Origin of the sequence: Pseudomonas sp. SJZ078 (assembly GCF_007828255.1) — a bacterium.
Taxonomy (GTDB): Bacteria; Pseudomonadota; Gammaproteobacteria; order Pseudomonadales; family Pseudomonadaceae; genus Aquipseudomonas.
The window spans coordinates 57,672-114,350 of sequence record NZ_VIUG01000009.1; the positions used below are offsets into that span (position 1 = coordinate 57,672).

The 56,679-nt window shown below is 55.4% G+C and carries 53 protein-coding genes and 2 pseudogenes (2 of these 55 running past the window's edge); 39 read left to right on the forward strand and 16 right to left on the reverse strand.

Annotated features, from left to right (window positions below):
- From FBY02_RS10855 to FBY02_RS10870, 4 genes are all read left to right on the forward strand, one after another.
- A protein-coding gene (locus tag FBY02_RS10855; RefSeq protein WP_144927149.1) for a nucleoside-diphosphate sugar epimerase/dehydratase crosses the window boundary here: on the forward strand, positions 1-1,518 show its 3' portion. Its footprint begins 477 nt before the window's first position; 1,518 of the gene's 1,995 nt are visible here — the last part of the coding sequence; its start codon lies beyond the left edge, outside the window; the stop codon is at positions 1,516-1,518.
- Positions 1,519-1,632: 114 nt separating this feature from the next.
- A complete protein-coding gene (locus FBY02_RS10860) occupies positions 1,633-1,968 on the forward strand; it encodes a helix-hairpin-helix domain-containing protein (protein ID WP_144927152.1) in 336 nt (111 codons plus the stop codon).
- 161 nt (positions 1,969-2,129) lie between these two features.
- Positions 2,130-2,783 (forward strand): GntR family transcriptional regulator, encoded by a 654-nt coding sequence (locus FBY02_RS10865; protein ID WP_144927155.1) that lies wholly within the window; start codon positions 2,130-2,132, stop codon positions 2,781-2,783.
- Positions 2,784-2,798: 15 nt separating this feature from the next.
- Positions 2,799-3,650 (forward strand): DUF1989 domain-containing protein, encoded by an 852-nt coding sequence (locus tag FBY02_RS10870; RefSeq protein ID WP_144927157.1) that lies wholly within the window; start codon positions 2,799-2,801, stop codon positions 3,648-3,650.
- Positions 3,651-3,726: 76 nt separating this feature from the next.
- Here the strand turns inward: FBY02_RS10870 and FBY02_RS10875 are convergent, their stop codons facing one another.
- Complete coding sequence (locus FBY02_RS10875) at positions 3,727-3,894, reverse strand: DUF2897 family protein (RefSeq protein ID WP_144927160.1); 168 nt, start codon at positions 3,892-3,894, stop codon at positions 3,727-3,729.
- Positions 3,895-4,151: 257 nt separating this feature from the next.
- Here FBY02_RS10875 and kdpF point away from each other — a divergent pair, with 257 nt between their 5' ends.
- The 6 genes from kdpF to FBY02_RS10905 all read left to right on the forward strand — a co-directional run bounded on the left by kdpF (position 4,152) and on the right by FBY02_RS10905 (position 12,191).
- Positions 4,152-4,241 (forward strand): K(+)-transporting ATPase subunit F, encoded by a 90-nt coding sequence (gene kdpF, locus FBY02_RS10880; protein WP_033033323.1) that lies wholly within the window; start codon positions 4,152-4,154, stop codon positions 4,239-4,241.
- Positions 4,242-4,249: 8 nt separating this feature from the next.
- A complete protein-coding gene (kdpA, locus tag FBY02_RS10885; protein WP_144927163.1) occupies positions 4,250-5,944 on the forward strand; it encodes a potassium-transporting ATPase subunit KdpA in 1,695 nt (564 codons plus the stop codon).
- 10 nt (positions 5,945-5,954) lie between these two features.
- The gene (gene kdpB, locus FBY02_RS10890; protein ID WP_144927166.1) at positions 5,955-8,009 is read left to right on the forward strand and encodes a potassium-transporting ATPase subunit KdpB; all 2,055 of its coding nucleotides are present in this window, start codon (positions 5,955-5,957) and stop codon (positions 8,007-8,009) included.
- Between the two features lie 109 nt (positions 8,010-8,118).
- Positions 8,119-8,664: a potassium-transporting ATPase subunit KdpC gene (kdpC, locus tag FBY02_RS10895; protein WP_144927169.1), complete on the forward strand. Its 546-nt coding sequence runs from the start codon at positions 8,119-8,121 to the stop codon at positions 8,662-8,664.
- 130 nt (positions 8,665-8,794) lie between these two features.
- Positions 8,795-11,446 carry a sensor histidine kinase KdpD gene (locus tag FBY02_RS10900; protein WP_144927172.1) on the forward strand — a complete coding sequence of 884 codons (2,652 nt, stop codon included), beginning with the start codon at positions 8,795-8,797 and terminating at the stop codon, positions 11,444-11,446.
- 46 nt (positions 11,447-11,492) lie between these two features.
- Positions 11,493-12,191, forward strand: coding sequence for a response regulator (locus tag FBY02_RS10905; protein ID WP_144927175.1), 699 nt, complete (start codon positions 11,493-11,495; stop codon positions 12,189-12,191).
- Between the two features lie 141 nt (positions 12,192-12,332).
- On the opposite strand, the gene FBY02_RS10910 is transcribed toward FBY02_RS10905, so the two are convergent.
- Positions 12,333-13,370: a patatin-like phospholipase family protein gene (locus FBY02_RS10910; RefSeq protein ID WP_144927178.1), complete on the reverse strand. Its 1,038-nt coding sequence runs from the start codon at positions 13,368-13,370 to the stop codon at positions 12,333-12,335.
- A gap of 207 nt (positions 13,371-13,577) precedes the next feature.
- Between FBY02_RS10910 and FBY02_RS10915 the strand changes: the two genes are divergently transcribed.
- The 3 genes from FBY02_RS10915 (at position 13,578) to FBY02_RS10925 (ending at position 15,770) form a co-directional block, all read left to right on the forward strand.
- Positions 13,578-13,868, forward strand: a complete 291-nt coding sequence (locus FBY02_RS10915) for a hypothetical protein (RefSeq protein WP_144927451.1) — start codon at positions 13,578-13,580, stop codon at positions 13,866-13,868.
- 105 nt (positions 13,869-13,973) lie between these two features.
- Positions 13,974-14,735 (forward strand): CHAD domain-containing protein, encoded by a 762-nt coding sequence (locus tag FBY02_RS10920; protein WP_144927180.1) that lies wholly within the window; start codon positions 13,974-13,976, stop codon positions 14,733-14,735.
- A 237-nt stretch (positions 14,736-14,972) separates the two neighbouring features.
- Entirely contained in the window at positions 14,973-15,770 is a 798-nt protein-coding gene (locus tag FBY02_RS10925) for an acyl-CoA thioesterase II (protein WP_144927183.1), read from the forward strand.
- 13 nt (positions 15,771-15,783) lie between these two features.
- Here the strand turns inward: FBY02_RS10925 and FBY02_RS10930 are convergent, their stop codons facing one another.
- The 3 genes from FBY02_RS10930 to FBY02_RS10940 all read right to left on the reverse strand — a co-directional run bounded on the left by FBY02_RS10930 (position 15,784) and on the right by FBY02_RS10940 (position 18,623).
- Positions 15,784-15,990, reverse strand: a complete 207-nt coding sequence (locus FBY02_RS10930; RefSeq protein ID WP_178115353.1) for a hypothetical protein — start codon at positions 15,988-15,990, stop codon at positions 15,784-15,786.
- A 138-nt stretch (positions 15,991-16,128) separates the two neighbouring features.
- The gene (locus FBY02_RS10935) at positions 16,129-17,610 is read right to left on the reverse strand and encodes a methyl-accepting chemotaxis protein (RefSeq protein ID WP_144927187.1); all 1,482 of its coding nucleotides are present in this window, start codon (positions 17,608-17,610) and stop codon (positions 16,129-16,131) included.
- 206 nt (positions 17,611-17,816) lie between these two features.
- Entirely contained in the window at positions 17,817-18,623 is an 807-nt protein-coding gene (locus FBY02_RS10940; protein WP_144927190.1) for a TatD family hydrolase, read from the reverse strand.
- 235 nt (positions 18,624-18,858) lie between these two features.
- On the opposite strand from FBY02_RS10940, the gene FBY02_RS10945 reads away from it, so the two are divergent.
- The 3 genes from FBY02_RS10945 (at position 18,859) to FBY02_RS10955 (ending at position 21,371) form a co-directional block, all read left to right on the forward strand.
- Positions 18,859-20,280 (forward strand): transglycosylase SLT domain-containing protein, encoded by a 1,422-nt coding sequence (locus FBY02_RS10945; protein WP_144927193.1) that lies wholly within the window; start codon positions 18,859-18,861, stop codon positions 20,278-20,280.
- Between the two features lie 100 nt (positions 20,281-20,380).
- Positions 20,381-20,815 (forward strand): DoxX family protein, encoded by a 435-nt coding sequence (locus FBY02_RS10950; RefSeq protein ID WP_144927196.1) that lies wholly within the window; start codon positions 20,381-20,383, stop codon positions 20,813-20,815.
- Positions 20,816-21,065: 250 nt separating this feature from the next.
- Entirely contained in the window at positions 21,066-21,371 is a 306-nt protein-coding gene (locus FBY02_RS10955) for a hypothetical protein (RefSeq protein ID WP_144927199.1), read from the forward strand.
- Here the strand turns inward: FBY02_RS10955 and FBY02_RS10960 are convergent.
- Together FBY02_RS10960 and greB (FBY02_RS10965) are read right to left on the reverse strand one after the other, a co-directional pair.
- Positions 21,358-22,245, reverse strand: coding sequence for a hypothetical protein (locus tag FBY02_RS10960; RefSeq protein ID WP_144927202.1), 888 nt, complete (start codon positions 22,243-22,245; stop codon positions 21,358-21,360). The genes FBY02_RS10955 and FBY02_RS10960 overlap by 14 nt on opposite strands.
- 136 nt (positions 22,246-22,381) lie before the next feature.
- Positions 22,382-22,711 (reverse strand): annotated as a pseudogene (gene greB, locus FBY02_RS10965) (transcription elongation factor GreB); the annotation flags it as partial.
- 400 nt (positions 22,712-23,111) lie between these two features.
- Here greB (FBY02_RS10965) and FBY02_RS10975 point away from each other — a divergent pair.
- On the forward strand, positions 23,112-23,291 hold the full coding sequence (locus tag FBY02_RS10975) for a hypothetical protein (protein WP_144927205.1): 180 nt from the start codon (positions 23,112-23,114) through the stop codon (positions 23,289-23,291).
- Positions 23,292-23,352: 61 nt separating this feature from the next.
- Here the strand turns inward: FBY02_RS10975 and FBY02_RS10980 are convergent, their stop codons facing one another.
- A complete protein-coding gene (locus FBY02_RS10980) occupies positions 23,353-23,856 on the reverse strand; it encodes a MarR family winged helix-turn-helix transcriptional regulator (RefSeq protein ID WP_144927208.1) in 504 nt (167 codons plus the stop codon).
- A 382-nt stretch (positions 23,857-24,238) separates the two neighbouring features.
- Here FBY02_RS10980 and arsQ point away from each other — a divergent pair, with 382 nt between their 5' ends.
- The 19 genes from arsQ to FBY02_RS11080 all read left to right on the forward strand — a co-directional run bounded on the left by arsQ (position 24,239) and on the right by FBY02_RS11080 (position 42,892).
- Positions 24,239-25,462: an arsinothricin export permease ArsQ gene (gene arsQ / locus FBY02_RS10985; RefSeq protein WP_144927211.1), complete on the forward strand. Its 1,224-nt coding sequence runs from the start codon at positions 24,239-24,241 to the stop codon at positions 25,460-25,462.
- A gap of 116 nt (positions 25,463-25,578) precedes the next feature.
- Complete coding sequence (arsL, locus tag FBY02_RS10990; RefSeq protein WP_144927214.1) at positions 25,579-26,850, forward strand: arsinothricin biosynthesis radical SAM protein ArsL; 1,272 nt, start codon at positions 25,579-25,581, stop codon at positions 26,848-26,850.
- Between the two features lie 19 nt (positions 26,851-26,869).
- Positions 26,870-27,883, forward strand: coding sequence for a hypothetical protein (locus tag FBY02_RS10995; RefSeq protein WP_144927217.1), 1,014 nt, complete (start codon positions 26,870-26,872; stop codon positions 27,881-27,883).
- Between the two features lie 51 nt (positions 27,884-27,934).
- Positions 27,935-28,774, forward strand: coding sequence for a phosphate ABC transporter substrate-binding protein (locus FBY02_RS11000; protein WP_218570565.1), 840 nt, complete (start codon positions 27,935-27,937; stop codon positions 28,772-28,774).
- A 7-nt stretch (positions 28,775-28,781) separates the two neighbouring features.
- Positions 28,782-29,621: a phosphate ABC transporter permease subunit PstC gene (gene pstC / locus FBY02_RS11005; protein ID WP_218570700.1), complete on the forward strand. Its 840-nt coding sequence runs from the start codon at positions 28,782-28,784 to the stop codon at positions 29,619-29,621.
- Positions 29,608-30,471, forward strand: coding sequence for a phosphate ABC transporter permease PstA (gene pstA, locus FBY02_RS11010; RefSeq protein ID WP_218570563.1), 864 nt, complete (start codon positions 29,608-29,610; stop codon positions 30,469-30,471). The genes pstC and pstA overlap by 14 nt, the downstream gene beginning before the upstream one ends.
- Positions 30,462-31,307, forward strand: a complete 846-nt coding sequence (locus FBY02_RS11015; RefSeq protein WP_178112110.1) for a phosphate ABC transporter ATP-binding protein — start codon at positions 30,462-30,464, stop codon at positions 31,305-31,307. Before pstA ends, FBY02_RS11015 begins: the two co-directional genes overlap by 10 nt.
- A 39-nt stretch (positions 31,308-31,346) precedes the next feature.
- The gene (locus FBY02_RS11020; protein ID WP_144927223.1) at positions 31,347-32,411 is read left to right on the forward strand and encodes a methyltransferase domain-containing protein; all 1,065 of its coding nucleotides are present in this window, start codon (positions 31,347-31,349) and stop codon (positions 32,409-32,411) included.
- 34 nt (positions 32,412-32,445) lie between these two features.
- On the forward strand, positions 32,446-33,102 hold the full coding sequence (locus FBY02_RS11025) for a class I SAM-dependent methyltransferase (RefSeq protein WP_144927226.1): 657 nt from the start codon (positions 32,446-32,448) through the stop codon (positions 33,100-33,102).
- Positions 33,103-33,160: 58 nt separating this feature from the next.
- The gene (locus tag FBY02_RS11030) at positions 33,161-34,420 is read left to right on the forward strand and encodes a cytochrome P450 (RefSeq protein WP_144927229.1); all 1,260 of its coding nucleotides are present in this window, start codon (positions 33,161-33,163) and stop codon (positions 34,418-34,420) included.
- Positions 34,421-34,436: 16 nt separating this feature from the next.
- A complete protein-coding gene (locus tag FBY02_RS11035; protein WP_144927232.1) occupies positions 34,437-35,246 on the forward strand; it encodes an alpha/beta fold hydrolase in 810 nt (269 codons plus the stop codon).
- 116 nt (positions 35,247-35,362) lie between these two features.
- Positions 35,363-35,866: an arsinothricin resistance N-acetyltransferase ArsN1 family A gene (locus FBY02_RS11040; protein WP_144927235.1), complete on the forward strand. Its 504-nt coding sequence runs from the start codon at positions 35,363-35,365 to the stop codon at positions 35,864-35,866.
- 275 nt (positions 35,867-36,141) lie between these two features.
- The gene (locus FBY02_RS11050; protein ID WP_144927237.1) at positions 36,142-36,495 is read left to right on the forward strand and encodes a metalloregulator ArsR/SmtB family transcription factor; all 354 of its coding nucleotides are present in this window, start codon (positions 36,142-36,144) and stop codon (positions 36,493-36,495) included.
- A gap of 49 nt (positions 36,496-36,544) precedes the next feature.
- Entirely contained in the window at positions 36,545-37,015 is a 471-nt protein-coding gene (locus tag FBY02_RS11055; protein ID WP_144927240.1) for an arsenate reductase ArsC, read from the forward strand.
- 17 nt (positions 37,016-37,032) lie between these two features.
- Positions 37,033-38,094, forward strand: a complete 1,062-nt coding sequence (gene arsB, locus FBY02_RS11060; protein WP_144927243.1) for an ACR3 family arsenite efflux transporter — start codon at positions 37,033-37,035, stop codon at positions 38,092-38,094.
- A 4-nt stretch (positions 38,095-38,098) separates the two neighbouring features.
- Complete coding sequence (arsH, locus tag FBY02_RS11065; RefSeq protein WP_144927246.1) at positions 38,099-38,815, forward strand: arsenical resistance protein ArsH; 717 nt, start codon at positions 38,099-38,101, stop codon at positions 38,813-38,815.
- Positions 38,816-38,827: 12 nt separating this feature from the next.
- Positions 38,828-39,343, forward strand: a complete 516-nt coding sequence (locus FBY02_RS11070) for a cyclin-dependent kinase inhibitor 3 family protein (RefSeq protein ID WP_144927250.1) — start codon at positions 38,828-38,830, stop codon at positions 39,341-39,343.
- 533 nt (positions 39,344-39,876) lie between these two features.
- Entirely contained in the window at positions 39,877-40,395 is a 519-nt protein-coding gene (locus FBY02_RS11075; protein ID WP_144927253.1) for an arsenate reductase (azurin) small subunit, read from the forward strand.
- A 13-nt stretch (positions 40,396-40,408) separates the two neighbouring features.
- Complete coding sequence (locus FBY02_RS11080) at positions 40,409-42,892, forward strand: arsenate reductase (azurin) large subunit (RefSeq protein ID WP_144927256.1); 2,484 nt, start codon at positions 40,409-40,411, stop codon at positions 42,890-42,892.
- A gap of 384 nt (positions 42,893-43,276) precedes the next feature.
- Here FBY02_RS11080 and FBY02_RS11085 read toward each other — a convergent pair whose 3' ends face one another.
- Together FBY02_RS11085 and FBY02_RS11090 are read right to left on the reverse strand one after the other, a co-directional pair.
- Positions 43,277-44,464, reverse strand: coding sequence for a restriction endonuclease (locus FBY02_RS11085; RefSeq protein ID WP_144927259.1), 1,188 nt, complete (start codon positions 44,462-44,464; stop codon positions 43,277-43,279).
- A 169-nt stretch (positions 44,465-44,633) separates the two neighbouring features.
- Positions 44,634-45,056 carry a hypothetical protein gene (locus FBY02_RS11090; protein WP_144927262.1) on the reverse strand — a complete coding sequence of 141 codons (423 nt, stop codon included), beginning with the start codon at positions 45,054-45,056 and terminating at the stop codon, positions 44,634-44,636.
- 239 nt (positions 45,057-45,295) lie between these two features.
- Here FBY02_RS11090 and FBY02_RS11095 point away from each other — a divergent pair, with 239 nt between their 5' ends.
- On the forward strand, positions 45,296-45,619 hold the full coding sequence (locus FBY02_RS11095) for an ATP-binding protein (RefSeq protein WP_178111933.1): 324 nt from the start codon (positions 45,296-45,298) through the stop codon (positions 45,617-45,619).
- A gap of 547 nt (positions 45,620-46,166) precedes the next feature.
- Here FBY02_RS11095 and FBY02_RS11100 read toward each other — a convergent pair.
- The 3 genes from FBY02_RS11100 to FBY02_RS11110 form a co-directional block, all read right to left on the reverse strand.
- Positions 46,167-47,354, reverse strand: a complete 1,188-nt coding sequence (locus FBY02_RS11100; RefSeq protein ID WP_256662485.1) for a hypothetical protein — start codon at positions 47,352-47,354, stop codon at positions 46,167-46,169.
- 467 nt (positions 47,355-47,821) lie between these two features.
- Positions 47,822-48,328: a transcription elongation factor GreB gene (gene greB / locus FBY02_RS11105; RefSeq protein WP_144927268.1), complete on the reverse strand. Its 507-nt coding sequence runs from the start codon at positions 48,326-48,328 to the stop codon at positions 47,822-47,824.
- Between the two features lie 50 nt (positions 48,329-48,378).
- Positions 48,379-49,269, reverse strand: a complete 891-nt coding sequence (locus tag FBY02_RS11110; RefSeq protein WP_144927271.1) for a viroplasmin family protein — start codon at positions 49,267-49,269, stop codon at positions 48,379-48,381.
- Positions 49,270-49,482: 213 nt separating this feature from the next.
- Here FBY02_RS11110 and FBY02_RS11115 point away from each other — a divergent pair, with 213 nt between their 5' ends.
- A complete protein-coding gene (locus FBY02_RS11115) occupies positions 49,483-51,702 on the forward strand; it encodes a hypothetical protein (protein ID WP_144927274.1) in 2,220 nt (739 codons plus the stop codon).
- 1,065 nt (positions 51,703-52,767) lie between these two features.
- Here the strand turns inward: FBY02_RS11115 and FBY02_RS11125 are convergent.
- From FBY02_RS11125 to FBY02_RS11135, 3 genes and pseudogenes are all read right to left on the reverse strand, one after another.
- Positions 52,768-52,935 (reverse strand): annotated as a pseudogene (locus FBY02_RS11125) (transcription elongation factor GreB); the annotation flags it as partial.
- Between the two features lie 34 nt (positions 52,936-52,969).
- On the reverse strand, positions 52,970-55,474 hold the full coding sequence (locus tag FBY02_RS11130) for an ABC transporter permease (RefSeq protein ID WP_144927279.1): 2,505 nt from the start codon (positions 55,472-55,474) through the stop codon (positions 52,970-52,972).
- On the reverse strand, positions 55,474-56,157 hold the full coding sequence (locus tag FBY02_RS11135; RefSeq protein ID WP_144927282.1) for an ABC transporter ATP-binding protein: 684 nt from the start codon (positions 56,155-56,157) through the stop codon (positions 55,474-55,476). Before FBY02_RS11135 ends, FBY02_RS11130 begins: the two co-directional genes overlap by 1 nt.
- Positions 56,158-56,167: 10 nt before the next feature.
- On the opposite strand from FBY02_RS11135, the gene FBY02_RS11140 reads away from it, so the two are divergent.
- A protein-coding gene (locus FBY02_RS11140; RefSeq protein WP_144927285.1) for an arylesterase crosses the window boundary here: on the forward strand, positions 56,168-56,679 show its 5' portion. Its footprint extends 94 nt past the window's final position; the window shows 512 of its 606 coding nt (coding positions 1-512); the start codon lies at positions 56,168-56,170; its stop codon lies beyond the right edge, outside the window.

Below are 56,679 nucleotides of genomic sequence, written 5' to 3' on the forward strand. Positions count from 1 at the left end.
TTGCCTAAGGTAGCTATTTATGGCGCTGGAGCCGCGGGAAACCAACTGGTGGCCGCGTTGCGCATGGGGCGGGTAATGCGGCCAGTCGCGTTCATTGACGATGACAGCAGCATCGCAGATCGTGTAATCGCCGGGCTTCAGGTCTACGAACCCAAGCAGATTCAAAAGATGATCGATACAACGGGGGCGCAGGAAATCCTATTGGCGATACCTTCGTCGTCCCGTGGTCGTCGTCGGGAGATCTTGACCTTGCTCGAAAGATTTCCACTGCATGTACGTAGCGTCCCGGGTTTCATGGACCTGGCCAGTGGCCGGGTCAAGGTTGATGATATCCAGGAAGTAGATATTGCGGACTTGCTCGGGCGTGACCCGGTACCTGCGCAACCTGATTTGCTCGAGCATTGCATCACTGGGCAGTCGGTTCTGGTCACCGGGGCGGGGGGATCAATTGGCTCGGAACTGTGTCGGCAGATCCTGGCGCTCAAGCCCACCACGCTTTTATTGTATGACCATAGCGAGTTCAACCTTTACAGCATCTTGTCCGAACTTGAACCACGAACTACCCGGGAGTCCTTATCTGTTCGTTTACTGCCCATACTGGGTTCGGTACGGGATCAGGCTAAATTGTTGGATGTGATGAAGACTTGGAATGTCGATACGGTCTATCACGCTGCTGCTTATAAACATGTCCCCATGGTCGAGCATAATATTGCCGAGGGGGTCTTGAATAATGTGATTGGGACGCTGAACACCGCTCAGGCTGCATTGCAGGCGGGTGTATCGAACTTCGTCCTGATCTCTACTGATAAAGCCGTGCGCCCCACCAACGTGATGGGCAGTACCAAGCGGCTCGCGGAGTTGACGTTGCAAGCCCTTAGCCGTGAGCTGGCGCCCGTGTTGTTCGGTGATAATGCCAATGTGTCTCGAGTCAACAAGACTCGTTTTACTATGGTCCGGTTCGGCAACGTGTTGGGATCGTCCGGTTCGGTTATTCCCTTGTTCCATAAACAAATCAAATCCGGCGGGCCGTTGACCGTTACCCATCCGAAGATCACGCGTTATTTCATGACCATCCCCGAGGCCGCACAACTGGTTATTCAGGCAGGTTCGATGGGATTGGGTGGCGATGTGTTCGTTCTCGACATGGGCGAACCGGTAAGAATTGTCGAACTGGCGGAGAAAATGATTCACCTGTCTGGCTTGAGTGTCCGCTCGGAGAGGAATCCTCACGGTGACATTTCAATCAAATTCACAGGCCTGCGGCCCGGTGAGAAGCTTTATGAAGAGTTGTTGATTGGTGACAACGTCGTTGCTACCCCGCATCCAATGATCATGAGTGCCAACGAAGATCATCTTCCCTGGGATGTGCTCAAGACCAAGCTGGCTGAGCTGCTGGCTGCGATTGAACACGATGACTACACCCGGGTCCGCCAATTGCTTCGGGATACCGTCAGCGGGTATGCCCCAGACGGGGAGATTGTTGACTGGATCTATCAGCAACGGCGTCTTGAGCCCTGATTATTACATAATCTGTAACGTACCCATTTTTGACAGCGACTCAGCATCGCCTAAGTTTGAGAAGCAGCTTCGGAAAAGCTGCTTCTCTCTCAACGATGTCATGGAGCGTCACTTATGCGTACAGGCTATTTCTACTCCCTGGTTTTTGCTCTGCTGACCAGCGCCTCTATTGCCGCCATTGCTGCACCTTCAGCACAAATCGATACAGCGGCAACGCCGAAGGCAATAAACATCTCGCCCAAGCCCCAAGAGGCCAAAGTGAACCTTAACGAGGCAGATGCCCCTACGCTGCAGCGCGAGCTGGCGGGTATAGGTGAGGCCAAAGCGAAGGCGATTGTTGCATACAGGGAAGCAAATGGGGCGTTCTCTTCAGTTGAGGAATTGTTGGAGGTCAAGGGAATTGGCAAGGCGATCCTGGACAGGAATCTCGACAAGCTGGAAGTGAATTGAAGTGAGATAGCGAAAGAGGCCGGTCGAATGACTGGCCTTTTGCGTTTTGGCGAAAAAGAAGCCAAGGCAACGATTCGACGGCATCCGATAAGTAATAAAACTTGGCACAAATCATGATTACTCACTAGCAGTCGATTGTTGAACAATCTGAGGCATTGAGCATGAACACGGGACTTTCCCTCGCGGACCAGATCACCCTGGAGCTACGCGCCGACATCATCGGAGGCTGCTTGCTGCCCGGCATGGCCTTGGTGGAAAACGATCTGGTCTCGGCCTATAACGCCTCGCGCAATACCATTCGTGAGGCGTTGCATCGCCTGGGGCAGGAAGGGCTGACCCGTTATGTGCGTAACAAAGGGGTGATGGTTCGCAGGTTGGACAGTGACGATGTGCGGGATCTGTTCAAGGTTCGTCGCACCCTGGAGCTTCAGGCGATCATGAACAGCCAGCTGTTGGGCGTGTATCGATCCGATCGGATGTATGAGGCCCTCGAGGCGGCCGAGCTGGCCCGGGAGCGTGAAGACTGGCGCGCGGTGGGGACCCACAGCCTGGCGTTCCATCAATATATCGTCGGGTTGATGGGCAGCCCTTTACTCGACGAGTTTTTCACCAACGTGGTTGCGCAGTTGCGCCTGGCGTTTTTCTCGGCGCCTGATGAACCACGGTTCCAGGCGCCATGGTTGGCCCGTGATCGGCAGATCCATTCTTGGCTGATTGAAGGCGACAAACAGGCGGCGCATGAGGCGATGAGCCTCTATCTCGATGATTCCGAGCAGATGCTTTTGCAATTGCTGACACCCGTTAATAAACACTGATCAAGGACCTGTGCCATGTACAAAGACTACCCAGCCGCCTACCAAGTCAGCAAAGGCTCAGCCCTGCAGGTGGACAAGCCCTTCTACGACCGGATCCGCACCCAACAGGACAAACGCACGTTGATCGAGCAATTCGAAGTGCCGATTCGCACCGGTCGAGCCTGGCATGTTCCGGCTGGTCACGTGTTTCGCGTCACCACTCCGGTGGGGCCGCAGGTGGGCGATTTCAACGTCTGGAATGCCCACGACCCGCGGGAGCGCTTGTGGGCGGCGCGCACTCGGCAGCTGCAAGGCGCTCATGTCAGTACTCATGACCGGCTCTGGTCGAACCTGCCTTTCTTGAGACCTCTGGTGACCATTACCGATGACAGCCTGGCCGGCTACGGTATCGATGAGCATGGCGGACGGCTGCACGATCTGTTGGGTACACGCTGTGATCCCTATGTGAACAGGATGCTGACCGGTGAGGATTTTCATCATCACTGTCATTCGAACCTGACCCGCGCGGTGTTGCCCCATGGCCTTACGGAGTTCGACGTGCACGATGTGCTGAACATTTTCCAGTGCACCGGGCTTAACCATGACGACATGTACTTCATGAAAGCCTGTCCGGCGCAGAAGGGCGATTACTTGGAGTTTTTTGCCGAGATCGATCTGCTCTGCGCCTTATCCACTTGCCCTGGCGGTGATCTGTCGCTGGCAATGTGGGGACCGGACGCACAGGATCCGCTCAGCGTCTGTCGTCCACTGGGTGTGGAGATCTATCGGTTGGAAGATGCGTTGCTGGACGGCTGGAGCCAGCCCGAGCGGGCGGCCTACAAGGGCCTGCATGGCTTGCAGATTGCCAAGGCGGATTGGGAGAAATAACGTACTGATTTTTCCTGTGGCGAGGGAGCAAGCTCCCTCGCCACAGGAAAAATGTGCAGGCCAGGGCCCGAGCAGTTCAACGATCCTTGGCCTCCTTCGCATCCATCTCCGCATTCCGTTCGGCAACGCGCTTGCGTTGCTCCTCGGTCAGTTCGACCTTGTTGGCGGTGTCGCGTAGCAGCATCAGGCCTCCGACGATCGAGCCGATTGCAACTATCAAAATCAGCCAGGCATACCAGGGCATAGGACTCTCCTTGAGGGCGGGCCAGTGGGCGTCGTTCACCCAATCCGCCACACCTACCATTTATGAGCGAAGGTTGCTCGCAGTGGTTCAATACTACCCCTGTTCTACCGGATGTAGCTCATGACGCGGCCAGCAGGCCATCGTTCATTTTTACGAATTCTTTATTCCTCGACCCCACCCTCGATCTCGTTCCTTTACAGCCTCCCTGCCGACAATCACTCCACACGCGGCCCGACGCCGCACCACGGAGAAACCCCATGAATGTCCTGGACGGGGTGTCATTGCTACTGGCAGTGGCGCTGTTCATTTATCTGCTGGTTGCGCTGTTGCGCGCGGACCGGAACTAGGAGCGGTTATGCACGGTTATGACTATGGGCTGATCCTCGCCTTCTTCGCGCTGGTGCTGATTCCGGCTCCATTGCTCGGGCGGTTCTATTACAAGGTCATGGAAGGGCAGCGCACCTGGCTTTCGCCGGTTCTCGGGCCGTTGGAACGAGGCTGCTATCGACTGGCGGGTGTGGATCCGCAGGTGGAACAGAGCTGGCAGAAATACACCCTGGCCTTGCTCGCCTTCAATCTGGCGGGTTTCGTGTTGCTGTTCGCAATTCTCCTGTTGCAAGGGTACTTGCCGCTCAACACCGAGCAACTGCCCGGCATGGAATGGACCCAGGCCTTCAATACGGCCGTCAGTTTCATGACCAACACCAACTGGCAGTCCTACAGCGGTGAAGCGTCCTTGAGCTACCTGAGCCAGATGATTGGCCTCACCGTGCAGAATTTTGTCAGCGCCGCCACCGGCCTGGCTGTGCTGGTAGCACTGTGTCGCGGAATCGGGCGTAAATCGGCAAGGACCCTTGGCAATTTCTGGGTCGACATGACCCGGGCCACCCTCTACGGGTTGCTTCCACTGTGCCTGTTGTTGGCCTTGTTCCTGGTGTGGCAGGGCGTGCCGCAGACGTTTGCGCACTATGTGCACGGCGTGACGATGCAAGGGGCCGACCAGGTGATCCCGTTGGGCCCGGCTGCCAGCCAGATTGCGATCAAGCAACTGGGTACCAACGGTGGCGGTTTTTTCGGCGTCAACTCGGCGCACCCGTTCGAGAACCCGACGGCCTGGAGCAACTTGTTCGAGCTCGCTTCGATCATCCTGATTCCCGCCGCACTGGTGTTCACGTTCGGCCATTACGTCAAGGACCTGCGTCAGAGTCGGGCGATCATCGCCTGCATGCTCGCGCTTTTCTTGATCGGCGGTGCGACTTCGTTGTGGGCCGAATACCGACCCAACCCGGCACTGGCCGATGCGGCCGTGGAGCAGGTCGCACCGTTGGAAGGCAAGGAGGCGCGCTTTGGCACCACCGCCTCGGTGCTGTGGTCGGTGACCACCACGGCGGCGTCCAACGGCTCGGTCAACGCCATGCACGACAGCCTCAACCCCCTCAGCGGCATGGTCGCGCTGGTGAACATGATGGTTGGCGAGGTGATCTTCGGTGGCGTCGGGGCCGGGCTCTACGGGATGTTGTTGAATGTGCTGATCGCGGTGTTCCTGGCCGGCTTGATGATTGGCCGCACCCCGGAATACCTGGGCAAGAAACTGGGCGCCCGGGAAGTGCAGTTGCTGGTGGTGACCCTGTTGGTGATGCCCGTGAGCGTGCTGGTGCTGGGCGCCATCGCCGCAAGCCTGCCCGGGCCTGCCGCTGCGGTGAGCAACCCCGGCGCCCATGGTTTCAGCCAGTTGCTGTACGCCTACACGTCGGCAGGGGCCAACAACGGTTCGGCATTCGGCGGATTCGGTGCGAACACGCCGTTCCATAATCTGATGCTGGGCCTGGGCATGTTGATCGGCCGTTTTGGCTACATCCTGCCGGTGCTGGCGTTGGCCGGCAGCCTGGCGCTGAAGAAAACCGCCCCGATCGGCCAGAACAGTTTCCCCACCCACGGCCCGCTGTTCGTGACCTTGCTGACCGTGACCATTTTATTGGTGGGCGGCCTGACCTTCCTGCCGACCCTGGCCCTGGGCCCGATTGCCGAACACCTGAGCATGGGTTTCTGAGGATCCGATGATGAATATGCCCGCACCCCAAGCAGTCTCCACTCAGGCACCGCAAGCCGCGAAAACCGCCATCTCCGCGCTGTGGCGGCCGGCGTTGATACAAGCTTTCGTCAAACTCGATCCGCGACAGTTGCACCGTGCACCGGTGATGCTGGTGGTGGAGCTGACGGCAGTCCTCACCACTGTGCTGTGCTTTATTCCCGACAGTACCGTGCCGACGTTCGTTGCCGCGCAGATCGCACTCTGGCTTTGGTTCACCGTGCTGTTCGCCAACTTCGCCGAAGCCCTGGCCGAAGGGCGTGGTAAGGCCCGGGCCGACAGCCTCAAGGCGGGTAGCGAAGGCCTGAGCGCACGGCGCCGGACCGCCAATGGTTTTGAAGTCGTCCCCGCCACCCGTTTGCGCAAGGACGATGTGGTGCGCGTCGAGGCAGGGGAGATGATTCCGGGCGACGGCGAGGTGATCGAAGGCATTGCCGCGGTCAACGAGGCGGCGATCACGGGTGAGTCTGCGCCGGTCATTCGTGAATCCGGCGGTGATCGTTCGGCGGTCACCGGCAACACGCGGTTGGTCTCCGACTGGTTGCTGGTGCGCATTACCAGCAACCCCGGCGAGTCGACCCTGGACCGCATGATCGCCTTGGTCGAAGGTGCCAAGCGGCAGAAGACGCCGAACGAGGTGGCGCTGGACATCTTGTTGATCGGCCTGACCCTGATCTTTCTGTTGGTGGTGGTGACACTGCAACCGTTCGCCCACTTTGCCAACGGCAGCCTGCCACTGGTGTTCCTGGTGGCGCTGCTGGTCACGTTGATCCCTACCACCATCGGCGGGTTGCTGTCGGCCATCGGCATCGCCGGGATGGATCGGCTGGTGCGCCTGAACGTGATCGCCAAATCCGGTCGCGCGGTGGAAGCGGCGGGGGATGTGCACGTGCTGATGCTGGACAAGACCGGCACCATCACGTTCGGCAATCGTCGTTGTGCAGCGGTTCATGCCGCCCCTGGTGTGAGCATCAAGGCGCTGGCCGAAGGCGCGCTGTTGGCCTCGTTGGCGGACGACACGGCTGAAGGCAAGTCCATTGTGGAATATCTGCGGGCTTTGCATCCGCAGCCCGAGCCTGCCTTGCAATCGCTGACGGCGGTACCGTTCAGCGCTGAAACCCGTTTGTCCGGTGTCGATCATCAGGGGCGGATATACCGCAAGGGGGCAGTGGATTCGCTGCTGGGTTTTATCGGCCTGCCGCGCAACCAGTTGCCGTCGATGCTTGCCCAAGAGGTCGACAAGATCGCCCAGAGCGGCGGCACGCCCTTATTGGTGTGCGTGGACGGCAAGCTGCTGGGCGCCATCCATCTCAAGGATGTGGTGAAACCGGGTATCCGCGAACGTTTCGCCGAATTGCGCAAGCTGGGCATCCGTACCGTGATGGTCACTGGCGACAACCCACTGACCGCCGCCGCGATTGCCGCCGAAGCGGGTGTCGATGACGTATTGGCCGAGGCCACGCCGGAGAAGAAGCTGGCGCGTATCCGCCATGAGCAGAATGACGGTCGGCTGGTCGCCATGTGCGGCGACGGTGCCAACGACGCCCCGGCCCTGGCCCAGGCCGATGTCGGCATGGCGATGAACGACGGTACGCAAGCGGCGCGGGAGGCGGCCAACATGGTCGACCTCGACAGTGACCCGACCAAGTTGCTGGACGTGGTACAGATCGGCAAGGAACTGTTGGTGACCCGTGGAGCACTGACCACCTTTTCCATTGCCAATGATGTCGCCAAGTACTTCGCGATCCTGCCGGCTTTGTTCGCCTCGATTTATCCACAGCTCGGCGTGTTGAACGTGATGCACCTGACCAGCCCGCAGAGCGCCATCCTCTCGGCCATTGTGTTCAACGCGCTGATCATCGTCGTGCTGATTCCATTGGCCTTGCGCGGCGTGCGGGTGCAGGCGGCGAGCGCGGCGGCGTTGCTGCGGCGTAATCTGCTGATCTATGGCCTGGGTGGGATCGTGGTGCCGTTTGTGGGAATCAAGGGGATTGATGTGTTGTTGACGGCGTTGGGGCTGGTCTGAGCCTACCTCTATATGTCCGGTAAAACGAGTGAGCATTGTGGGGCTGCTGCGCAGCCCAACGGGGATGAATCCCCTCGCCACAAATGTGTTTTCAACTGAGGATTTTGGAATGTTCAGATTAGTTCGCCCGGCCTTGAGCCTGCTGCTCCTGATGACACTGATCACCGGAGTTGCCTATCCGCTGCTGGTCACGGGCGTGGCGCAAGTTGCCTTTCCCGTCCAGGCCAACGGCAGCCTTGTCGAGGGAGCCGACGGCAAGGTGTGCGGTTCATTGCTGATCGCCCAGGACTTCCAGGGGGATGCCTGGTTCCATCCACGTCCCTCGGCTGGCACCTTCGCCACGGTTGCCAGCGGCGCGAGCAATCTTTCCCCGAGCAATCCGGCCCTGGCCTCGCGGATAATCGATGATGCTCACAAGCTTTTGGTGCCAGGTCAGGGGCCGGTGCCGCTGGCGCTGTTGACCACTTCCGGCAGCGGACTGGATCCGCACTTGCCACCGGCAGCGATTGCCTATCAACTGACGCGAGTCGCCGCGGCGCGCAATCTGCCGGTCTCGACCTTGCAGCAGTTGCTCGACACTCACATCGAGCAACCTCTGGTGGGGCCGCCAGTGGTGAATGTGCTGGCGTTGAACCTGGCGCTTGAGAAACTCTGAACCTGTGAGGACGCTTTCGCGAGCAAGCCCGCTCCCACACGTTCAGCGCAATTATCTGTGGGAGCGGGCTTGCTCGCGAAGGCCTCGGAACACTCACTGCATCAATATCTGAAAGCAAGAGAACCACACCATGAGCGACTCCGGCCGCGCCGATGCCCTGTTAGCCAATCTGCCCCGCGCTGGCCGTGGTCGGCTCAAGGTCTTTCTTGGCGCGGCGCCAGGTGTCGGCAAGACCTTCGCCATGTTGCAAGCGGCCCACACCCAGTTGCGGCAGAACGTGAAAGTCATCGTCGGCGTGGTGGAGACACACGGTCGCGCTGAAACCGAAGCGCTGCTCGGTGGCCTGGTGCAGCAGCCTTTGGTCCGCTCCGAATACCGTGGAGTGATGCTCGAGGAAATGGACCTCGACGGTTTGCTTGCCGCCCGGCCAAAGCTGGTGCTGGTTGACGAACTGGCCCACAGCAATGCTCCCGGCAGTCGCCACGCCAAGCGCTGGCAAGACATTCAAGAGCTGCTTGCTGCCGGCATCGATGTCTACACCACCGTCAACGTCCAGCACTTGGAAAGCCTCAATGACCAAGTGCGTGGCATCACCGGGGTGCAGGTTCGCGAAACGCTGCCGGATTGGGTTCTGCAGGAAGCCGATGAACTGCTGCTGATCGACCTGCCGCCCCGTGAATTGCTGGAGCGCCTGCGCGATGGCAAGGTTTATGTGCCAGAGCAGGCCCGCGCGGCAATCGATGCTTTCTTCACCCAGACCAATCTGACGGCCCTGCGTGAGCTGGCGATGCAGACTGCCGCCGCGCAAGTGGACAATGATCTGGCGCTGGGCTATCGGCAACTGGGGCAGGCCGCCCCGGTGGTGCGGGGGCGGTTACTGGTGGGGGTAGACGGCGATGCCCAAGCCGAGCGCCTGGTGCGCCATGCCAGCCGCGTCGCCCAGCGTCGGCATCTGCCGTGGAGCCTGGTGCATGTGGACAACGGTGGTGCCCGGGACGAGGCCTCGCGCCAGCGCCTGCAAAGCGCCCAGCAACTGGCGGAGCGTCTTGGTGGCGAAGTGGTGTTGTTGCGTGCCGGCGAAGTGGCCAGGACCCTGGTCCAGCATGCCATCGAACGTCGAGCCACTCTGCTCCTGGTAGGGCAGTCCCGACCTCGTTTGCGCAGACGATGGTTCGGTGGCGGCCTGGCCTCACGCCTGTTGCGCGATGCCCGGGGGCTGGAGATCAATGTACTGGACAGTGAGGAACAACTACGTCCCGCCCGCGTTCACTCAAGTCGCGTCCAGACCGGCTTCGACTACGTATTGGCGTTGCTGGCGACCGTGGCGGCCAGTGCGTTGGCCTGGGGCATTTCGGGGCTGCTGGAGTTACCCAATATCTCTTTGGTGTTTCTGATGGCGGTCTTGCTGGTGGCGGTGCGCAGCAGCCTCGGCCCGGCGTTGGCCTGCGCGGCGCTGTCGTTTCTGGCCTATGACTTTCTGTTCATTCCGCCGAATTTCTCCCTCACCATCCAGCGCGACGAAGACGTGCTGACGCTGGTGTTCTTCCTGCTGATGGCGGCGCTGACCGGCAACCTCGCCGCCCGCCAGCGTCGCCAGTTGCAGGCGCTGCGCGACACCCAGCAGGAAACCGGCGAATTGCTCGATCTGTCCCGCAAGCTCACGGCTGCCACTGATCGCCAGGCGGTGATCAGCGCCGCCACGCAGCACTTTAACGGTTGGCACGACTTGCAGCTGTGCCTGCTCAATCGAGATGGCCAGGGGGGCTGGAAGGTCGAGACCGCCGAGCCGCTGACGTTCGTCGAGGCCGAACGCGCGGCGGCCGACTGGGCCTGGCAACATGACCAACCGTCCGGCGCCGGGACCGGGACGCTGCCGTCCGGACGTTGGTGGTGGTGGCCGTTGTCGGTGGAAGGTGGACCGCTGGCGTTGCTGGGCGTGCGTTCGAAAAACGACAGCCCCTTGAGCGGTCAACGCCGGCGCTGGTTGGCGGCCCTCAGCCAGCCCCTGGCCCAGGCGCTGGCCCGGGCGCAACTGGCTCAGGACCTCGAAGCGGCGCGCTTGCACGGCGAGACCGAGCAACTGCGCAGCGCCTTACTGGCCTCGGTGTCCCACGATCTGCGCACGCCGCTCACCGCCATGCGTGGCAGCATCGACAGCTTGTTGGCGCTGGGGGAGGCGATCCCGCTGGCGGATCGTCGCGAATTGCTCGAAGGCACCCGCGATGAGGCCGAGCGTCTGGACCGCTACATCCAGAACCTGCTGGACATGACCCGTCTCGGCCACGGTGCCCTGAAACTGGCGCGGGACTGGGTGGCGCCGGCCGATATCGTCGGCAGCGCGTTGAACCGCCTGAGGGCGGTGCTGGCGCCGCTAATGATCAGCGTCGAGGTGCCCGACCGATTGCCATTGCTGCATGTCCACGCGGCGCTGATCGAGCAGGCCTTGGTGAACGTACTGGAAAATGCCGCGCGTTTTTCGCCGGCTCACGGGCGCCTGCAACTGAGCGCAGGCACGACGGACAGTGACATGTTTTTTGCCGTGGCTGATGAAGGGCCTGGGATCCCCGAGCAAGAACGGGAGAAAATCTTCGACATGTTCTACACCGCTGCGCACGGCGATCGGGGCGGGCAGGGCACGGGGTTGGGGCTGGCGATCTGTCGGGGCATGGTGGGCGCCCATGGCGGGCGGATCAGCGTAGGCGATGGCATCGACGGGCGCGGCACCTGCATCACCCTGCATCTGCCGTTGCAGGCACAACCGGGCATGGACGATGAAGCCTGAGCCGGTCTAGGTTATTCTCAGCCATTGATTTCAGTGAACGGACCCCATGAGCCAGACCGCGACCCTCCTGGTCATCGATGATGAACCGCAGATCCGCAAATTCCTGCGCATCAGCCTGACCTCCCAGGGCTACAAGGTACTGGAGGCCGGTACAGGGGCCGACGGCCTGGCCCAGGCTGCATTGAACAAGCCTGATCTGCTGGTGCTCGACCTGGGCCTGCCTGACATGGATGGTCAGCAGGTGCTGTGCGAGTTCCGCCAATGGTCGACGGTGCCGGTGCTGGTGCTCTCGGTGCGGGCCAGCGAAGCCCAGAAAGTCGAGGCGCTGGACAACGGCGCCAACGATTACGTGACCAAGCCGTTCGGCATCCAGGAGTTCCTGGCTCGCGTCCGCGCTCTCTTGCGCCAGGCGCCGGCAGGCGAGGCCCGGGAAGCGGCGCTGACGTTCGGTCCGTTGACGGTGGACCTGGCGTATCGCCGAGTACTGCTGGACGGCGTCGAAGTGGCGCTGACCCGCAAGGAATACGCCGTGCTGGCGCAACTGGCGCGGCACCCCGGACGGGTCATCACCCAACACCAATTGCTCAAGGATATCTGGGGCCCGACCCACACCGAGGACAGCCACTACCTGCGCATCGTGGTCGGCCACCTGCGGCAAAAACTGGCCGACGATCCGACTCGTCCCCGGTTCATCGTGACCGAGGCGGGGGTGGGGTATCGGTTGGTGGGAGAGGGTGGGCTGTAGCTCATCTTCGCCAGGGCGATTGCCTTCGCGAGCAAGCTCGCTCCCACATTTGAATCAAGGCAGGACACTCGTTAGTGAACACAGCTAGTTCAATGTGGGAGCGAGCCTGCTCGCGAAGAGGCCCGAACAGCCACCGAAATCTCAGTTCTGCTCACTCTCGTACCGATCCAGGGTGTCGCTGGCAATCTCCCTCCCCAGGGCGATCAACTCCGGCGCCTTGTAAAACTCGAAGAATCGGCACACCCGTTTTGGCACGTTGATCAGTACGTCCGGGGGATACCCGGCGATCTTGTATTGGGCCAGCGAAGTTTGCATCACTTCGAAACTCTGGTTGATCAAGTCCAGCAACGAGGCCGGGCCGACGTTGTCGATGATGAACGAGCCGGTGGCGGACCTCGGTGCGCCTTCGGCCTCCGGCGCCGCGGCCGGTTGTTGGCCTTCGGGTTCGACGGATTCGAGCCAGGCGTTGATGTCGGCGGCCTCGGCCTTCAATGCTTCTTGCTCCAGCAGTAACAATTGCTCGGCCTGCTTGCGCCGAAACGGCAACTTCGATCCCAGGGAGGTGATGAGGTTGTCGAATCGACTCTTGAATGCGGCGGGACGTGGAATCACCGGCAGGCTGTACTGCCGCTGGTTGGTGGCATTGAGGTTGACCGCGATGATCAGATCGCAGTGGCTGGACACCACCGGCACGATCGGCAGCGGATTGAGCAGGCCGCCGTCCACCAGCATGCGATTGCCTTGCATCACTGGCGTGAACAGGCTGGGAATGGCCGCCGAGGCGCGCATCGCCTGATGCAGGCAACCCTCCTGGAACCAGATTTCCTGTTGGTTGGTCAGGTCCGTGGCCACGGCAGTGTAAGGGATGCGCAGGTCTTCGATATTGAGTTCGCCGACGATCTTGCGAATCTGTCCGAAGACTTTTTCACCGCGGATCGCACCGAGGCGAAAACTGACATCCACCAGACGCAAAACGTCCAGGTAATCCAGGCTTTCGATCCAGTTGCGATAATCCCGGAGCTTTCCGGCGGCATAGATTCCACCCACCACGGCCCCCATCGAGCAACCGGCGATGCAGGCAATGTCGTAGCCGCGCCGTTCGATTTCCTCGATCACCCCGATATGGGCGTAGCCCCGTGCGCCGCCCGAACCCAATACCAATGCGACACGTTTTGTCATGACCCGGCCTCTTGTCGAACAGACTTCAACAATGCACTTATCGAGGGCCCGGCTCAATCGTTGTGGCACAGGCGTCGTTTTTTGACACGCTGGTGTGACATTTTTGTATGCTCGCCCACACTTGAATTAAGGCGGTCGGGCCAAGGCACTTTTCGCCTTTGCGACCGTCTTACCAGCACGACTGTTTGACCTGACTGAGGTGTAATGATGAAAGCCCGGAACTGCCTGCCCCTGATAGCATCCCTGATGGTTCTGGCCCTGGCCGGTTGCGCAGGCAAAACAGCTTATCGTGACAGCTGCGGTAGCCAGCTCGATGCCGCCTGGCATGAACTGGACCTTGCCAAGGCCGAAGGGTTTGCCGGTACCGTCAGCTATTCCAAGGCCCTGTCGCTGCTGACCGGTGCCAAGACCCAGCAGCAATTCGAGGCCTTCGAAGGCTGCTCCAAAAAGGCCGAGAAGGCGCGCTTCTACATCCGCGAGTCCCGCGCAGGAAGATAACGGCAGCGGCAAGTAGCAAGCGACAAGCTGCAAGAGAAGCACGCAACACACCTCTACTTGCAGCTTGAAGCTTGCGGTTTGAAGCTGCGTGCGGAGTACGCCCCCATGATCGATCGGCTGGTGGCCCGGATACTGGGCCTGGAAGTCCGCCTGTTGGCCTGCCAGGCCCGCTTGAGTGCCCATACCGACAGCGAAGCGCTGCATGACCTGCGGACCACGGTTCGCCGTTTGCGCAGCCTGCTTCGCCCGTTGCGCGGCTTGCCGGGTGTCGAACAACTGGAAACAGCTGCTTCGGCGGTCGGCACCCTGACCACGCCGTTGCGTGACCGTGAAGTGCTGGCGGCCTACCTTGAACAGCACGGCAAGACCGATGCGGCGCAACGGCGTCGGCTGCAGATGGCCGAGGCCTATCCCGCCGTGGCCGCGAGCCGGGAGGTGACGCAACTGTTGATGATCCTCGACGCATTTCCGCGCTTCATTCGCGCCGCCCAGCGCCAGGGCTTGCTCAAGGGATTGCGCAAACGCATCGAAAAACGCCTGAACAAGCAATGGAAAAAACTCGGTGAAGCGTTACGTGATCCGGCTCATGACCGCCACCGATTACGGCTGCTGATCAAGCGCGTGCGCTATGCGATCGAAGCCTACCCGGAGCTCGATCGCCTGCCGGAGGCGGCCATGCCGCGACTCAAGTCCGCCCAAGGCGCCCTGGGCGATTGGCACGACTGCTGGCAATGGCTGGCTCGGGCCGAGCAGGAACAGGATCTGCAACCCTGTGTACCGGTCTGGCGCACCACCATGACCCAGGCCGAAGCCAAGGCTGACAAGGTGCTCGATAAGTTGATTGCCAGCTGCTTCGAGAAGTCCTGAAGCCTACCCCTACCTCTCCCTGTGGGAGCGGGCTTGCTCGCGAAGGCGACATGTCAGTCGACATCAATGTTGGATGTGCCGGCCTCTTCGCGAGCAAGCCCGCTCCCACAAGGGAGGTTGCGGTGGATTCCCACGTGGCGGCCTATCTGTCAGCCTCTTTGGCCGGAATGAGCGCTGTGTCGTTTATCCCGGCTGGTTAAGATTCCTTCACCTTTCTCCCATGCCTTCGAGGTTGCCATGCGCTTTTCCGATTTGATCGATGCTGTGCGTCGTCAGCCAGACGCCGTGACCATCGCGCCTGAATGGGGCCAGGGCCGCGCCACTTTTGGCGGGCTGGTGGCGGCACTGCAGTATGAGGCGATGCGTGCACGGGTGCCGGCGGACCGTCCGGTGCGCTCGCTGGCGATTACCTTTGTCGGCCCGGTCGAACCGGACGTCCCCGTCAGTTTTGAAGTCGAGGTGCTGCGTGAAGGCAAGGCGGTCAGCCAGGTGCAGGGGCGCGCGGTGCAGAATGGCCAGGTGGTGACAGTGGTGCAAGGTAGCTTCGGTGCATCACGTTCCTCCGTGGTGGCGGTGCAGGCCGATCCCGCGCCTGAGTTCAAAAGCGTCGAGCACTGCCAGGAACTGCCATACATCAAGGGCGGCACACCAGAGTTCATGCGTCACCTGGCGATGCGCTGGAGTGTTGGGGGCCTGCCGTTCACCGGCAATAAATCCCGCAGCATGGGCGGCTGGGTACGGTTGCGTGGGGAGGTGAAGGAAGAGCCGCTCAATGAAGCCCACATCCTCGCGCTGGTGGATGCCTGGCCGCCCGCGCTGCTGCCTCACCTGACACAAATGGCACCGGGCAGCACACTTACCTGGACCATCGAATTCGTCCAGCCGGTGCTGGCGCTGACGACGTTGGACTGGTGCAAGTACCTGGCCGAAATCGAGCACGCCCAGGACGGCTACGGTCACGTCGCCGCGAAGTTCTGGAGTGTCGATGGTCGTCTGATCGCCATGAGCCGGCAGACGGTGACGATTTTCGGCTGAGGTACATGGGCGTTCAGTGAGGTTGACGTAACAGTCCCAGCGAGGCGAATACCGCGATGATGCCAATGCTGATGTCCGCCAGGTTCAGCTTGAGCGCGCCCGAGATGATCAGCAACGATGCGATGATGAGCAAGGGCGCGGCGATCAGCTGCAACACCAGATGGGTCGGGTTGAACGCGTGCCATTGCCAGCCTCCAAGGGTGGAGTGACGTTTGTGCATGATGCGGTTCCTTATTCCTGACATCGATTGATACAAGAATAGGTACGGCGGGGCAGTGCGGCGAATCGCGGTTGGCTATGGACGCGATAGGTGACTATGAAATCTCGCCACAGGAAAAGCTTGGCAGGTCCGGGTTTTTCAAAGCTTGAGCTGCCCGATCGCCTTGCTCAGTTCGCCCGCCAGGGTCGCCAGTTCATGACTGGTGGTGGCCGAATCCACGGTCTGGCGCACGGTGTTTTCAGTCACGTCGCGAATGCCCACCACCGCCCGGTTCATTTCCTCGGCCACCTGGCTTTGCTGCTCGGCCGCGACGGCAATCTGGGTATTGCTTTCGCGCATCTGGGCCACCGCCCCGGTGATCTGTGCCAGTGCCTCGCCGGCCTCGCGGGCCTGCTGCACGCAATCGTCGGCCTTGTAGGAGCTTTCCTGCATGAAGTCCACCGCGTTCTGGGTGCCCGCCTGTAGGGCTGACACCATGGTGGTGATTTCATCTGTGGAGATTTGCACCCGTTTGGCGAGGTTGCGCACCTCGTCGGCCACCACGGCAAACCCACGACCCATTTCCCCGGCCCGCGCCGCTTCGATGGCGGCGTTGAGAGCCAGCAGGTTGGTCTGCTCCGCAATGCTGTGGATCACACTGACCACGCTATTGATCTTCTGGCTGTCTTCGGCCAGGCGCTGGATCATTTCGGCGGTCTGCTGCACCCCGGAGGACAGGCCGGTAATTGACAGCTCCACCCGATTGACCACCTCGCGTCCATTGCCGGCCAGGGTGTCGGCGGCCTTCGACAGGTCGCGAGTGGCGCCGGCATGTTGGGCGATGTGATACACCGTGGCGGACATCTCATTGATCGCCGTCGCCGCCTGATCGGTTTCGCTCTGCTGCCCAAGCATGCCGTGGCGAACCTCGCTCATGCTCGAGGCCAATCGTGCCGCGCCACTGTCCAGTTGGCGGGCGGTGCTGGCCACGGTATCGACCACCCGTTGATAACCGGCCTGCATGGCATTGAATGCGGCGGCCATCTGGCCTACTTCATCCTCACAGGCCAGGGGAACGCGGGCGGACAGATCGCCGGTTTTCTCCACATGCAGCATCACGTCCTTCAGGGTGTTGAGCTGGCTCAACAGGAAGCGGATCAACAGCTGCGACGCGCCCAGCATGGCCAGCATCAATACGAATACCGCCACGGCGTATTGGCTGAAACGTTCGCCGAACACCTGGCTCAGGCTTGCACCCTGCGCCAGGACGGCAAGTTGTTGGCCGTTGCCGCGTTGTATGACTTCAGCGCCCAGCAACGGCTGATGACCGATGAGCGGCCTGAGATCCAGATCGACCCAGCCCTGCGCCTGCGCCAGTGAAGGCAACGACTGAGCGTTGAACGTGGGCGCCTGGCCTTGCTGGAAAGCCAGCAGGTTATCGGCCTTGGGCAGCGCTTGCCCGGCCGGCCAGGCGCTGAGCAGGCGCGCCTGGGCCTGGGCATTCTCCCGGGCCGCCTGATTGCGGGCCTGTTGTTCAAGCTGCACCGCGTAGAGCACGAGTAGCAAGGTGGTCACGAAGGCGACCGCGTTGACCGCCCAGAATTTGTATTTCAGCGAGATGTTGCTAAGCCAGGCACCCATGGAAGGTCTTCTCTGATAGCGGAAACAGTTTTGGCAAGGTGCCATTATTCTGCCGCTATTTCGGAGACTGAAGTTTTGATGTGGGTCAACAAGCAACGCAGTTCTCCTGTGGGAGCGAGCCAGCTCGCGATAGCGGAGTGTCAGCCACTGACTTGCAAGCTGACACACTGCTATCGCGAGCAGCTCGTCCCACAAGGGATATGGATTCAGGAGATCGTGGGCAACCCGAAAAACGCCCGCGCGCAGGCTGTGCTGTGAGCCGCCAGCTCTTCCTGGGTTTCACCCCGATGCAAGGCGATTTCCCGCAAGACTTCCGTCAGGTAGGCCGGCTCGTTGCGACCGTTCTTGGGTTTGGGGCGCAAGGTGCGGGGTAGCAGGTAGGGAGCATCACTTTCGAGCATCAGCCGCCCGCGAGGGATCTCGCGTACCAACGGATGCAAATGCGTGCCCCGGCGTTCATCGCAGATCCAGCCGGTGATGCCGATGTGCAGATCCAGGTCGAGGTAGTTGAACAGCGCCTTCTTCTCACCGGTAAAGCAATGCACCACCGCAGCCGGCAGACGGTCGCGGAAATCTCGCAGGATCTCCAACAAGCGCTGGTCGGCGTCGCGTTCGTGAAGAAAGACCGGAAGTTGCAGTTCGGCCGCGAGGGCGAGGTGTTCTTCCAGGACCTTCTCCTGTTGTGGGCGAGGGGAGAAGTCCCGGTTGAAATCCAGTCCGCATTCTCCCACCGCACGGATGCGGTTTTGCTTCAGCAGGTCCTTGAGGTGCCGGGCGCTGTCGGCGGTCCAGTCGCTGGCGCTGTGGGGATGGATGCCGGCGGTGGAGAACAGGCGTTCGCCGCTCTCATCCAGCTGTTGGCAGAGTTCAAGCGCCTGTTCGCTGCCCTCGATGCTGGTGCCGGTCAATACCAATTGGCAGACCCCCGCTTCATAGGCGCGCTCAAGCACTGCCTGGTGTTTGTCAGCGAAACTGGGGTTGGTCAGGTTGACGCCGATATCGATGAGTTGCATGGTGCTACCTCGGCCCAAAGGCCGGAAAGCATATCAGAGCTGTAGATTTATAAGAAAAGCCAAGAACTACAACGAGTTGAGGCTGTCTGTTGAGGCCACGAGACAGGTCGGGTTGGTATAAAAGCCATCGCTGTGCCAGTCTTGCGCACTTTTCAGCGCCCAGGTGCTCTGTTTCTGTCGACCCAAGCCTCTTTTTTCAGGAAGGCGGGGGCGCGGTATTCCTTCCGGAGAGTGGATGACACGTCCCCAGGTGTTGCTACTGCTGTGCTGCTCACTGCTGCTGCCGATGCCGGCCGAGGCACGGCTGCCTGGGCCGGTGCAGGCTGTGGCGCCGGGGACGGTGCGCGACTTGGCGCAGATCCGCAGCAGTCGCGTACTGAAAGTATTGGTCAACCAAAGCCGCAACAGCTCCGGGGAAGTCCAGGGGCAACCCATCGGCGTCGAATATCATCGTTTGCGGGCATTCGAACACTACCTCAACGGCCACGCCCGGGATGGCCAGGAAATCACCCTCAAGATCATTCCCAAGGCCAAGGACCAATTGCTCGGTGCCCTGCAGCGAGGAGAGGGCGACCTTGTCGCGCCGGGCGAATTGCTCGAGCCCCTGGCCAGTCACGCGGTCAGTGCCAGCGATCCGATTCGCAGCGGCGTGCCGCTGATGCTGGTGGGCATCAAGGGGGAGAAGCGCTACACCCGGGTGGAGCAGCTGTCCGGCAAAACCCTGGCCTTGCCCAACGGCAGTGCGGCGGGGGATGCGGTGGGCCAGATCAATCAGAAGCTGGCGCTGCTCAAGTTATCGCCGGTGAAGATCGAATGGGTCGACCCCACCCTGGCGGAGGAGGATGTGCTGGAAATGGTCCAGGGCGGGATTTTCCATCTGACCATTGTCGAGCAACCCATCGCCGAACGCTGGGGCAAGATCTTGCCCAAGCTGCGTTTCGATCGGCAGTTGCTGATCGGTGAGCCGGATAACGAACATTGGTTCGTTCGCCGCGACGCCGCCATGCTGAGAGCGAGCATCAACGGCTTCCTGACGACCTACAAGGCACCGTCCAACGAGGACGCGGCTTTCCTGCGCATCTACCGCCGTTTGTACCAGGTTCATTATCCGCTGGCCCGGGCCGACCGCCAGCGGCTGGAGAAGCTGCGCCCGGTGCTGCAAAAACATGCCGAGGCCCAGGATATGGACTGGCTCAACCTGGCGGCCCTGGCTTTCAAGGAATCCGCCCTGCAACCCAGCGCCCGCAGCGGTAGCGGCCCCACTGGGCTGATGCAGATCACTCCGGCGGCGGCTCAGCGGGTCGGGGTTGGCAACATTCAGAACCTGGACGCCAATGTCCAGGCCGGTGCGAAGTACCTGGCCATGATTCGCCGCAAGTTTTTTTCAAGTCCCAAGCTCAACGAGCGTGAACGCATGGCTTTTGTGCTGGCCGCCTACAACATGGGGCCCGAGCGCGTCCAGGGCATGCGTGCCGAGGCCCGGCGGCGGGGATTGAACCCCAACCAGTGGTTTTTCCAGGTCGAACGCATTGCCATGGAGCAGGTAGGAATGGCTGCCGTCAGCTACGTTAATAGTGTGAACAAATACTATCTGGCGTTTGATCGGGAGCGGGAGTCGTTGGAACCGAAGGAGCAAAAGGTTGCACTGCGCAAATGATCCAGTAAATAGATTTGTATGACGGATTTTTTGCGCTTTTTATATAAATTTAACTGATTAATATGGCGGCCAACCCCACACATTCCAAGGAAAATGAACCATGAGCTCCTTCATCAATAAAATCCTGTCTACCCGTGCCGGCTACGGCCTGACCGTCCTGCGCATCGCAGTTGGTGTCATTTTCGCGGCTCACGGCTCGCAGAAGCTCTTTGGTCTGTTCGGTGGCTACGGGCTGGCGGGGACCGCGCAGTGGATGGAAAGCATCGGCCTGACACCTGGTTACGTGATGGCCACATTGGCCGGTGGCACCGAGTTTTTTGCCGGGCTGGCATTGATCGTGGGCCTGCTGGCTCGTCCGGCGGCACTGGGTCTGGCCTTCCTGTCTCTGGTGGCTATTTTCTCCGTGCACATCGGCAACGGCCTGTTCATGGCGAACAATGGTTATGAATTTGCCCTGGCGTTGCTGGCCGCGAGTATTGCGGTACTGATCGAGGGCGCCGGCAAGCTGTCGATCGATCGCGCCATCGCCGGCTGATCACCGAGTCGAACCCTCGAAGGCCCGTCTGGTACGGGCCTTTTTTGTGAATGCAGATTCTTGACACTGGCCCGTCGGCTTCTCTAGGATGCTGCTCATGCGCCGATTTAAACAGCTACTTGCGGGGCGCCAGGTGACTCACCCAGTCATCGTCAGAGGCCTGAAACAGGCTTCGAAATACCGCTAAAGCGCTGGTTCGGTGTTGCCTCTCACCTGCCATGCAGACTTTTTGAGGCAGAGACACGACACGATGAATGCACCCAGCCCCCTTGTACGTCTTGCGCCGATCACGGCGAGTCTTCAACGCAATCCAAAAATCATCTTGGGCGGTACCCATCAGCCAACGCTGTTGCGTTATCTCGACGGCTGGCCGCGGCGCAGCCACGGGCCCGCAGCGTTCCTGATTCAGTTTGTCGAAGATGGCGAGTCCCTGGCACGTTTCGCCAACGACAGCTTCGATCTGGCGGTCATCCAGTCGCCCAGCGCGGCGGATGCTCCTGAAATGATCCGGCAGTTGACCCGCGTGGCGCGGCAAGGGCTGATCACCCGGCGCTGAGGCTGCCTGCCTTGGCCAACGCCTTGAGGCCGTTGGCATGCATGCAGTTGAATACAATCCGGCTGCGGGTCGACCAGTCAGTGTTGATGATGTAGAAGCGCTGAATATAGCTGCTACTGTCCCTGGACTCGAACCACTCATCTATCTTTTTACTGAAGTCATCGGGAAGATGAAAGGGCAATGCGTATTTGGCGCATTGTATCGAGCGCAGTACGAAGTCGGGTTTATGCCTGGCCGATTGCTCATCCATGAATGCCTTCAAGGCAGCGGTGGAGTTCAGGTTTTTACCGCTCCATTGATGCTCCACACCTTTCCAGTACTTTGCCCTGACGTGGTGATTGTAGGAAATCACAACGGTTCTCTCCGGACGATGGGTCCATATATCTTCCAGCGTTGAACGGCGCCACTTCCGAGGGATCAGCCGTTGTCCGATTTTCGAATCGATCAGGCTGTGCAACTCCTGGTGGATGGCCCGGTTGAAATGCTTGAATTTATGAAAGTTCAGGATAACGATTTCCTTTGCCCTCGTGGCCTTGTACTCGGGGTCATCGTAAAAATCATTTAACGGAGCCAGAACGTCACCGCCCACCGTGCGTCCAGAAGAGGCGTGGTGAAACAGTTGGAAGCGCTTGTCACTGCCGACGGGGGCGTTGGCGGAGAACACCACGCGCAGGTCGAGCACGCGAAAGCCTGCCAGGATCTGTTCGATGATCGGTACGTCCTGGGTTTTTTCCTGGGGCAGCGTAGGGTTGGGGGCTTTTTTGTCCGCGCCGGAGTCATGGGTGCCGGGCAGAATCAGTTCGTCGATACGCAGTTTGTATAACTGGGGGGTGTTGTACATCCAGCAGTCCAATCCATGGTGGGTAGCCTTCATGATTATTCATCCTTGAATAATATTTTGAGCGAAAGGCGCGAGGCAGCGCGCGCCGTTCATTCTGCGCAGCGCTGTCATCTTGTCAAAGGATCAAGTTTGCTGGGATGTTTCGAGGCGGACGGGTCTTATCGGCGGGTCATGGATAAGTGATGTCCACGACATAGACCAGCTTCTCGCCTGTCGGTGTTTGCACCCTGACTTCAGCGTCCAGTGCCTTGCCGATTAGTGCCCGCGCCAGCGGCGAATCGATGCTGATAAGGTTCTGTTTCAGATCCAGCTCATCGGGCCCGACGATACGATAGCGGGCCTCGTTACCGTCCTCATCCTCGACCGTGACCCAGGCGCCGAAATACACCTTGTTCGGGTCGCTGGGTTTTTCGCTGACAACTTTGAGTGCTTCGAGGCGCTTGGTGAGGAAACGGACGCGGCTATCGATTTCCCGAAGCATTTTCTTGCCGTAGGTGTATTATAACCCCACATCAAAACATACTATTTATCCCCTAAACCCCATCTTTTCCTCAAAAAAAACCCTTCCTTTTTTCAGAGAGAGCATGAATAGTACCTCTAACTACATAATATCTAGTATGCGAAAATGGCCTACGTACTGAAGGTAAAGGCGAGGTACCGGAACGACAAAACGGGTCGGGAAGTTAGATTGCCTGCACTTATTACTGAGAGCGGGTTGCTGATTTCTCATCTGAGATACCTGGCGACCAAGCTCCACAAAGGACAGTCTTGGCGAGACACATTGCCTGCATTGACCTGATCGGTCGGCTTGAACACGGCATTCCGATTTAACGACTCGTCCTCCGTCAAATGAACTCCATGCCATAGAGAAGTGCCCTGAATTGTCGAGAGGTGATCTGATGATGCTCAAGATTCTGGACTTGCTGGCCGCAGACATCGACGAGCATCCGAAACGATTGAAGGCTGTCGATTCAGCGCATGCTCGCCCACATCAACTCTGCGGTTCAGTAATCTCGCCTTACGAAACAGTGGTCTTCGTGACGCTCGACGAGTTTGGGTTTGGAGCAACGCTAAACTGACCTTCCTCCACAATGCGCTCGATAGCGAAACTTGAATAGGGTAAGCCCTGCGATGATCGCACTATGAACAACTGACCTTTGACGGAGTGGGGCAACAGCTTTTTACTAGACCACAGCGGATTTCCGCCGCCCTGGTGAGCTGTTTGATGAGTGCTAAGGAGGCTTTTCTGACCTCCGGTGAAAGATTCGCGATCATCGCGCTCTCTTCGGCTACAAGGTCGATTCGGATTTTCTGATAAAGCTCTTCACCCGCTTCTGTGGCTCGTATCTGAATGGCCCGTTTATCTTCCTGATCAACAGATCGCTCGACGTAGCCTTTGCGTTCAAGAGTATCGATGACCCGACTCGCCGTGCTTTTATCAAGAAACATTTCCTCCGCCAATGCCTGCATTCGTAATGGCCCCTGTTTGATCAGCGTCTCTACGGCGTAGCACTGAGTGACGGAAACGTCATAGCAACAGATTCGGTCTCTGTCTCTAAATTGATAGACGCGTACGAGCTGATTCACTGCCTCAAATAGATTTTCAGCATCACTGATGAGGTCGGTATCGGTGCACTGGGTCATAAATTTCTCTTCTGTTGTTACTACCAACAGTAGCTTTCAAGGGGTTTAGCTGCAACCACCAATACGGGGGTTGACATTTCTCAAATTGGATCCCTATATTAGTTGCAGGTACCAACAAACGTGTTCGGCGAGGTCGATTGATCGCCAATTGATTCTGGCTTAGGGGGGAGGTGTAGAGATTTCTAACCGAATCCTCCGCAAAAAATAACAGAACGAATGCTGGAAAACCCATCGTGCATGGGCCGGTAGAATCGTCGGAAAATCATGTCACTTCCTGCAGTCTGCCGATTTTCGACCTCATGCTGGGTTGTTTTGAATACGCAGAAAACGTGCCCCTAGCGTAATCGCTGGGTAGATCATCGAATCGTGCAAGGAAGCGATCATGTCCGAATTGGAACTCAGTGCCCAGTCCGCCCCCTCCTCAATTCGTAGCTCGATAGCCAAGGCTTTCTCCCTTCCGTTCCCTGTTTTTATGATCGTGTTGACTGTCGCTCTGGGGTTAGTGGGCGGGCTGGGGAACAGCGAAATAGTCTCTGTGTTGATCACAGGATATGGGAACAACCTCGGCTACTTTTGCATTGTGCTTCTCAGCGCCTTCTACCTTGCTGCCTGGTTAAGTCATGGACAGGATCTTTACCTCGGTAAGGCAGGGGTCGTAATGTCTCCGTTAATGGGGGCAGGGATGGTATGCCCTGACACCGCATATGCGGCCCTATCTCCGTTGGCTGGTCGTTATAGAACCGCGATCGCGGTCGGCAGCTACAGTGGCTTCAAGTTGTTGATACCTGCCGGGCCGCTGATAATCGGCCTCGGTGTGGGGGCAAACGTCGAAGATCATCGATTGATTGTGCTGGGTCTAATCCTGATGGTGACGACTTTTGTGGCGGGCATGATTTGGCTCCGCTTGGTAGGCGACCATTCGGATGCCATAGAAGCCTCCCCGAGCGAGGGTAGGGACTTTCATTGGTCTAGTTCGTCCAGGCTACTGTTTCCTCTCGCATTGCTATTTGCGCTTTTGTTCACTGGCTACTTCGGTAAACTCTCCACAGTTCCGATCATTGGTTTTTTTACCGCTCCAGCCGGTGCACTTCTGACATCAGCTATTGTGGCTTACCTGCTGACTAAGCAAGAAAACCGTAAGCCCATGCTTGATTCAACAATCAGAAGAACAGCTAATCTTCTATTTATAATTGGTTGTGCGTCCGCGCTAGGGCACATGCTTGCGCGTGTTGTGCCTGCCGGATATGCCGTCGAAATAGTCACGGGTGTAAAGTCCGCATCGCTAATGTTGATCGGGCTGTTTTCAGTTGCGGCTATTTTTAAGATCATAAATGGATCATCCTTGGCAACATTTTCAGCCCTTCCTCCGATACTCGCCCCTGTCTTGGCTAACACAGGAATAGACTTGATACCTGTTGTGTATGCGATCTGCCTGGGATCGTTTGTAGCCATTTTGCCTAACGACAGTTTTTACTGGTTAGTGCGAAATGACGCATTTGCGAATGGCAGCACCATAAATTATGTAAAAACAATAACAGGCGCCTCGATCTTTCAAGCTTTTATAGGCCTCTGTGCCTTGTGTGTGATAACCGCCCTATCTTTCTAGCAAAACAATAAATGCTGCCTCCTGATCTTGTTAGGAGGCACGTACAGTTGTGTCGGAAATTACTTGCAATGTATGAGTTGTATGGATATTAACCTCAATTGCGTGGGGGTATGGAAATGAAATTAATAGTGGCAACAACATTTGAAGGTGGTTACCAACCTCTTACCGCGATATCTGCGGCTACGGCACTTATCGATGCAGGTTTTGATGTGCAGTTGGTTGATGTCTATGTGGAGGGGCTAGTCGAGTCGATGTTTTCTGACGCGGATATAGTTTGCATTTCTGTTCCGTTATTCGATTCGTTGCAGGCGGGTATACAACTTGCGGATAAAATCAGTGAGTGGAATCCTAAAGCGATAAAGGTTTTCTTCGGCCAATACGCAACCATCAACGCCGAACGTCTTACTGGCAAATATAGTGAATACACCATAGTAGGGGAATGGGAAGTTCCTCTGGTGAACCTGCTAAAAAGGCTCAATGGCCAGGATGCCAGCCTGGCGGGCATAGTAGATATCAAAAAGCTTGAGTCGAAGGAAATAGTCGTTCCCTTTTTAGAGAGAAACAATTTTCGATTGCCGAAGCGTGAGATAGCGCCTCCGCTCTTTAAGTACCCTCAGCCCCAAATCGATAAACTTCTCGGTTCGAAACAGATCGTAGGTGGTATTGAGGGAACCCGTGGGTGCCATCATAAGTGTACGTATTGCTCTGTCTACGCTGCTTACGACGGTAAAGTGTTGATGGTGTCTAGTGAGTTAGTAGAGCGAGACACGGATGCGTTAGTAGAGCAGGGGATGACTCATCTTACCTTTACTGATGCGGATTTTTTTAATGCCAAGCACCACGGCTTAGCCATAATGCGCAGACTGCATGAGAAACACCCAGGTCTGACATATGATTTCACTACGCGTGTCGATCATATACTGGAAAATAAAGAGACCATCAAGGAAATGGTTTCTTTGGGATTGGCATTCATTACCACCGCGCTTGAGTTTCCAAAACAAGAAGTATTGGATCAGGTTGTAAAGGAAATGGATATGGATATGATCGAAGAGTCCATTGCCTTTTTGCTTTCGCTGAATATTAAGGTTAATCCCACCTTTATTATGTTCAACCCTTGGGTGGGGCTGGAGGATATCGCAGGATTTCACGATTTCGTCGAAAGGAATCAGCTGGCAGATATAGTCGACCCGATTCAATATGAAACCAGGCTCCATCTCTACAAAGGTTCGCCGCTGCTTCAGAATGAAAGTGTTAAGAGTTTAGAACTCGAAGAGCACGAGTTTCATTTTGACTGGAAACATCCTGATAGTCGACTGGATACGTTGTATGCCCAAAGTCTGACTCCAGTTGAAGAAGGAGTTTTCAAACGCTGCTGCCTCAAATGCTAACAGTGGACTTTGGTGAGTTATGAACAAGTCGCTCGCGCTGCGCCAAGCAGCTTTGAAAATTGCAGGTCAAGGGGTTGGTGGTTTTGATCTGAGTCTACAATCCAACTGGCGGGAGACGCTGGAACCCCTTGTCGGAAAATTTATTTGTTCGGCGTTGAGCCCCATGCTGGTAGGGCATAAGGGAAGTGAGGAGTTACAAGTTGCAATACGGAACCTACAGCCAGGTGCTAAACCGCTTATAGCCGAGCCAGCAGTTGATTGGAGCGAAAATCCTCAGGTTGCCGATGAGTTATTGCGCTCGTCCAATATTGCGGACTATCACGACCTGATTCGCTTGCAAAAAGAGATCAAGCGTCTTTCAAGCGAGAATCCTCTTGCCAAGTCAGAAAATCATGACAGGCTTTACGTCTGCTTCACTCTGAATGGTGTTGAGCCCAACGAAACGAAAAAGTTACTAAGTGAGTGTTACCGGGTACTAAATCGAAACGGTACGTTGATGATGCTGGTACTCTTGGCTGACGAGCGTCATGATCGATTGGAGATAGGGCCTGTAAGATCATATCCAATCGTACAAGCCCCTACTGAATCTGCTATCTCCGAACTGCTGGAACAGGAAGGCTTTCATGGTATTACTTACCATCAATTAAGCGATCTTCCTCTGCAGATCACCAATGGTGTCGAACTTAAACCTTTCGTGATTAATGCTTATAAAGGGAAGTCCGGGCCTTGTTTCGAGCAGGGGCATGCCGTCTTATATCGTGGCCCCTGGCTTCAGGTCTGTGACGATGACGGCCATGTTTATCGCAGAGGAGTGAGAACCGCCGTTTGTGCTAAAACCTATAACCTCCTATTAAGAGCTCCCTATCAGGGGGAGTTTGTCGGCCTGCCTTGTTATAACGCACCTCCATTAGAGAGAGCTCTTTTATTCGACTGCAATACGCCAGCGATACGAGATCCTGCTGTCACAAAGGGTGTTAAGCCTTTGACTGATCAAGGGAGTTGCTGCGCATCAGATGATGGAAATTGTTGTTAGTGGTAGGCACTCAAATCTCAAATCAACGGACGAAAAAGATAAGGGCGTTTTATGGCTATCGCACAGAAAATAAAGTGGTCGTTGGTAATGGCGCTGATGGCAGTAGCAGCAGCAGTTTATGTGAGTAAGGCCCATACAACCCAGAAGGTCAGTGAAAAAATAGTAATATCAGGTTCCAGTACTATAGCGCCTCTGGTCGCAGAAATTGCGAAGCGCTACGAGCGTGATAATGCTGACGTTCAAATTGATGTTCAATCAGGTGGTTCCTCCCGAGGGGTTGCGGATGCTCGTAGCGGTCTCGCAGATATTGGAATGGTTTCGCGTGATCTAAAAGCATCAGAGCGTGAACTTACTGACTACCCGATAGCCCGTGACGGCATCGCAGTCATTATCCATAAGTCGAACCCCATTCAGGAATTGTCGAAAGAGCAAATACGAAATATCTATCTTGGACAAATAACCAACTGGAAGGAGCTTGGTGGGGCGGATATGCCTATCACGGTTGTCAACAAGGCCAGTGGGCGCTCTACCCTGGAACTGTTTGCGGAGTTCATGAATCTTGAACCGGCAGATATCAAGGCAAATATCGTAATTGGTGAGAACGAACAGGGTATAAAAACCGTGGCGAACAGCCCTGGCGCGATAGGGTACGTTTCGATCGGAACCGCAGAATACAGCGAGCGTTCAGGAACTGCGCTTAAATTGATTTCACTGGGAGGGCAGGTGCCCTCTACACAGAATGTAGCCGACAAGAAGTATGATCTTTCCAGGACACTTAATTTAGTGACGAAGGGGAAGCCCAGTGTCGCAGTGTCGCATTTTATTGACTATGTCCAGTCAGCCGCAGTAAAAGATCTGGTTGAGGAGCAGTACTTTGTCTCCCTTAAGTAGAAACGGAGTGACAACGATCTGCTTCCTCGTGTGCGGCATGACATGTGTTTTTATAATGTTTTTGATGTTGGTCTTTATATTTGACCAATCGTACAGTTTTATGAAGTCAATAGGGATTGAAAGAGTCTTTACCGACAAAACGTGGAATCCAGATTCAGGTTTTTATAATTTCGTACCCATGATTATGGGGACGGTGTTGGTGAGCGTAGGCGCGATAGTGATCGCAGCACCGATAGGTTTAGGCATAGCGATTTTTTGCAATTTCTACGGCGACAGATGGGCAGCTAGATTTTTTGAGCAGTTGCTCGCGTTGCTCGCAGGTGTTCCATCAGTTGTATATGGGCTGTGGGGATTGATGGCAGTCACGCCGATCATCTATAAAGTTAAACCACCAGGTGCAAGTTTGTTAGCAGGGGTTTTGATACTTGCGTTGATGATCATCCCCACTGTTGGCTTAATCGCAAAGGAGAGTATAGGGCGTGTGCCTGCCTCCATAATAAGTGGAGCGGCTGCTTTAGGGCTTTCGAGGGAAAAAATCATTTTTAGTGTCGTTCTTCCGTCGGCGCGTGCAGGACTATACGCGGCCGTGACGTTAGCCTTAGGCCGCGCACTAGGCGAAACAATGGCGGTGTTAATGGTTACAGGGAACGTTGTAAAAATCCCGAGCACTATTTTTGATCCGATTAGGACATTGGCTGCAAATATCGCATTAGAGATGGCTTATGCAGCAGATGTTCATAGGTCGGCGCTATTTGCGAGTGGACTTGCGCTGATGCTTTTGGTGATTGCACTCGTCTTGATGTCGAGTTTCTTTAATCCCAAGGAGGTGATGCGTGAAATATCGTAAACTTCCGACGAAAACTGGCACATTGCCGACGGCCGTAGTGTGGGGTTGTGCTGGTTTAATTGTTTGTGTCTCCGTCGCCATGTTGGCGGATATTTTGATAAATGGAGTATCACAAATAGATTGGGCGTTCATTACCCAGCCGCCAAGCGATAGCGGGAGGAGTGGAGGTATTGGCCCCATATTGGTTTCGACCGTGCTCATCTTATTTGTGTGTCTTTGTACTGTTATACCTATAGGGCTCGGAGGAGCTATCTTGCTGGCAGAATATCTCCCCAGTGCATCCCCGCTTGGAAGAAGCTTTCGAGCAACCCTGGAAGTATTGTCGAGCATCCCCTCTATCGTTTTTGGATTGTTTGGAAATATATTGTTTTGCGATCTATTAGGGTTGAAATTTTCAATTCTTTCAGGAGGGCTGACCTTAGCGTGCATGGTGTTGCCAATTTTTATAAGGTCGACTGAACAGTCGCTGCAGTCAATCTCCAATACTTATCGCTACGGGGGGGCTGCGCTAGGGATGAATAAAACGGAAGTGATCTTCCGGATACTAGCGCCGGCAGCGCTGCCAGGAGTCACTGTAGGTTTATTGATCGGAGTAGGCAGGGCACTTGCAGAAACCGCAGCCCTTATATTTACGAGTGGTTACGTAGATAGAATGCCATCTTCGCTACTCGACTCTGGACGCTCGTTGTCCATTCATATTTACGATTTGTCGATGAATGTTACAGGGGGAGACTCCAATGCTTATGCCACTGCTTTCATCCTGATTGTACTTATCGTTTTGATTAATTGTTTAACTATTGCGATGAAGGATTTATGGATGCGTCAGAGAGGGGATATAGAATGTCTATAAAATTAGAGTTCAGCCGCTCTTTTATCGATGGCAATGGTGCGAGCGATTATGTCAATGCAGAGGTCACTCCCCTCCTCGCGTTTGAAGTCAGTGACTTGACCGTGGCTTATTCGAATAAGTCAGTATTGTCTCGTGTTAATCTAAATATTCCCAAAGGGGCAATTACAGCTTTGATAGGCCCATCAGGGTGTGGAAAGACGAGTTTTTTGAATTGTCTGAATCGAATGGTGGATCTCATTTCTGGTTGTTCTGTAACAGGGCGAATTAATTATAACTCGCAAAATATCCTTGAGGAGCGGCATGACGTTATCGAATTGCGTCGCCGCGTTGGAATGGTATTCCAGCGGCCGAATCCGTTTCCTACAACGATTAAGCGTAATTTAGAAATAGCGCTCTACCAAGCAGGTTTCCGAGGCGCCGAAGAAACTCACGCATCGATGGAGGTTCAGTTGCGCAGAGTCGGTTTGTGGGAGGAGGTAAAGCATGACCTTAATAAACCTGCTACTCGACTGTCCGGAGGGCAGCAGCAGCGTCTCTGCATCGCAAGAGCGCTTTGCTTAAGCCCGGATGTCTTACTGATGGATGAACCCTGCAGTGCTCTAGATCCGTTATCCAGTGCGAAGGTCGAAGAGCTTATAGCGAGCCTAAAAGAGCAGTGCACTATCGTTATAGTTACTCACAATTTAGCTCAGGCACGCAGGATTTCTGATCATTGCGTGATGTTCTGGATGAATGGAGTCTCAGGCCAAATTGTCGAAAGTGGGGCAACAGAGTCATTGTTTAGTAAGCCACAGCACGTTGTCACTGCTAGTTATATAAGTGGTGCGCTTGCATAATTTATTAATTTAATCAGCGGTATAAGCAGGAGTAAGAAAATGACAGATCATATCGGAATTTCCGTCCGCGAAGATTACGCTGCCCTGGCTGAAAAGCGCGCAGATGCTCTCCTTGCGTCTCAGACCCAAGTGGTCTGCTGCAGTGAAGCATATGATGTAAATCTTATGAAAAAAGTGCCTAAAACGGTGGTTGAAGCAGATTTTGGGTGCGGAAATCCTACCAAGTACATCCGTCCAGGGGATGTCGTCTTGGATCTGGGCTGTGGGGCCGGTATGAATTGCTATATCGCAGCTCAAATTGCTGGCCCTTCAGGTTCAGTTATTGGTATCGATTTCAACGACGCTATGCTCAGCATTGCTCGTAAAGCCCTGCCTGAATTCTCAGCCAGCGTGGAAGCCGCACCATTGGCATTTCGCATGGGATCTGCGCACGATCTGGCCCTTGACCTTGACCAAGCAAATGATTATCTGCGATCAAATGCGCCAAGTGATGTAGTTGGTATTCAAAAATATCAAGATTTGGCTGATAAGCTACGCCATGAGAAAACGCTCATTGCGGATAACAGTGTTGATGTGGTCATTTCAAACTGCGTCATTAACCTGTTAGCAGATAAAGATAAGAACCTGGTTTTTCAGGAAATCTTCCGTGTACTGAAGCCGGGGGGGCGGTTTGCAATTTCGGATAACGTTTCAAATATCCCGGTGCCGGAGGTGGTAAAAAATGATGCGATGCTCTGGTCGGCATGTTACGCGGGTGTACTTCAGGAGCAGCAGTTCTATTCAAGTCTGGAGACTACTGGTTTCGTGGGAATCACAATTGAAGTCAGAAATGATGATCCCGCAAAAATTATCGAAGAGCTTGAGTTTTATTCCATTACTGTGACAGGTGAAAAGCCACTAAAAAGTTGTGGTGTTGATACTCCAAAGGTTATGTACAAAGGGCCTTCAAAAGCCATTGTTGGGGATAGTGGGAAAATGTACCGTCGCGGTGTTCCTGATACGCTGTCAGTTGCTGATCGGTATCTGATTTCATCTGACGGCCCATTTTATATTTTGGATTCCGAGGCCGTTAATCAAGCGCCTGCCAAAAGCTCGTGCTGCTAGTCATTCAATATCTGGCTGAATTGGAGAGTTAGTCATGTCTGTGAGTCCTGAAAAAAAATCGGTTAACGGAACGTCCACTCGTGCTTTTTTTAATGAAAGATCAGCTCATTGGAGTGAGGAGCGGAAGACATATTTTTCGGATGATGTCCGCTCCTATGTGGTCGATTTAGGTAAGTTTCAGGCAACAGATATCGTCATGGATTTTGGTGCAGGATCTGGTTTTTTGACTGAGGCTTTGCTGGAAAATGGTTTGAGTAAAGTAATAGTTGCGGACATTAGCCCTAGTATGCTTGCTGAAATAGAAAAGAACCCACACTTAGGTGGTAAAGTTGAAATGCGTATTGCTGAAGAGAATGGACTTCCTGCCCAGGAAGCTGAGCTTGACGGAATCGTAACAAACATGGTTCTTCATCACCTGACCTCGCCGGCACAGTTCTTTATTGATGCTAAAAAAAGTTTGAAACCGTCCGGAAAGCTGATCGTGACCGACTTAATAGAACACACTCAGTTCGACTTTCAAAAAGAACAGCATGATCGTTGGCCGGGGTTCAGTGTCATGCAGATTGAGGACTGGATGAGAAATGCCGGTTTCTCATCTTATACCACCGGGATGGTGGGTAAAAAATGTTGTGGTAGCGTCGTAGGGGCCGCTGGTGGTTTTGACGTTTTTTATGCTTTAGGCGTCCGATAAGTTAGTGTTTTAATTACTGTTTTCAGCTTAACCGCTACTAGGATTATGGAGAATCACAATGAATACTCTCAGTTCGATCCGATCACCAGAGACTGCCATTCACTACAATGTTTTGTCAGATGAGTTTAGAGCGAATCCTTATCCTACGTTCCAATGGTGGCATAAGAACGAAGGCATTTTTTATGATGCTCAACAAAAATATTGGGTTGCTTTCAAATATGACACCGTTAGGAAGCTGTTAAGAGATCCAGCATTGACGGTGGAGAGGTATGTAGAGTCTCCCAGTGGTGATGAGCTTTTTTATGATGAAAAAATCAGAGAGATGCTTTCAATATGGATGTTGAATAATGATGGTGAGAAGCATAAACAGGCTCGGAACTCGTTAATTCCGTTGTTTACAACTCGTGCCTTAGCAGATTACGAAACACTTATTCGTGAGCAGGTTGCGAGTGCGTTAGATGTTTTTGATTCGGGCAACAGTGCTACTGAGATCTATCAAGAAGTAGCGTTTCCTCTACCAGCAAAAATTATCATGTCAATTATGGGGTTGGGCGAGCTTACCGAAAATCGGTTGAAGGATCTTCAGCGGTATTCGGATGTTATTTCTACTTATGTAGGTAGCGCTGGCAGAGCGCCAGGTTGTATTAAGCCGACATATGATGTGCTTATGGAGTTCTGCGATTTACTTATGGGGAGCCTGGAAAATCGTCCCGCGAATTTCGATAAGACGTTGACAGCGCGTCTTATTGAGATTTATGGAGATGGAACTACTCGGGAAGAACTGCATGCTACGTTGTCGAATATTATTTTATTTATTGTTTCTGGCTTTGAGACTACCACAAATTTGATTCTCAATACGTTTATGGCTCTCGCAAAGAACCCGGATATAGAAGGCACTCTTAGGGAAAATCCAAGCTTGATCGATTCATTTGTGGAGGAAACGTTGCGGATATACCCTCCTGTTAACCGAACTGCCAGGAAGGCGCGTGAAGCGATTGAGATCGATGGCGTCCGTATTAGTCCGCAAGACCTGGTTATCTTGTTTATGGGGGCAGCCAACCGAGATCCAGAAGTATTTCCTGAGCCGGACTCCTTTAAACTGGTACGTCCCGAGTTGAAGGAGAATCAAGCGCTCTCATTCGGCTACGGGCCACATCTGTGCATCGGTCGGATGCTCTCTCTTTTAGAGTTACGCATTTTTTATCAAGAGCTGCTTGCACGGTTTTCAAGTCTTAATATAGATATTGATACTTTGAAATGGCGTGATAATTCAATATTTAAGGGTATTCAGACGTTAGAAGCATCTCCTTTGAAATAGCTTTGGAGTAGTGGTTATGCAGTATGTGACGAATGATGGTGTTACCATTGATTATGACCGCTTGGGAGAGGGCGAACCGGTTCTCTTTATACATGGTTGGGCGTCCAGTGCTTCTACGTTCAGATACCAGCTGAATTACCTATGCGATGACTTTCTACTGTTAGCTCCAGACTTGAGGGGGCATGGCCGCTCCGCCAAGGTTACTCGGGGCGGGCGAATAAGTCGTCTCGCCATGGATCTTCATGAGCTATTGGAACATGAGGGGTTACAGCGCGTTAGCCTAGTCGGGTGGTCTATGGGCTGTTCCGTTATCTGGAACTATATAGACCTCTTTGGTGAAGGGCGGGTCAATAAATTAGTATTTATCGACGAAATCCCTTTTGTACTTGGAACGTCGTCGATGATGATTGATTGGAGTAATGCGGAATTAGATGTCCGGCCACTCACCAACCTTTATAAGCGATTTATTCCCGAGTTAACTCGTGAAACTGAAACCGCTAATTTCATTTCGAGTATGTTGAAGACCGCTTCACCTACCGAAAGGGAAGAAGTGATCGCGACTGCGAAGTTGGCATCTAGCTTCTCAGCGGCCAATATGATTATCAATAATAATGTGACTGACTGGCGGGATCTCTTCAAACACATAAAATCGCCGACGTTGCTGGTGTCTGGCAGCGCTAGCTTTTTTCGACCCGAGTTTTATGAATGGATGGGACAGCAGATTTTTGATTGTCGGATCGTGACAAAGAAAGGGGCAGGTCACTTTTTGCATCTGGAAGAAGCAGAATGGTTGAATCCTATACTGCTTGATTTCTTGGGCGGCTGAATCACCTGTCTGTTGCAGTGATGGTGTTTATTTTGAGATGTGCCGGGGAGGGATCCCCCTAAAGCTCTAGGAGTAGAGCTAGACTCGCGGCAGACGACCGTAAGGATGAAACATAGATGCCTATTCGCTTAGCCCAGCCTAATGATGCTGCAGCGGTAGCAGAGATTTACAACCAGGGGATTGAGGATCGTACCTCGACCTTTGAGACGTTACCGCGTACAGCTGAGGAGATCCTCGGCCGGATCAACTCAATGGAGCGTTACCCCTATTTGGTGTATGTGGATGAGGAGGGGCGGGTTGTCGCTTGGGCAAATTTGAGCAGTTATCGAGCACGGGCCTGTTATGGCGGAATCGCTGATTTCTCAATCTACATACGCCGTGACGTACGTGGTCGAGGCATAGGAAAGCAGCTGTTGTTGTCTCTTCTTGAAGAGGCCGAGAAACGTGGTTTCTGGAAACTGCTATCACGAATTTTTACCTTCAATACCGCTAGTCTTGCGCTCTGCCGCTCCTGCGGTTTTCGACAGGTTGGGGTCTATGAAAAGCACGCCTGTCTTGAAGGCCGCTGGCTTGATTGCGTGATCGTCGAACACCTTTTTCCAGCCAATCAACCAGAATGAAAGGACAAGCAACTCGCAACGCTGACGGGCGGTTCATCCAAGCTTTACATCATATACGGAGATTCGTATATTCGAGTTTCCGTATATGATTCAGATGCGCCAATGGCGACCAAGTCTCGTGTTCTATTTGTCTGTATGCCAATGCTGCTCGCTCACAGCTAGCCGCAGCTTTGCGGCGTCATACCGACTCGGTAAATTTTGAAGCATTCAATGGCGGCATCATGAACGTATAAAAAAGTGTTCGTGCTCGTGAAGACCAAGCGATGAGATCCGATATGACTATGCACCTGACTCCAACCACCGTCTTCAAATGCCTTGCCGATGAAAATCGCGTACGGATCATGTTGCTCATTGCTCGTGAAGAAGAGCTGTGTGTCTGTGAGTTGACCTGTGCTCTGGATGAGTCTCAGCCGAAGGTTTCTCGACATCTAGCACAATTGCGAACCTGTGGTTTGCTCGCGGATCGTCGCCAGGGGCAGTGGGTTTACTACCGATTGCATCCCGGTCTACCTGATTGGGTTCACTCCATCCTCAGAACCGTGCTGGGTGCGAACGAGCAATGGTTGAGCCCAATCTCAAAACGTCTCAACGCCATGGGTGACCGACCCGAGAGAGTCGCCTGTTGCTGAGTTACTCAACCACTGTTCCCGTGTACTAAGAATCCCTGAGATTTTCCTTATGAAAATTCTGTTTCTTTGCACTGCAAATAGCTGCAGAAGCGTCCTTTGCGAAGCCATGTTTAATCATCTTGCTCCCGATGGCTTTAAGGCCTACAGCGCCGGAAGTCATCCGAGCGGTCAGGTAAATCCGATGAGTTTGAAGACTTTGGAAAAGGCCGGAATACCGACCAAGGATCTTTACAGCAAATCGAATGACGTCCATCAGAGCCTCTCACCAGACTTCGTCATTACTGTGTGTGATAAAGCGGCAGGGGAAGCCTGTCCTGTGTTCTTCGGGCCTTCGACTAAGGCACATTGGGGGCTGGCTGACCCATCTGAGCATATCGGTTCTTCAGAGGAGATTGAGGCTGCTTTCGATGCCACTCTCGTTCAGATTGAAAAACGTATTCAAGCTTTTTTATCCCTGCCTTTGCAGCAACTGAGTGCCGAGCAGCTCAACGCAGAGCTGGCCCTAATTGGTACGTTGTGATGCCCGGAGAGTCGTAGGTGAGCAAAAGTCGTCTTTCATTTCTGGATCGATATCTGACGGTCTGGATCTTCATCGCCATGGCACTTGGTATTGGCTTGGGCAGTCTTTTTGAAGGTCTGCCCAACTGGCTCAACAGCCTATCGGTGGGTTCAACCAACATCCCGATTGCCATTGGCCTGATCGTCATGATGTATCCGCCGCTGGCCAAGGCGAAATACGAAGAACTCCACGAGGTGTTCAAGGACAAGCGCACTCTGACGTTGTCGCTTATTCAAAACTGGGTGATAGGCCCGGTGTTGATGTTTGTATTGGCCATCGTGTTTTTGGCGGACAAGCCTGAGTACATGACCGGCTTGATTCTCATCGGTCTAGCTCGTTGCATCGCCATGGTGTTGGTGTGGAACCAGATCGCTGGAGGCAGCAATCAGTATGTTGCTGGGCTGGTAGCGTTCAACAGCATCTTCCAGATCTTGTTTTTCAGTGTGTACGCCTGGGTCTTCCTCGGCCTGTTACCACCGCTGTTCGGCCTGCAAAGTAGCGTGATTGAATCCAGCTTCGTCGACATCGCCAAGTCGGTGTTGATCTACTTGGGTATTCCATTCCTGGCAGGATTTCTGACCCGAAAAGTTCTGATCACCTGCAAAGGCGAGCGTTGGTACAGCGAGCGCTTTGTTCCGAGGATCAGTCCGCTGACACTCGTCGTGCTGCTGCTCACCATCGTTGCAATGTTCAGCCTCAAGGGCGACATGCTGTTGCAACTGCCGCTGGATGTTGTTCGGGGCGCCATCCCGCTGACGATATATTTCGTAGTGATTTTTTTCATCAGCTTCTGGATGGGTAAGTTGCTTGAAACTGACTATCCCCGCACGACTGCGCTGGCTTTCACGGCTGCCAGCAATAACTTCGAGTTGGCCATCGCCGTGGCCATTGCCTCTTTCGGTCTGGCCTCGCCCGTTGCCTTCGCTACGGTGATCGGCCCGCTGGTGGAAGTTCCAGTCCTGATTTCCCTTGTGGGTGTCGCCCTGTGGCTGAAGCGCCGGTGGTTCGACCAGCCTCAGAGCGTCCCAGTTAAGGAGTGAATTTATGTCCGAAGAATATATCCCCAATCTTGATGTCGATCTGGTTGATGTACCGACAATTGAAAAGCTCGGTAGCGAACTGAAGGCAACGCATAAGCCACGTATGTTGTTGCTTTATGGGTCGACGCGGGCTCGATCTTTCAGCCGCTTGCTTGTCCAAGAAGCAGCACGCTTGTTGGAGCATCTCGGCGCCGAAGCCCGAGTCTTCAACCCATCAGGGATGCCGCTACCAGATGACGCACCAGACGATCATCCGAAGGTGAAGGAACTACGTGATCTGATGTTGTGGTCAGAAGGGCAGGTGTGGTGTTCTCCCGAGCGCCATGGCTCCATGACAGGCGTTTTCAAAGCGCAGATAGATTGGGTGCCGCTGACCATGGGCGCCCTGCGTCCGACTCAAGGTAAGACCTTGGCGGTGATGCAGGTGTGTGGCGGCTCGCAGTCATTTAACGTGGTCAACCAACTGCGTGTGCTGGGTCGTTGGATGCGCATGTTCACCATCCCCAATCAGTCCTCCGTGCCCAAGGCATTTCTTGAGTTCGATGACGCTGGCCGGATGAAACCTTCAGCTTTTTACGATCGTGTCGTGGATGTGATGGAAGAGCTGGTGAAATTCACATTGTTGCTGCGCGAACGCCAAGACTATCTGGTGGATCGATACTCCGAGCGCAAAGAGTCAGCTGAAGAGCTTTCAAAACGAGTTAACCAGCGTTCCATCTGAGGACAATTTACCGTGCAACAACATCCGTACTCTGTGCTTCCCCTAGCGAAAGTCAAAGGCCAACTGATCTTCACCCCATGCCCAGGCACCAAAGGCACACCGTCTTTTGAAGCATTGGAAACGCTAAAGACCGCTGGTGCATCAGCCTTGCTGACACTGATGCCGACCGAAGAGTTGCTCCAGAACGAAATCGATCTGCTGCCAGAAGAGTGCGCATTACTCGGTCTTGAATGGTTTCATCTGCCCGTTGAAGACGACCAGGCCCCAGGCGAGGCATTCCTAGCGGCGTGGGAAAAGCATCGTGATCGGCTCAAGCAGTTGCTGACCGAGGGCAAGAGCATTGCCATTCACTGCAAGGGTGGTTCGGGACGGACTGGATTGATCGCTGCTCAGTTGCTTATCCAGTGTGATGTCCCTTACCAGGAGGCCCTTCGTGAAGTGCAGGCGCTGCGTCCACGCGCCATCCAGCATCCTGTTCATGTTGAATACATTTCCCAATTCGGCCCCGAACAATCGGGCTCCCACTAACAGCACGCGGAGTACATTGGCCGGTTGATCGGGATTGTACTATCAGACTGGGTGTTCCAGCCTACGGGCTGGTCGCTTGCTTTATCTGCCCAGTCTCCAGATATCGGCTGACAACCTGATTGTGGATGGATGTGCGTTACCAATTCAAAGCTTGGTCAGCAAAAATGAGCTGAAGGCTTATTGGGTGATCAAGGAACGCCGGGGGGCGATGGCAACAACCAAAAGCCATAGACTGAAATCGCCTTAGAGCAAAATGGAATCTGCGAGATCAGTGCAGAGTTCTTCGCCTCCGCTGACGATATCAAGCAGGGGGCAGTTGAGGCGTCGACTACCTGCTTTAAGTACACAGTCAGTAGTCAAGTGATCCCCAAGAAGGGTGTCAGTGTCGACGATGCAAGGGACGGTATCTCTCGATACTTGAGTCATTTGGTCGCAAGAACGGTTTTCTATCCTATGCTGAATCGGCTGAAGTAAAGGTTGCTTAGTACATAGGCGGGGGCCGTCCGTATCGCAAACATAATGCAGAGGCAGAGATGACATCGATATCCAGAAGAGTCTTCCTGAAAGTGGGAGGCGGTGTTGCAGCGAGCGTGGCCATCGGGGTACCTGAACTCACACAAGCGGCGACATCACTGCCAGTGGTAGAAGGGCGAGTCAATCTCCCCTACCAAATGAAAGCGATCACCAACGCGCAGAAATTGCAGGTCAACACACCCTTTTCATTTTTCTATCCTGACGCGGCCTCACCTTGCGCGTTGATCAAAATGGGCGCACCTGTTCCGGGGGGCGTCGGCCCGGAGCGCGACATTGTCGCCTACAGCATGCTATGTACACACATGGGTTGTCCGGTTGCCTATGACGCAGGACAGAAGTTGTTTAAATGCCCCTGTCATTTCAGCATTTTCGATCCTGAGAATATTGGCCAAATGGTTTCCGGCCAAGCTACTGAGAACCTGCCAAGCATAGTGCTCGAATACAACCCCAAAGACGATTCGGTACGTGCAGTTGCCGTAGAAGGGTTGATCTACGGACGTCAGTCCAACCTCCTGTGATAAGGAGATTCAAATGGCAACCAACAAAGATCGTGTAGCGCTCCCACCTCCAGGGGCCCAAAAGACCAACCTGACATGCCACTTCTGCATCGTGGGTTGTGGCTATCATGTGTACAAATGGCCGGAAAATCAGGAAGGCGGACGGGCACCCGATGAAAACGCACTCGGGCTCGACTTCCGCAAACAGCTACCTCCTTTGGCTGTCATCATGACCCCGGCGATGCAGAATACGATCACCGACAAGGATGGTAAGCGCTACAACATCATGATCGTGCCGGACAAACAGTGCGAAGTGAATAAAGGGTTGTCTTCCACACGAGGCGGACAGCTCGCCAAGGTCATGTACAGCCCCGATGGCGTAGGCAAGGAGCGGTTACGCAGTCCACGCGTTTATGTGGCTGACCAGTGGGTGGACACCAGCTGGGATGATGCGCTGGCGCTTTATGCGGGCGTGACCAAGAAGATTCTAGATAATGACGGGCCAGCCGCGCTCGCCTTTGACTGCTTCGATCACGGAGGTGCCGGGGGCGGGTTTGAGAATACCTGGGGCACCGGCAAGTTGATGTTCACAGCGCTGAAAACTCCGCTGGTACGTATCCACAATCGCCCGGCCTATAACTCCGAGTGCCACGCCACCCGCGAGATGGGCATTGGCGAACTGAACAACAGCTATGAAGATGCCGAGTTGGCCGACGTCATTGTTGCCATCGGCTGCAACTCCTACGAAACCCAAACCAACTACTTCCTGGCCCACTGGATACCCAATTTACAGGGACAGACGATCGACAAACGTAAACAGCGTTTTCCTGGAGAAACCGTTGCACCAGCGAAAGTGATTTTTGTTGACCCGCGCAGGACACCGACCATTGCTGTTGCCGAGCAAGCGGCGGGCAAGGACAACGTGCTTCACCTGGATATCGAACCGGGAACGGATATCGCCCTGTTCAACGGCCTGTTGACCTACGTGGTTGAACAAGAGTGGCACGACAAGGAATTTATCTCAGCCCATACCAAGGGGTTCGATCAGGCACTTCAAGCCAACAAGCTGTCGCTCGAAGAAACCAGCCACATCACCGGCGTGTCGGCGGAGAAGCTCAAGCTCGCTGCCGAATGGGCCTACAAGCCTAAAGCTTCTGGTCACCGCCCCCACACCATGCATGCCTACGAGAAAGGGATTATTTGGGGCAATGACAACTACCTCATCCAGTCTGCTTTGGTCGATTTAGTGCTTGCGACCCATAACGTCGGACGACGGGGTACAGGTGTGGTGCGAATGGGCGGGCATCAAGAGGGTTATACACGCCCACCTTATCCAGGCACTACCAAGATCTACGTGGATCAGGAGGTCATCAACGGCAAGGGCATGATGTATACCGCTTGGGGAGCTAATCCGTTTCAGACCACGCTCAATGCCGAGCAACATCGCACGGTCATTCTGAAGCGCGCCAATATTGTCAGGGAGGCTATGGCCAATGTTCGCGGCGGCTCAACCACGCAGATGGTGGATGCGATCTACGATGCGGTGAAAAACAAAGGTGGGCTCTTCCTCGCCAATATCAACCTCTACCCCACCAAGCTAGCAGAAGCCGCGCACGTGATGCTGCCAGCAGCCCATCCGGGTGAGATAAATCTCACCTCTATGAATGGGGAACGCAGGATGCGTCTGTCGCAAAAATTCACCGATCCTCCTGGTTCGGCGAAAGCCGATTGCCTCATCGCGGCAGCTATCGCTAACACCCTCCGGCAAATGTATACCGCCGAAGGAAAGCAGGACATGGCGGCGCGCTTCGCAGGGTTCGACTGGAAAACTGAGGAGGACGCGTTCAATGACGGCTTTCGTATGGCCGGGCAACCCGGTGCTGGCCCTATTGATAGTCAGGGTGGAACCACGGGCAATATTGTCACCTACGAGCGATTGCAAGCCATGGGCAACAATGGAGTCCAGTTACCCGTCAAGGAGTACCGAGACGGCAAACTGATCGGCACCGAAATGCTGTACTCCGATTACAAATTCGACACGCCGGACGGCGAAGCTGAGTTCAAACCAGCGACGTGGCCAGGCCTGCCAAAGCCGGTGGAGGAACAGAAGGAGAAGCACCAGTTCTGGGTCAACAACGGACGTATTAACGAGGTATGGCAAACGCTCTATCACGACCAGTACAACAGTTTTGTGCAGAGGCGCGTGCCGATGGCTTATCTGGAAATCAATCCTGATGATGCCCAAACGTTGGCTATTGCATCCGGGGATGTGGTCGAGGTGTTCAACGACTACGGCTCGTCCTATGCGCTGGCCTATCTAGAGCCGGATATCAAACGGAATCAGACGTTCATGCAGTTCGGCCATTTCAATGGCGTTATGGGTGATTTAACCACGCCATGGGTTGATCGAAACGTAGTGCCTTATTACAAAGGGACATGGGCGAGTATTCGTCGTATTGGGAAAGTGGAAGAATTCAAAGAGACAATCAGCTTCAAGTCACGAAGATTTAAGGCATAGCTGTTTCACGCCCGCTAGGCGTTTCTTTCCGAGGTCTTTACGATCATGGTATTGGGGCGAGCGCAGTCTCGCAGGTGGTGAGGGAGGACGTTGTGCGCAAATTTGTTCTTTCCTCTCGCGCGTGAGGGACAGGTATAGATCTCCTGCTCTCTCTATGGCCTGGGAAAACGAGGCGCTTGACCGAGCCATTCTGCATGATCCGGACTTCTCACTCGCATATGCCGCCCGTGCTCGCTTGCATGCGATCCATGTCCGGCTTTCTCAAGCGATAGCAGGCAGTTCGATAGCTGAAGCTTTGATGGTGTGCCACGGGACTGAACAGGAATGTAATCACGTAGGTATGCCACCAGGCCTGCCAGGTTGTTCCAGAAACGGTTGTCCAGACTACCGTAAGGTCAGTTCTTCCCGATCTTCTTCCGCTTCAGCCTGGAAGACCTCAATGAGTTTCTGGTTGTAATCGTCCAAATAGGTCTGCAAACCCTCCCGATCAACGAGGCGTACCCCGGCGGTGGTGGCGAGTTCCTTGGCCGACTTCGTGTAGTACGAATTGGTGACTACCATGGCTTCGTCACAACCGTAGAACGCCTTGGCTGAGATCGCTTGCTGAACTGCAGCGTTGCCAACGGAGCCGGTGTAGTTTTTTGCCTGGATCACCATGTTTTTGCCAAACCGGCTCACGAACAAGTCGGCCCCTTGATCGGCGGTCTTCTTGGTTTCCTTAACGTCGAAGCCGATGGTCTGGAAAATCTCGACCAGGAACGCCTCGAACTGGAACCCGTCCATCGCGTCCACCAAATACATGGTGATGAACCGGTTGGGGTTGAAATGCTCAAGCTGGCTTCCCAAGCGCTCGACGAGGATGTCGAAGTAGATACCTTCGCAAAGACTGAGCCCGGAGCGGAAAGCCGGCAAGGAAATCAAAGGAGTGTTGGTCGTAGCGTTCGCTTGAGCATTGAACTGGACACCCTGGTACGAAATATCGTTCTCCCAGAGGTAGTAGTAGAACAGAGCGAGATCAGATCTGAACGTCGTTCCAGCCTCATCGATCCATGACCGAAGGGTCTCGGCCAAGTCGGCTTTGATGTGGCGACTGAGCTCTCTGGAGAAGCCAAGATAGGTCGAGTTGAATGCAGTGGTCAGAAGCAGTTTGTCCAGTAGAGAGGGCAAACCTTCAAGCTCATCGAACCCCTTGCGGATCAGCACCTCGCGAAACAGCTCGCGTTCGGTGTACACACCATCGAGCCTTGGGCCTGGCACGCCGGCATCGTTGCTGGTGGAAGAGGTTTCACGGGTAGTGTGGATGAAGTTCGTGAAGTAGGGCTGCTTGAGCTGTGCGTATTTTCTTAGCACATTGTTGAGCAGATCGTTCAGCTGTGCCTGCTCTTTCTTCTTGCCCAGAAAATCTTTGAGGAGTCCCTTGGACTGGTACTGAAAGTCCGGGTAAAAGGAAGGATCGAGTGGCGTCAGATGTTGAGCGCGCAGCTCGGCAGATGGTGATACCTGCGAGCTGTTGCACCAAGGGCAGGTTGTCTCAAAAGTAGTTCTGTTGCATCCATTGCATTGGTAAATCATGGGCGTCTATTCCGGGCTGAAGACTGAGGTGCGGTGCAAGCCGTTACACCTCAATCTTGATCAGTTGCCGCCGCAGGGTAGCTGATTGTCCTGAAAGGTCTCGGTGCTTGAGGCCAGACAATAGCCTAGTGCTATCTACCCGTCTACGGAGGTGGTTTGAACTCGATGCCTACTCGTCAAGGTCACCCTTGGCCACATGTTCCCGGTGGTGCCACTCATGGAGTTCGACGTCGTTGCGATAGGCCTCCAACTGGTTTTCCCCTGGCTCATGGGGGTAATCCTCGGGCCGCATTTCTCGCAGGCAGCGAAGCTGTTCAAGGTTGGATTGAGCCTGTTGAACCCGACGGGATTGAATGATCTCTGCCACCTCCTTGAAGCCAGCTGAGGCCTGGCCATTGTCCCAGTACCACTGCTTCATATCCTTGTAGATCTGGATATGCCGACCATCGAGCCCACCGCTATGATTATCGATGTCAAATGCATAGCGATATGGGTCTAGCTGATGAAGGACGAACTGCTGCAGGCAATAGGCCGTGCCGTACATGCCGTTGAGCAGGATTTCTCGGTGAGTGATGTATGGAGATTCGGTCATTATCGCGTTCTCTTTGGAGTCAAAGGTGTAAGTCTAACCGGCCCTGACGAAGGCTTTCATTCGCGAACAGTGTCGTCTGGTCACTCCGGCTCGGGAGCGTCAAAGAGGCATACGCGCTTATCAGTGCCAGCAGTGCAAGACTGCAGAAAGGAAGTTCCCCGCACGCTGTAGCCTCGAACTATATCTTCCGGCCAGCCTCCGAGACGGACTCTGCCCTTTATGTGATGGTTGACGCTGACATGCTGGAGTCGGTGCTGACGGCGATCATCAATAACGCCAAAGATTTTCGAGCGCTTGATACTGACATCATCGTCGATGGCTACTTAGAGCAAGGGGACGCCGTTATCACTATAAAAAATAATGGGCCTCATATCGCGAATGACCCTATCGAAGAAATTTTTGAATATGGTGTCTCTGTGCGAGACGGCGCAGAGGAGGGCGAACATCTTGGACAGGGGCTGTATATGGCGAAGACCTTTGTTTCACGTCTGAGTGGTAGCCTGACTGCCCGCAACTTGGGTGATGGTGTCTGCTTTGAAATCAGACTTCCATGCGTGGGTTAGGCGGTCAAATTTCAGCTGATTGACCGATTAATGCCATAGTCGGCCCGTTCGGGCCGGCTGGACAAATGTTGAGGTTGGGACTGGTCAGCGAGCAGTGCTGATATCACCTTAATACCTTTGTTACTTTTCAGGTCTGTGGGTGGGACGTGTCGGGTGCTTCGGCTTGGTCTCGGGGTTCACTTGATGCCTTCTGTCATCTTTTCGGTCGTCACGTTTCGGTTTCGGGCCTGGCTTGGCTTAATGTGCGTTGACATACTTGACTTGATATCCGAATGGTTGATTTCAATGGGGTATCTTGTCACCGACATCAGCGGCGTTTATCCAGTCACCATGGTTTCTAGGCGTACCATCAATACCCTAGAACTAATTGCCAAGACCGCAAGGGAAAGGGTATGGAAAAGCGGAAAGCAGCTTTTAGTCAGCGGCGGTGTTACCTGACGAAACTCAATCACTCCAACGCTGCCGTGATGGGAAACGGTGGAGTGAGTCTCACAACAGTTCACCAGCTTTACGAGATCGCGTAAGCCTGATGAGCACTCGCAATCAATCATAGAACCTTGGTGATCTGTGCTTTGAGTATCATGTTCAAACTCAGCCGACGTTTGGTAAAAGTCTTGTATCGACCTTCTCGCTGCGCCGCCGCCGGAGGGGTGGTAGATGTTTTCCACATGCCGAGCACCACGACCTCGTCCCCATTCTGGATACCCTTAAACCACTCGGATTGGGGCGACCAGATACTTACCTCTACGCCAATTCCATTCTCAGGGTTTTCGGGATCCGGCCTGAATTTGCTCATCTGCAGGTTTATCACGTTTTTGCTGGAGTCGCCTTTGAGTCCACAACGAACGCTACTGACTTGGCCGTGGATGGCAATGGGATGCTGCACGGTGTTCTGCGAAACGGCATGAAAGCCTGACATGTGCTGTTCCGATTCGAAATAGAACTGATTCCAGGCTACCTTCACATTGCCTTCAAAGACCAGTTCCAGATGCTGCTCGATATCCTGGTTGCTTGCGCAGAGCGTTCGGAGTTTCAAGGCTCGATTGGCCGAGTTGATATACGCGGGCAACAGCCCAGGATTGGAGGTATAAGTTCTGCCCGTCTTTGTTCTGTCCCCTCCGTCCGGATTTTTCGGCGCGCCTGTCCCCTCCAGGGCCTCTTTAATCATTACCAGTCGCATCCGGTATTTGTCCTTCTGGATACTCTCGATCAACCCCTCAGATGTCTTCGCGATCTTATTGATCTCTTCATCTACACCGAAAGGGCAGTTTGCGGCGTGTGCGCCTTTGGGCAACAACCGGAAATACCCCTGCACGAAGACCGACTTGTCGTGCATCTCCCTGGTGTGCGGAGGATTATGGGTGACATGTGTGCCGCAATGCTTGCATTGCAACGGCTCGGCGCCCAGGCCTTTTTGATAGGTGTCGGCTTCCCACTCTTGCTTGTTCTGATCAAAGGCGGAGCTCATCTTGATGCCCATGCGCATTCCTTGTTCATTAGAATTGGGTGCAACCATTTCCTGCGCAGCCGCAATGGATGGAGATGATGGCGGAGTCGCGTTGTCCTGAGTGCGCATGAGGGCTCGTTGGGCGTGGCGAAAATTCTCGTAACCGGATTCCAGAGCGGCAATGTCGAGTGCTTCGGAGTGGGAGATTTGACGCAAGCGAGCAATGGACTTTGCCTTGCGCTTGATACCACGGAGTGTAGAAGGGGGGACAACAGGGGTGGTGCTCATGTTTTTCTCCGCCCCTTACCGCAACGTCACCCGCCTACGTCGCTTTGGGGCCTGGAAAAATCATGGCCTTGAGCTTTGAGTTCCTGCGGGTAGTGCCGTTTCCAGCTAACACTGACGGGTGAAGTGCGCCTACCCGGCGCAGCCAGAATCTACCAAGCCGTTGTGAAGAGTGCAAGTATCTTGGCGGGCCGCGTTGAGTGTCTACTACGGGCGTTACAGCGGATAGCAAGGCTGCGAATTGGCGCTCAACGTGACCACCCGTTTGCATTCGACTGAGCTGTCATTTATTGGTGCTAGCCGTCGATTGAATCGGATTTGACCAGCACGCTTTGTGAGCATGCAGCAGAGAGGGAGGGGACGCGATCATTTATCCTGACGCCAAGCATCTGTCCAATCCTATACCCTCATCGCAAATACCTGTTCTTCAAATGATGGCTATTGGCGGTTTTTGGGGAGCGGCGACAGCGCTATTCGCTTGATAGGTGGCCCCCGCTATGTGCAGGGCTCTCATAGGAAATACTATTGACATACCAGACGGCCTCGCCCGTCGGGGTCTGCACCACGGCCTCGTCACCTAGTCCCTTCTTTAGCAGCGCCCGTGCCATAGGTGAATCGATCGAGATGTAGTCGTTGCGCCCATAAATTTCGTCGTAACCCACAATCCGGAATTTCTTGAACTCACCATCGTCATTTTCAACCTCCACCCAAGCTCCGAAAAACACCTTCCCCTCCTGCTCGGGTGAATAGTCAACGACCTTGACGTCCTCTAGTCGTTTGCGCAGATACCTGATCCGTCGATCGATCTCCCGCAGCAGCTTTTTGTTGTACTGATAATCTGCGTTTTCACTCCGATCCCCCAGGGATGCAGCCCAGGTGACTTTTTGAGTGATCTCAGGTCGGTAGACGCGCCATAAGTGATCGAGCTCCGCCTTGAGGCTGTCGTGGCCACCGCGAGTGATGATGTTTGTGGCCAAAGCGGCCTCCTTTTGAAGAATTATGCGTACAGATCCGAGCATTTCACAGGTTATGGAATGCGATCAATCACTGCCATGTAGTCAAAGCTGGAAGCGGTGCGATCTGTTCGGACTACGTAAAGGCTGGCTCCAACTCCCTCAGGAACTATCCAGAATTCGGGGGCGGATTTCTTCTGTTTCGAGGTGGCCCATATCAGTTCGAGTTTTTCCAAGGCTACGGGATGGGTTACACGGCCAGAGGGCGCATTTGAAATGTAGCTATACAGCTTGGTTTTGAGTTCAAAACGAGAGGTGTAGGGGTAGGGGCCCAGTTGAATGGGGCCGTCACCGATTATGCTGTCCATCTGTATCTTGGGGGCGTGGTGAAGCTCCTGAATTTCTCGGTGTTCTCTTATTCGGTTCCAAACGGTATGACCCTTTTCGACACAGCGTTTGATCCATTGTGTTTCTGCTGCTAGCGCAGCGTCCTTCGATTCACAAATCTCAACGGCCTTGAACAGAGGCATTTGCCCTTTTTCAAGAATCTGGGCGATCTTGGCAGCGGCTCGTTTCGTTCTTGTGTTCGCGGATCTAATGTGGGCTTGCTGGCGGCGGGGGAAATTTCCGGTCTCACCAACATAGAAAGGCTCCTCAGTCTCCGGGTCAATGATGATGTAGACGAGGTATTGCTTGGAAAGATCATCGTGTAGCTCAGGCTGCGCCTTGGCCGTGGGTCGCCTTTCAATCGTATCGGTATTGAAATGGTACACCGGTGAGTGATTTGAGCGCGGGGAGCGAGTGTTCTGCCGATACCATTCCTCCGCAAGTTCAAGCGATCTGAATGAACGATGCTCGGCTTCAGGAAAATGGTCGACAGATGCTCGGGCTCCACCGTCCCATCTGTCAAATATTCCTGTATGGCGTCCATGAATCACTGCATAGAATCGAATCTTTTTTGCCATCCTGAGCAACCTTGATCTTCATATTTAGAAGGCCTCTATCTCGTACCAGAAATGTGGGCGATCTGCCAGGAGTCATCTGGCTGTTTGCCGGCTTTGGGGTATGGCTCTGCTAGGATGAATTCGTCGGCGGCTTCGTTTGAGCTGACAAATTACCTCTCGCACCATTGTGTTCTGATGGCTCAAAGCTGCGGCCCGGAAATTCAAGGAAGGATCATGTCCAAACCAAAATTGCCACCTGAGTCTGAGGTAGTGACCTGGCTGCAAAGGCTTATCGAAAACGACCAGTTGCTCGAAAACATTCAAGGTCAGGAAATCATCACCTCCATAACAGATGCAATTGGGCAGGATTTTTTCATTCCATCCTTCGGCATCGATTACATCTCTCGACGTGCCTCGGCGGAGGCTGCTGGGCACGTACTGGGCCGCCTAGGATTGCTGGAGATTATTTCAATCAACACCAGCATCTCGCTCACCAAGGGGGAAGTGCTACGCCCCGACATCCTCTGTTTCAGTCCCGAGTCGAAGACCCTCGTGGTTTTTGAGGTTAAACGAGCCAGTGAGACTGAGCGGCAGACTGTTACCGAGCTTGCAGGTTATGAACAGGAACTGCGGAACCTGCTGCCATTCCTGGGCAATTTCGATATTTGTTTTGTCGTGGTGGCTGCAGACTGGTCGACGCTTCTGACACACGCAGTCGGTAGCATGAATGCATGGTCGGGCAAGCAATGCTTGGCGCTCAAGCTGGTGTCTATTGAGTCCTCATTCGCGCTGCAGGCCCATCTGCCCGAAGCTTGGCATCTCACCGGTAGCGTGAAGCTGCCACCGGAGGCATTGCCCTCGATCGATCTGTACCTGGTCGAAAAATCAGCGGATGCCATCGACGACGAAGGCGATGAAAATGATGGTGGACAGGCAGAGGGGAATGGCGCTGACGAACGACTGCCGCCACGTTTAGTGATGACCGCAATGGACATCATTGCTCGTGCAGGCGACAGGGCAGGATCACACGGCTTCATGATGCTGTGGCGGGACGTCAATGGCTACGGGCGAGGGCGGTGGTGCATCACGCTGTGCGCCATCGACCCCTACTCCATGTACGCCTGGTGCAAGGAGCACGGGTTGTCGCAGCGTGATTCTGACGCTTCTTTGTTTCTGGACAGCCGCAAGGCCGATATTGCGGGTCAGACGCCTGCCACAATCTACGACCTTGCCAAGGCAGCCTACCCGATTCTGCAGGAGCAGTTTGAGCCTGAGTTCAGCGGAGACTTTTGTTGGCAAATGAAGGCTCGGCAATATCGTCTAAGAGGGGTGCCTACCAGGTTCGAGTTCTGGGGTAGTCTCGGACAACACGCGCGGGAGTTCGTCTGTAACCCGGCCGTGCGGAACTGGTACATGCCCTATATGAGCCAAAACCAACTCGACTGGACAGACCCTGTCGTGGCTATGCCATTGATAGAGAACTTGTCGGCAGGAGTGCCGTTCCCGGGGGGGACAATCAAGTGCAGTGATGCCTTCCTCGTGGGCCGGGCGCTGGGTGATCTCGCCTTGGCCGCTTTCAATGCAGCACCTGATAAAGAGCATGCGGCGAGAATTGAGCCTATGGTTGAGTGGGCCCAGTTGGAGGCGCTCCGTTATGCGATCGAAATGAAGCAGATGTATGACGTGACGGAAGAAATCGTCACTCCTATACCCATGCTGTCCAACGATCCGTCCAGGAAACTCCAGGCAACGGAGGATCTTGCGAAATGGGTGCGGACGGATCTGATCAGTGATCGGCATCCGTTCCATCAGGCGTGTTTTGATCTGGGTTTGCGGGAAGCAATGCTGTTCAGATTGTCTGAGGAAGGAAGCATTGATCGCTTTCCTCCTGATCGACCTCACCAGGCAGCCTTGTTAATTCGGCGCATCCTGAAAGGGGCGATTCTGCGGATGAAGGGTAGTCAAGGTCAGCTTTTACAGTCTGCGGAATATCGCGATTTCGAAGAATACGTGGCCCCGCATTTATCTTCTTGTCTGGACGAGCAGGGGGACGTCGACGGCGTGCGGTTGGATGCAGTGCTTGATGAGATTCCAGATCTTGAACTACTCAGAGCGTTTCCCGGCACATTCGTAAAAGGGATCGATTCAATCGTTCCAGTCGTTCTTCACACCGTTAGCCCAGCTTTTCCCGTGACTGTCGATTGGGAGTGGTTGAAGTCTGGCGTGAGGGCGTTGTTCGAAGAGGGGGATCATCGCCCGGCAGTTATTTTTAACCAGGACGGTACGGTGGGGACTGGTCGGATTATGGGAATCGGCAAATTCCTCTCACCCATCATGGATCCTGACGTGGAGGTTTATCTTCTCGATGAAACATCAGCACGGAACATTGCCATGAAAATGACGTGGGAAGAGGTGAAGGATTTCTATGCTAAACGCAGCGAAGCATTTGGATGAGCGCTCTCTCCTTGGGTACCGATGGTGTTCACCTGGCGTTTAGAAGAAATCGAAGTTGGCGTAGCGCCGTCTACGGGTAAGGGAATGGCAATGGGAAGCTTGTGGGGCTTCGTCCATTGCCGTGGTATGGCTTTAGTCTCGCAGCCAGTAAGGAGGGATATCCAAGCCAAGCTCTTCCAACGCCATGTAGATGACCCGTATTGTCTCTGCACAGACTTCACTGATTGAGGATCTCAAGCCCATTGAGGCAATCGCTCATTCAGACCTGGGCGGTGAATTCGCACTGGAAAGAGTGCTGGGGCATTTGGTGGAACGTCGACTCTGTGATGGCTGCTCAGCAAGAACTGCAAATTTTCTGGCGCTGGCTCGGGACGTATTCCTACCTTGGGCGCTATTCACCAGTCGCGACGCCCTCTCGGCTTACGACATTTTCACGTTTTGTAGGCGGCTGGTGGCGACCAATGGCTAAGGTTGTTGGTTCGGTTATGGGGATGCGTTGGTTGACCATCGCGTAGTTTTGGCTGGCAATATGGTCAGGCCTCTTCGTGATTGGTGCTGATGATCATTTGAGCAGGCGGTGGAAAAGACGTGCCGCTAATGATGGCTTAGTGGTCAACCCGTGATCGCGTGTATGTAATTCAGCTCGATAGGAGCGAGGGACGAATGAGTTTTGTCGCCTCCTCAATCTCGTGGCCGCACATAGGTGCTGTCAGAAATTCAACTCATATACTTGGTGGCGCGCCAATCGTATTTTTGGGGGGAAAGGTGTGCGTTATGCAGATTTTTGAGGTTCGGCTCGGAGTATCAGTGTCAGAGAGGGGGACGGTCATGAGGCATGACGGGCGGCAAAGTCTCTGTCGAACTCGCCGTGCATGAATGTGTTTCTGGGAAAAGCGGGGTGGGTGAGGCCGCTTTTTTGCTCCAAATGAAAAAAATTTTGGGGGTGGGGAAATGAGGGCGCATACTCAAAATAGTATGCTTTCGAGGGTATGCATACTATTTTGAATGTCCCGGTTTAAAAGGATTTCAGAGGAAATAGTATGGTAAGTGGGGTTATAGATTGTTGTCGGCATTTTCCGAGCGATCGCCTTGGGCCGCCGCCTCGCTGACCGCTTGGGTCACTTGAGGGCGGCGCACATGCCAAAGCTCGTGGAACTCGGCGCGCATCCGCGCCTCGCCCTCGGGGGTGATCAGCGCGGTGCCAGCGGTGCGAGGTGGGCGATAACGACTCATGGCAACTTCTTGTGGTGGTAAGGACGAAAGTCTATCAACCCTCGCGCAACACTGTCAGCGGGCTGGCGTTGAGCGCCCGTCGGGTGCCAAACACCCCCGCAGCGCCGATCAGCAGCGCACCCGCCAGCGGCAACATCAGCAACCATGGGTGCGGATGCCAGGGCAGATCGAAAGCAAAGCGGTAGAGCACCAGGCTGACCAGTTCCGAGCCCAGGGCCGCCAGCAACCCGCTGACCGCACCCAACAGGCCGAATTCGATGCGTCGGGCCTTGACTAGCAAGGGGCGCTCGGCCCCCAGGGCCCGCAGCAGCGCGCCTTGGCGAATCCGTTCATCCAGGGTGGCTTGCAGGCCGGAGAACAGCACCGCCATGCCCGCCGCCAGGACAAACAGCAGCACGTACTCCACGGCCAGGGTCACCTGGGCCAGGATGCTGCGCAGTTGTTGCAGCAGGGCTTCGACCTGCAGAATCGTCACCGCCGGAAAGGCCCGGGCCAGGTCGACGATCTGCTGGTCGTGACCGGCGGCCAGATAGAAGCTGGTGAGGTAGGTGGCCGGCAGGTCCTTCAGGGTGCCGGGTTGGAAGATCATGAAGAAGTTGGGTTGGAAGTTGTCCCAGTTGATCTCCCGCAGGCTGGTGACCTTCGCCTCGCGGTTGATGCCTCCCACGCTGAACACCAGCCGGTCGCCCAGCTTGATCTGCAGGTTTTCGGCCACTTTGCCTTCCACCGACACCCCCGGTATATCGTCCGGCGGCTGCTGCGGCCACCAGTTCCCGGCGGTGACGACGTTTCCTTCCGGCAGGTCCGCGGCCCAGGTCAGGCTCAGGTCGCGCTGCAGTGCCCGATCCCCGGCCGAGTCCTTGGTGACGAACTCCCTGGCCGGTTCGCCGTTGATGCTGATGAGCCGCCCCGGTACCACGGGATAGAGCGGGGCCGATTGCGCCGACAGCTGCAACAGCTTGTCGATGAAGGCCTGCTTGTCATTGGGCAGGATGTTCAGCGCGAAGTAGTTGGGGGCGTTTTTCGGCAACTGGTTTTGCCAAGTGTCCAGCAACTCGCCGCGCAGCAGGGCGATCAATGCCATGGACAACAGGATCAGGCCGAATGCCAATGCCTGGCCGGCCGCGGCCAGGGGATGGCGCAGCAACTGGCCGAGCCCCAGCCGCCAGGGCAAGGAAGCGCGGGCGAGCATCCGGCGCAGGCTCTGGAGCAGCAGCAACAGCAGGCCGCCAAGCACCAGTGCGGCGACGACACCGCCGCCGAGCAGGGCGAAGGTCAGCACCAGGTCCAGGCTCAGGCGCCACATGATCAGGCCAAGGGCACCCAGCGCGGCACCATAGACCACCCAGGTACTGGAAGGGATGGGCAGCATGTCCCGGCGCAATACGCGCAATGGCGGCACCCGCCCCAACGCGGCCAGGGGCGGCAGGGCGAACCCCGCCAGCGCCACCAGCCCTGTGCCGATCCCGGCGATGGCCGGCAACAGCCCGCCGGGCGGTACCGTGGCGGGTAGCAGGTCATGCAGCAAGGCGAACAGTCCCAATTGGGCGATCCAGCCGAGCAGGGCGCCGCTGAGGCTCGCCAGCAGGCCCAGTACCGTCAGTTGCAGGCTGAACAGCAGCATGGTTTCCCGACGTGACAAGCCCAGGCAGCGCAGCAGCGCACTGGCATCGAAACGTCGTGTGGCGAAACGGTTGGCGGAGAGCGCAACCGCGACGCCGGACAAGAGCACCGCCACCAGGCTGGCCATGTTCAGGTAGCGCTCGGCCTTGCCCAGGGCGCCACCGATCTGCCGGTTGCCGTCACGGGCATCCTGCAGGCGCTGGTTGGCTTCCAGGCCTGGCTTGATCAGGTCGCGATAGGTTTGCAGGGCAGACGCCGGGCCTCGCCAGAGGTCGCGATAGCTGACGCGGCTGCCGGGCTGCACCACGCCGGTGGCTTCCAGATCCTTGAGGTTGATCATGACCCGGGGCGTGAGGCTGTAGAAATTGCCGGCGCGATCCGGTTCGTAAGTCAGCACCCGGCTCAGGCGCAAGGTGGTGTTGCCGACATCGATGCTGTCGCCGATCTTCAGATCCAGTGCCGTCAGCAGCCGGGCTTCGACCCATGCCTCGCCCGGGTTCGGTCGTCCGCCGGGCTCTTCCGGGGCAAAGGGGGAAGGGGCGCTCTTCAGTTCGCCGCGCAACGGGTAGAGGTCGTCGGCAGCCTTGACGCTGGAAAGCTGGATGCCGTTGTCGGTGGCGACGACACTGGAGAACTCCACGACAAGGGCATGCTCCAGGCCCAGCTCGGTGCCGCTGCGGATCTGCTCGGGACGGGCAGGCGAGCTGCCTTCGAGCAGCAGGTCCGCGCCGAGGAATTCGGTGGCGCGCAGCATCATCGCGCCGTTGAGTCGGGCGCCGAAGTAGCCGATGGCGGTGCTGGCCGCCACGGCGACCAGCAAAGCGAAAAACAACACACGCAACTCGCCGGCGCGGGCGTCGCGCAACAATTGGCGGACAGCGAGGCTGAACAGGCGCAACAGCGGCAAGCGTGCCATCAAGGCTCCAGGGGCGCGACCATCTGGCCGGCTTCAAGTCGGATCAGGCGCCGGCAGCGATGGGCCAGGCGTTCGTCGTGGGTGACCAGCACCAGGGTTGTGCCGCTTTCCTTGTTCAGTTCGAACAAGAGATCGCTGATGCGCTCGCCGGTGTGGCTGTCGAGGTTCCCGGTGGGTTCGTCGGCGAAGAGCACGTCGGGCTCGGCGGCGAAGGCACGGGCAATGGCCACACGCTGCTGCTCGCCACCGGAGAGCTGGCGAGGCGAGTGGGTCAGGCGCTGGCCCAGGCCGACCCGTTGCAACAGTTCCGTGGCGCGTTCACGGGCGTCCTTGCGACCGTCCAGCTCCAGGGGCAGCATGACGTTTTCCAGCGCATTGAGGCTGTCGAGCAGTTGGAACGACTGGAAGACGAAACCGACATGCTCGGCGCGGATCCGCGCCCGTTGGTCTTCATCCAATGCACTGAGAGCCTGCCCGGCGAGGGTCACTTCACCGCCGCTGGGCAGGTCCAGGCCGGCCAGCAGGCCCAGTAGGGTGGATTTGCCGGAACCGGACGCGCCGACAATGGCCAGGCTGTCGCCCTTGTTCAATTCCAGGCTGAGTTCGTGCAGGATGGTCAGTTCACCTTCCGCGCTGGGAACCACTTTGCTAAGGTCCTGCGCGGTGAGAATGCTTGAGCCCATGGAGAATCCGATGCGTGTGTGGTTTTTGAGTGCCGGCCTGGCCTTGATGTGCATGGTCCAGAACGCAGCGGCGGGTACAGTCCTGATCGTTGGCGATAGTATCAGCGCGGCTTTCGGCCTGGATACCCGGCAAGGCTGGGTGTCGTTGCTCGAGCAACGGCTCAAGGCCGAGGGTTTTGACGACAAAGTAGTCAATGCGTCCATCAGTGGCGACACCAGCGCAGGAGGCCAGGCACGGCTGCCGACGCTGCTTGCAGCCCATAAGCCGACCCTGGTGATTCTGGAGTTGGGTGGCAACGACGGCCTGCGCGGGCAGCCGCCAACACAATTGCAACAAAACCTTGCAGCGATGATCGACGCCTCCCGCGCCAGCGGTGCGAAGGTGCTGCTGCTGGGCATGCAACTGCCGCCCAATTATGGCCGGCGCTACACCGATGCCTTCGCCAAGGTCTACAGCACCCTGGCCGATGAGAAAAAAGTGCCGCTGGTGCCGTTTTTCCTCAAGGACGTCGGTGGGGTCCC

Coding starts and splice junctions, on each gene's coding strand:
- FBY02_RS11115 (WP_144927274.1), top strand. CDS start 49,483: ATGTCCAAACCAAAATTGCCACCTGAGTCTGAGGTAGTGACCTGGCTG.
- FBY02_RS10865 (WP_144927155.1), top strand. CDS start 2,130: ATGAACACGGGACTTTCCCTCGCGGACCAGATCACCCTGGAGCTACGC.
- FBY02_RS11100 (WP_256662485.1), bottom strand. CDS start 47,354: ATGAGCACCACCCCTGTTGTCCCCCCTTCTACACTCCGTGGTATCAAG.
- FBY02_RS11090 (WP_144927262.1), bottom strand. CDS start 45,056: ATGACCGAATCTCCATACATCACTCACCGAGAAATCCTGCTCAACGGC.
- FBY02_RS10960 (WP_144927202.1), bottom strand. CDS start 22,245: ATGAAGGCTACCCACCATGGATTGGACTGCTGGATGTACAACACCCCC.
- FBY02_RS10980 (WP_144927208.1), bottom strand. CDS start 23,856: ATGACCCAGTGCACCGATACCGACCTCATCAGTGATGCTGAAAATCTA.
- FBY02_RS11040 (WP_144927235.1), top strand. CDS start 35,363: ATGCCTATTCGCTTAGCCCAGCCTAATGATGCTGCAGCGGTAGCAGAG.
- FBY02_RS10910 (WP_144927178.1), bottom strand. CDS start 13,370: ATGACAAAACGTGTCGCATTGGTATTGGGTTCGGGCGGCGCACGGGGC.
- kdpF (WP_033033323.1), top strand. CDS start 4,152: ATGAATGTCCTGGACGGGGTGTCATTGCTACTGGCAGTGGCGCTGTTC.
- kdpB (WP_144927166.1), top strand. CDS start 5,955: ATGAATATGCCCGCACCCCAAGCAGTCTCCACTCAGGCACCGCAAGCC.
- kdpC (WP_144927169.1), top strand. CDS start 8,119: ATGTTCAGATTAGTTCGCCCGGCCTTGAGCCTGCTGCTCCTGATGACA.
- FBY02_RS11000 (WP_218570565.1), top strand. CDS start 27,935: ATGGCTATCGCACAGAAAATAAAGTGGTCGTTGGTAATGGCGCTGATG.
- FBY02_RS11035 (WP_144927232.1), top strand. CDS start 34,437: ATGCAGTATGTGACGAATGATGGTGTTACCATTGATTATGACCGCTTG.
- FBY02_RS11050 (WP_144927237.1), top strand. CDS start 36,142: ATGACTATGCACCTGACTCCAACCACCGTCTTCAAATGCCTTGCCGAT.
- FBY02_RS10920 (WP_144927180.1), top strand. CDS start 13,974: ATGATCGATCGGCTGGTGGCCCGGATACTGGGCCTGGAAGTCCGCCTG.
- FBY02_RS10875 (WP_144927160.1), bottom strand. CDS start 3,894: ATGCCCTGGTATGCCTGGCTGATTTTGATAGTTGCAATCGGCTCGATC.
- FBY02_RS11030 (WP_144927229.1), top strand. CDS start 33,161: ATGAATACTCTCAGTTCGATCCGATCACCAGAGACTGCCATTCACTAC.
- FBY02_RS11110 (WP_144927271.1), bottom strand. CDS start 49,269: ATGGCAAAAAAGATTCGATTCTATGCAGTGATTCATGGACGCCATACA.
- FBY02_RS11025 (WP_144927226.1), top strand. CDS start 32,446: ATGTCTGTGAGTCCTGAAAAAAAATCGGTTAACGGAACGTCCACTCGT.
- FBY02_RS10975 (WP_144927205.1), top strand. CDS start 23,112: ATGATGCTCAAGATTCTGGACTTGCTGGCCGCAGACATCGACGAGCAT.
- FBY02_RS11130 (WP_144927279.1), bottom strand. CDS start 55,474: ATGGCACGCTTGCCGCTGTTGCGCCTGTTCAGCCTCGCTGTCCGCCAA.
- FBY02_RS10930 (WP_178115353.1), bottom strand. CDS start 15,990: ATGCACAAACGTCACTCCACCCTTGGAGGCTGGCAATGGCACGCGTTC.
- FBY02_RS10940 (WP_144927190.1), bottom strand. CDS start 18,623: ATGCAACTCATCGATATCGGCGTCAACCTGACCAACCCCAGTTTCGCT.
- FBY02_RS11095 (WP_178111933.1), top strand. CDS start 45,296: ATGCTGGAGTCGGTGCTGACGGCGATCATCAATAACGCCAAAGATTTT.
- FBY02_RS11075 (WP_144927253.1), top strand. CDS start 39,877: ATGACATCGATATCCAGAAGAGTCTTCCTGAAAGTGGGAGGCGGTGTT.
- FBY02_RS11055 (WP_144927240.1), top strand. CDS start 36,545: ATGAAAATTCTGTTTCTTTGCACTGCAAATAGCTGCAGAAGCGTCCTT.
- arsQ (WP_144927211.1), top strand. CDS start 24,239: ATGTCCGAATTGGAACTCAGTGCCCAGTCCGCCCCCTCCTCAATTCGT.
- FBY02_RS10955 (WP_144927199.1), top strand. CDS start 21,066: ATGAATGCACCCAGCCCCCTTGTACGTCTTGCGCCGATCACGGCGAGT.
- kdpA (WP_144927163.1), top strand. CDS start 4,250: ATGCACGGTTATGACTATGGGCTGATCCTCGCCTTCTTCGCGCTGGTG.
- FBY02_RS11085 (WP_144927259.1), bottom strand. CDS start 44,464: ATGATTTACCAATGCAATGGATGCAACAGAACTACTTTTGAGACAACC.
- FBY02_RS10945 (WP_144927193.1), top strand. CDS start 18,859: ATGACACGTCCCCAGGTGTTGCTACTGCTGTGCTGCTCACTGCTGCTG.
- FBY02_RS11135 (WP_144927282.1), bottom strand. CDS start 56,157: ATGGGCTCAAGCATTCTCACCGCGCAGGACCTTAGCAAAGTGGTTCCC.
- FBY02_RS10950 (WP_144927196.1), top strand. CDS start 20,381: ATGAGCTCCTTCATCAATAAAATCCTGTCTACCCGTGCCGGCTACGGC.
- FBY02_RS10905 (WP_144927175.1), top strand. CDS start 11,493: ATGAGCCAGACCGCGACCCTCCTGGTCATCGATGATGAACCGCAGATC.
- FBY02_RS10860 (WP_144927152.1), top strand. CDS start 1,633: ATGCGTACAGGCTATTTCTACTCCCTGGTTTTTGCTCTGCTGACCAGC.
- FBY02_RS10995 (WP_144927217.1), top strand. CDS start 26,870: ATGAACAAGTCGCTCGCGCTGCGCCAAGCAGCTTTGAAAATTGCAGGT.
- FBY02_RS10925 (WP_144927183.1), top strand. CDS start 14,973: ATGCGCTTTTCCGATTTGATCGATGCTGTGCGTCGTCAGCCAGACGCC.
- FBY02_RS10900 (WP_144927172.1), top strand. CDS start 8,795: ATGAGCGACTCCGGCCGCGCCGATGCCCTGTTAGCCAATCTGCCCCGC.
- arsH (WP_144927246.1), top strand. CDS start 38,099: ATGTCCGAAGAATATATCCCCAATCTTGATGTCGATCTGGTTGATGTA.
- FBY02_RS11020 (WP_144927223.1), top strand. CDS start 31,347: ATGACAGATCATATCGGAATTTCCGTCCGCGAAGATTACGCTGCCCTG.
- FBY02_RS10935 (WP_144927187.1), bottom strand. CDS start 17,610: ATGGGTGCCTGGCTTAGCAACATCTCGCTGAAATACAAATTCTGGGCG.
- FBY02_RS10915 (WP_144927451.1), top strand. CDS start 13,578: ATGAAAGCCCGGAACTGCCTGCCCCTGATAGCATCCCTGATGGTTCTG.
- FBY02_RS11015 (WP_178112110.1), top strand. CDS start 30,462: ATGTCTATAAAATTAGAGTTCAGCCGCTCTTTTATCGATGGCAATGGT.
- arsL (WP_144927214.1), top strand. CDS start 25,579: ATGAAATTAATAGTGGCAACAACATTTGAAGGTGGTTACCAACCTCTT.
- FBY02_RS11080 (WP_144927256.1), top strand. CDS start 40,409: ATGGCAACCAACAAAGATCGTGTAGCGCTCCCACCTCCAGGGGCCCAA.
- FBY02_RS10870 (WP_144927157.1), top strand. CDS start 2,799: ATGTACAAAGACTACCCAGCCGCCTACCAAGTCAGCAAAGGCTCAGCC.